A 57,671-nucleotide genomic window follows, 5' to 3' on the forward strand; every position below is an offset into this window, starting at 1 on the left:
GTTCACACACCCGATTGACTCATGCTGACAATCGGAACAAATAGGGAACTTATCAGCTTTAACGAGCGCTGCAAACCCCAGAAAGGGAGCCGTTTTTGGAATGCCTCAGATCGCCGCAAATCCTGTTATCGCCGAATTGCGGACACGCATTGAGCGGCTTGAAGGCGGACAAGGTCGTGTGCGTCAGGTTTTGCCGTTTGGCCTTGCGGAAATCGACGCCAAATTGCCAGGTGGTGGATTGGCATTGGGAAATTTGCATGAGGTGGCTGGCGGCGGCAATGGTGCTGTTGATGGGGCTGCGGCAGCCCTTTTTACGGCCGGCATCGCAGCGCGAACCAAGGGTAAAATCCTTTGGTTGGTAACGCGGAGCGATTTGTTCATGCCAGCGATCGCCCAAGCTGGGCTTCATCCTGACCGGATGGTGCATCTTGAAGCGGGCGACGAAAAGGCTCTTCTTTCATGTTTTGAAGAAGGCCTGCGTCATGGTGGGCTTGGTGCGGTGGTTGCAGAAACTGCGCGCCTGTCAATGACGGCGTCACGTCGACTGCAATTGGCTGCCGAGAACGGAGGAACGATCGGGATTGCATTGCGCCGCTGGCGACGGCAGTCGGAAGCTGGAGATTTCGGACAACCAACGGCCAGTGTCACACGTTGGCGCGTCTCCGTCCTCCCCTCCGCACCTTTGCCAGTTCCCGGTCTCGACCGTGCGCGCTGGCTTGTTGAACTTATTCGCTGTCGCGCAGGCGAGAGTGCTGATTTTGAAGTGGAAGCTTGCGATGAACAGGGTCGTATCGCTCTTCCTTCCCAGGTGGTCTACGGATCGCCTGAGAAGGAACTCGGGCGCCGTTTCGCTTCGCGTTGAACCGCCGCTGGTTCTTATCGGCCGCGATGGACGTCGTCGTGTTGTAACTGCCCTTGACCGGCAAGCCGAGGCATTGGGATTGCGTATTGGCATGCTGCTCACCAAGGCGCAGGCGCTGGTTCCTGGACTATCTGTCATTGACGATAATCCGCGTGCTGATGCAGAAGGACTGCAAAAGCTTGCACAATGGGCGCTGCAGCGTATTTCCCCTATCGTCATGGCGGACCCACCCGATGGATTGGTCATCGACACGACCGGAGCCGACCATCTTTTGGGTGGGGAGGCCGCTATGCTCAACGCAATTATTGATCGCTTCGCAGCGTCCGGCATCCAAACGCGAGGAGCTGTTGCGGACACGTGGGGGGTCGCCCATGCCGCAGCGCGGTTTGACCCGCAATCGCCGAAAATCATTCCGATTGACGGCGGTCAAGCCTATCTTGCGCCATTGCCGATAGCAGCTTTGCGCTTGCAATCGCCGATAATTGCAGACCTTCGTGCATTAGGGTTTGAAAGCGTCGGTGATTTGCTAAGCACCCCACGGGCACCATTGACCCTTCGCTTTGGTCCTGAGGTTGCACGTCGCATCGATCAAGCTTTGGGTCATTTAGCGGAACCAATTGCACCAACGCGCCTTAACGAAATCATCGAAGCGCGAAAGGTCTTTGCTGAACCAATCGGAGCGGCCGAAACGATTATCCGCTATATGGATAAACTTGCAGCAGACCTTTGCAAAATATTGGAGGAAAAAGGTTTAGGCACACGTCGCCTTGATCTGTTGGTGCATCGTGTCGACAACAGCCGACAGGCTATTCGTGTCGGCATGGCGCAACCTGTCCGCGATGCGAAGCGACTGACACGACTTCTTTCAGATAAGATCGGAACCATTGATCCCGGTTTCGGGATCGAAATCATGGAGCTTGCGGCTGTCATCGTCGAACCGCTCAACGGCAAGCAAAACATTGCTGCGCTGGTCGACGAGCCGCAACATGACATCGGCAATCTTGTCGATTTGCTGGCAAATCGGGTCGGCGAAAATCGCCTTTGCCGCTTCACTCCAGTGCAAAGCGATGTCCCGGAGCGCTCTGTGTCGAAAGTAGCCCCGCTTGCTCCTGAAACCGGGGCAACCTGGAGAAATGACTGGCCGCGGCCGTCACGCCTCTTGCCACGACCGGAACCCATCGAAACCATGGCGCTTCTGCCTGACAATCCACCCGTGTGGTTTACCTGGCGCGGGGTTCGACGGCGGGTACGTCATGCAGACGGCCCTGAGCGCATTCGGGGTGAATGGTGGAAAAGAGACGCAGAAATGGCGACGGTGCGGGATTATTTCCGCGTCGAAGATGAAGCAGGGGAGCGCTACTGGATCTTTCGTTCAGGCGATGGGGAGCGAAGTGACAGCGGTAGTCAGTTATGGTTCTTGCATGGGATATTTGGATGAGCCCCATACAATATGCCGAATTGCAGACAACCAGCCATTTTTCTTTTTTATGCGGTGCCAGCAGCTGCGAGGAGCTATTCGCTCAGGCGGCGTTGATGGGAATAAAGGCACTAGGAATTGTTGATCGCAACTCGCTGGCGGGGATCGTACGCGCGCATCGCGCGGCACAAGATACAGGCATACGTCTGGTTGTGGGATGCAGGCTGGACCTTAAAGATGCTACGTCACTTTTGATCTATCCGATGGATCGTGCAGCCTATGCGCGGCTGTGCCGTCTTCTTTCTTTGGGAAAAAAGCGGGCGGGCAAAGGAAAATGCGACCTCGATTGGACGGATATTGAAGCCTATAGCGAGGGATTGATAGCGGTTCTACTACCCGATGCACCCGACGCTACATGTGCGATGCGCTTAAGGCGCGTAAATGAGATTTTTGAAGACCGCGCTTATATGGCGCTCACATTGCGGCGACGTCCCAACGACCAATTGCGTCTGTGGCGGTTGGCAGCGCTCGCAGCCGCAGCAAAAGTTTCTGCCGTAGTGACCAATGACGTCTTGTTTCACGAACCTTCGCGCCAACTTATGCAGGATGTGGTCACAGCTATTCGTCACAATACCACTGTCGATGAACTGGGCTATCGGCGCGAGCGTTTTTCTGACCGCTATCTTAAGCCTCCCGAAGAGATGCACCGATTGTTTTCTCGCTATCCGGAGGCTTTAGCGAAGACTTTGGAAATTACCGAGCGCTGCAAGTTTTCGCTCGACGAACTCACGTATCAATATCCTGAAGAACGAATTTTTCCTGAACTCTCGCCACTTGAGGCGCTCGAAAAACTGACGTGGGAGGGCGCAGCCGAGCGTTATCCTGAGGGGCTGCCGGAAAAAGTCCGGGATAGTCTTTTACACGAATTGCGATTGATTAAAAAACTCGATTACGCGCCTTATTTTCTGACGGTCAATTCGATTGTTCGCTTCGCCCGCTCCAAAGGAATTCTGTGCCAGGGCAGAGGCTCGGCGGCAAATAGTTCGGTTTGTTATGTTCTTGGCGTTACCGGCATCGATCCAGATCGCAACGATCTGTTGTTTGAACGCTTTGTTTCAGAAGAAAGGCGGGAACCGCCTGATATCGACGTCGATTTTGAGCACGAACGGCGTGAAGAAGTCATCCAATGGATTTATGAAACCTACGGGCGGGACCGTGCAGCACTTTGTTCAACCGTAATTCGTTATCGCGCAAAGGGTGCACTTCGGGATGTCGGTAAGGCGCTGGGCTTACCGGAGGATTTAACGAAGTCTCTTTCTTCGCAGGTTTGGGGATGGTCGGAGGGTGTGGAAGCGAGACACGCGGAAGGCCTCAATCTAAATCTTTGCGACCGTCGTCTGCGGCTCGCCTTAGAACTTTCAAATCAGCTTGTCGGCACGCCGCGTCATCTTTCCCAACATCCTGGCGGGTTCGTGCTCACCCGGGACCGGCTTGATGAACTTGTTCCCATCGAACCCGCGGCCATGGAAGACCGCGCGGTGATCGAGTGGGACAAGGACGACATTGATGTTTTAAAGTTTATGAAAGTCGATGTATTGGCGCTTGGCATGCTGTCTTGCATGCGTCGAGCATTCGATCTGCTTGCTCAATACAAGGACATCAGGCTCGAGCTCGCCTCTATTCCTTCCGAGGATCCTCGCACCTACGCGATGATAAGACGGGCCGATACGCTCGGGACGTTTCAGATTGAATCCCGGGCCCAGATGGCAATGTTACCGCGCATGAAGCCGCGTACTTTCTATGATTTGGTGATTGAGGTCGCGATTGTGCGCCCAGGTCCGATCCAGGGGGACATGGTCCATCCCTATCTTAAGCGTCGCGAAGGCAAGGAAGAGATTGTCTATCCGCGACCTGAGTTGGAGGCCGTCCTGGGCAAGACGTTAGGCGTGCCTTTGTTTCAAGAACAAGCCATGCGCGTTGCGATTGAATGCGCGGGGTTCTCGGCGGGTGAAGCTGATATGTTGCGTCGCGCAATGGCGACATTCAAGCACACTGGCGGTGTATCGAAATTCGGAGAAAAGCTGATCGAAGGCATGGTGGCCAACGGCTATGAGCGTGACTTTGCGACAAAAACTTTCAAGCAACTTGAGGGTTTTGGCTCATATGGCTTTCCTGAAAGCCATGCGGCGAGTTTCGCATTGATCGCTTACGCAAGTAGCTGGATCAAATGTTGGCATCCTGACGTTTTCTGCGCTGCACTTTTAAACGCGCAACCGATGGGATTTTACGCACCAGCCCAAATTGTCCGCGATGCACAAGCGCACGGCGTTGAGATTCGTCCCGTTTGCATCAACGCTTCGCGATGGGACACGACACTTGAACCTATTAATGGCGACGAAAGCAGATTTGCAGTCCGTCTGGGACTGCGCATGGTCAAGGGTTTAGGGAACGCGCAGGCCGCTCGACTGATAGCTTCTCGCGGCGATACCCCTTATGCATCAGTCGATGATTTATGGCGTCGGGCAGAAATTCCAGCATCTGCATTAAATGACTTGGCAGAAGCGGATGCATTCAGACCATCGCTTGGCCTTCAAAGACGTGACGTTATCTGGGCGATGAAGGCGCTTAGGGACGAGCCTTTGCCATTGTTTTCAGCGGCAGCTGCCCGTGAGCGCGTCATCGTTACCGAACAAGTTGAACCGGCGGTGCCTTTACGACCAATGACAGCTGGAAGTGAGGTTGTGGCGGACTATTCTCATGTCGGGCTTACATTACGTCAGCATCCCTTAGCCTTTCTCCGGTCAGATCTGACGCGTCGACGCGTATCCACCTGCGCGAGTGCCAATGCGATGCGGGATCGGAGCCCAGTGAAAGTTGCAGGTCTGGTTTTAGTGCGGCAGAGGCCGGGATCGGCCAAGGGCGTGATGTTTATTACAATCGAGGATGAAACAGGTGTCGCCAATCTCGTCGTATGGACAAAAGTGTTTGAAAAATACCGGAGTGCGGTGCTCGGTGGTGGAATGATCGGCATAAAAGGGCGCGTTCAACGTGAAGGTGACGTCATTCATATAGTCGCGCATCATATAACGGATCTTTCATCCGAACTCGCTGGCATCGGCAACCGGGAAACTGCATTTCCTTTGCCTCATGGAAGAGGCGACGAGTTTCATCATGGCTCGCCTGCGCCCGACCCGCGTGGGATGCCAAAGCCACGCGATATGCCTGATCCTTATCTTCATCTCGATCAAATCAAGGTTAAAACCCGTGATTTTCGCTAAATAGCCGATGCCGAGTTTGTCCTGAATGACTTTTCCCGTGCCTGCCTTTTTGACCAGGTCGAAGAAGACACTGAAGATTCAAAGGGGTTGAAGGTCCAAAGAAGTTAATATTGCCATTTTAGCCGACCAAGCCTGGTGAAAGTACGTCGGCTAAATCCAATTTTGCTAATATCTGGCTCTGTGCTGGTTCCAAAACCCGCTTTGAGTTCCTCCACCCCGCTACTCGACACACGGGGGCACTTTCCGGCTTACTGTTTCAGCAATGCTTGAATAAGCGAATAGGTCGCTTCAATGCGCGCTTCGTTCGGATAGTTTTTATTCGCGAGCACCACAATACCAAGTTTCTCACTTGGGATTGCAGCGATATAGCCGCCAAATCCATTCGTTGAGCCGGTTTTGTTGATGAGGACTTGTCTTTGTGCTGGCAGGGACGGTGTTATTTTTTGTACCGGCTGGGGTTTCATAATGAAATCATAGCCGTTTCCTGCAAGCATATCCTTGATATTCACCGGCCATGGATATTGTTCAAGGATCATGGCTTGAGTAAAGAAATCTGTCTTGAACTGCCCTTGCTGGGTCCGCTCAACGGCAGCTTTTATTTCAGCCGAGGTTTCGCCCTCACCCAGCTCTATATCGAGAAGCTTGAGCATGTCCCGAGCGCTCGACTTGACCCCATAGGCTTCCGCATCCAAAACACCGGGCGAAACTCTGATGGGTGCATCCGTTTTGCGATCATAGCCATATGCATAAAGCGGCATCTTTTCGTCAGGCACATTAATCCAGGTATTGGTGAGGCCAAGGGCAGGAAATAGCACCGTTTGGGCGGCCTTTGGGTAGTTGCTACCCATTGCCTTTCCAGAAATATAACCGAGCATTCCAATGCTGATGTTGGAATAACTGCGCGCACCAGGATGCGAGGGTTGCCAATCCTTGAGCCAATTTATCAAACCTTCCACGTTTTCAACGCTATCTGGAACCTGCAAAGGCAGTCCGCCGGAATGGTGCGTGGCAAGATCCATCAAGGTGAGATTATTACCGATTGAACAGGCGTCTTCACAAAGATGATGGGCAAGTGTGTCGTTGAGATTGAGCTTTCCGTGTTGTTCAGCCAGAGCCGCGAGTGTCACTGTAAAGACTTTGCTTATCGAACCGAGTTCGAAAAGCGTATCGGGCGTTACCGGGCGATTATCTGCTCGCGACGCAAGACCTGCCGTATAAAACTCATGAACACCATTGCGGGTAACGCCGACAACCAAACCCGGTATTTTATAATTCTCAATGACTGGAGAAAAAGCTTTTTGAGCATATGCGCTGAAATCGCCGGCGACAGCCATTGAGGGGCAGAGAACTGATATCAGCGCAAGCGCTTTGAGTAATTGTGGCCGCCCATTCATTGATTTGCTCCATTAATTCGCAGTTTTCAAATACCGATCTCGGTACTGCATTTGATGGGGCGAAGTTAAGGCAACCAAGGCCGTCTTTTGGTCAGGATGGATTAACGACCGTGCAGAATTATAAAAATTGCCGCACGGCCAACCCTCTTGTCTTATTTTTTTCCGAGATTCTCTTGCCTTTATCCGCGAGACATATTCAAGGGCGGCATGACATCTGGACCCAGTGGCGAAACATATGGTGTTCTCGCAGTATGTTCAGCCAGCGCTGCTTTCGCATTTTCCAACAATTGTGGATCGACAATAGCGTTGAGACCCGTCGCAGCCATTGCCTTTGCAGCATGAACCATTGCTTTATGAGCAGCTGGCGACTTGCCTTGTGCAACGATCTGCCAGGTATGAAACGGTGTGCCGATAGCAACCGTTGGAGCGTGGACCTGCACTGTTGGGACAACCCAGCTCACATCACCGATATCGGTCGACCCGATAAACGGCTTCCGATTGGTATTTTCAGGGGTTAGGAAGTTTGCGAGCGGCTCCTCGGTGATTGGCATGCCAATCGCCTTGTAAACGGAGGCTATATCTTTTTCAGAGAATGTTTTACGAATTTCACGGGCAAAAGCGCGATCCTGCTCATCAAAATCGGGAGCACCCAATTCATCCATGGCTGTATAGAGCGCATGTTCGAGCGGCTTATTGTCAAGCGTGTTGGATACCGCACTTACGATGCTCATCTCAACCGTCGTCTCGGTCATCATCGCTGCCCCCTGTGCAATTTTATGCACACGGTGAACAAGATCATGCATATCTTGCAGTTCCATCGCGCGAATTGAATAACGAACCCGAGCATGAGCCTGAACAACATTGGGCGCGATGCCGCCTGCATCCAAAATTGCAGAGTGAACACGCGCGTCAGATGGCATATGTTCACGCATGTAATTCACACCAACGCTCATTAGTTCGAGAGCATCAAGTGCACTGCGCCCCAAATGAGGAGCGGCGGCTGCATGAGCTGCACGGCCTTTGAACGTGAAGTCCGCACGCGTATTGGCAAGAGAAAGCGCCGGAGCGACTTCCCAAAAACTGTAGGGATGCCATGAAATGGCAATGTCGACGTCGTCGAATGCTCCGGCGCGAACCATGAACGTCTTCGCCGCGCCCCCCTCTTCGGCCGGACAACCATAATAGCGCACCCGTCCAGCAATGCCTTTTTCGGCCAGGTAATTCTTGAGCGCAATTGCAGCGAGCATCGCACCTGATCCAAGGAGATTATGCCCACAACCGTGGCCATTTCCGCCCTCGTGCAATGGTTTGTGCTCGGCCTGACCCGCCTCTTGGCTCAGACCTGGGAGCGCATCAAACTCGCCTAAAAATGCAATAACAGGTCCGCCCTCTCCCGCCTCACCAATAACAGAGGTTGGGATATCCGCTATCGCTTCAGTGACGCGGAAGCCGTGATGCAAGAGTTCAGCCTTATGTTCAGCGACTGAGCGAAACTCTGTATAACAAACTTCAGGCATGCCCCAAACGCGATCGCTGAGCTCAATAAGCCGTTCTTTTTCAGCATCGACTTTTTGCCAGAGGTCTTTTCGATTATTTGCATTCATAGCATTTTCCAATTTCTGCTTTTAGAGCTGTGCCGCATCATCAAACACAAGTTCGGAGGCCGGGGGAATCCTGTTTTCAAACCAGAACGCGGCAGCTGCACGAGACATAGCAGCGCCGTCATGGCCAACACCTTCTATGTCTATCAGCTTCCATTCGAAAGGTAGACCACGCTTTCTTGCCTGTTCCAGCGCATAGGCATAGAAAAAATGTGCGCGCTTAAAACGTGATGGGCCTTGTGCCAGCGCTTCGGGCTGAGAAGGAAGGTTCGGATCGTCTTCGGCGATATCCTGATCGCCCGCAAATATGTGCATTGGATAGGCGAACCAGCGGGCAAGCTGTTCCTCAGACAAACCAATGGCTCCCATGCCTTCTGGAAAGCGCCGCTCCATATCCGGCAAGGTATACCAGCCCGGATTTGCAGCTATGACAGCACAGAAAGGATAAGTTGGCTGTGTGGCGAGCAGCCGATGCGCAAATTGCCCACCGGCCGAATGCCCATAAAGGTAGGGACGTTCTTGGGTAGTGACCCCGGACGCCTTCAAGGCAGCAAACACGCGCGCGGGAACCCCGTATAGCCATTCTTGAGGCTCACGAACATTTCCCGACTGATCTAATACGAGACCGTTATTATAACTTTCAGCCATCGGGAATGCGGCATCAGAGAAGGTTGGTGCAGCAATTAACAGCCCGTGTTTTTCAGCTGCTGGTATCCAGAAATCCCGATACTCATCACCGTTACGCAGCATTCCATGCTGTACAATCACCACAGGACTGTTCGGCTTATGGTGCGCTGGTCGGTAGAAGTTTACCTCCAAAGGGCGGTCAGGGTGAAACCCGTCGAGGAAAGGCAATACACTTGCCCCGGTTACTGGATTAAGCGACGAGGTAATCATTGATACTCCAGATTGTGCAAATGGCACGCCACACTCTGACAAGAGGCGATTTCTTTCAACTCGGGACGATGATCACGGCACACAGCCATGGCTTGTGGACATCGAGGATGGAACGGACAGCCCTTTGGTGGCGCCAGCGGCGAAGGCAGATCCCCCTTCAACGGTTCGAAATTGCGCTTGCGGCGTTTGACGGAGGGGCTCGCATTCAGCAACGCAGCGCTATAGGGATGGGCCGGATTTGCAAATATATCGGCCGCTGCGCCGATCTCGACAATACGGCCCAGATACATGATCGCAATGCGATCACTTATATGCCGAACCACCCCAAGATCGTGACTGACAAACAGGTATGTCAATCCGTATCGCTCCTTCAAATCCATGAAGAGATTGATGACCTGGGCCTGGATGGATACGTCAAGGGCTGAGACCGGTTCGTCGCAAACCAGAAAATCCGGCTTAACGGCTAGTGCGCGCGCTATGCCGATACGCTGACGTTGCCCTCCGGAAAACTGATGGGGATAGCGGTCACGATAAGCGACATCTAGACCTACTTCCTCCAAAGCGCGATCAACGATGCCTGAGATTTGGCTTTTCGGCGCTAGCTTGTGAACCTTCAGTGCTTCGGCAACAATATCGTGAACCTTCATTCTAGGATCAAGTGAAGCGAAAGGATCCTGAAAAATCATCTGTACTTTAAGCAGGAAATCCAGCTTTTCGCGGTTGCGCAAGTCGCGGACGTTTCTATGCTTGTAGAGAACATCTCCGGCCGTTGGTTTATGAATGCCGGTCGCCATGCGTGCCAATGTGGATTTACCACAGCCCGATTCCCCAACCAGACCAAGAACCTCGCCTTGCCTCACACTGAGATCAACACCGTCGACGGCGCGCAGGAGCCGATTGGGTTGCTTTTTTCCAGCAAGGCTGAGGATCTTTTCAGCCGTTGTCGCTCTGGATTCAAAATATTTGCTGACGCTTTTCATCTCGAACAAAATATCGTTCACGAGATCACCTCCAGCGCTGCAACCGGATTATGGCATCGAAAGCTATGATCACCCAATTTCTGTTTTTCCGGATAAGTCGTTACGCAAATCTCGATTGCCCGCTCACACCGCGTTCGGAATGGGCATCCGGACGGGCGCGCATCAATGCGGGGAGCATTTCCGTTGATTTGATGAAGACGTTCGCCTGGCTGAACCATCCCGGTCGAAGAACGAAGCAGACCAAGCGTGTAAGGATGCATCGGTTTATCGAGCACATCATCCACCAACCCGCTTTCAACAATCTGTCCGGCGTACATGACCGCGACCCGATCAGCCAATTCTGCAACAACGGCCAGGTCGTGTGTAATCCACAAAACAGCGGTTCCAGTTTGACGCACAAGCTTTTGTACTTCGTAAAGGATCTGGCTCTGTATAGTAACGTCCAACGCGGTTGTCGGCTCATCAGCGATGATAAGATCAGGACTATTGAGCAACGCGATCGCAATAGCCACGCGCTGACGCATTCCTCCTGAAAACTCGTGCGGATATTGTTTAAGCCGTGCTTCAGGCGATGAAATCCCAACTCTTGTTAGGGCATCGATGGCTTCTCTGCGCGCGTCTTCACGGCTAGAGTTGCGATGCTCAAAAATTGCCTCAAGCATCTGCTCCCCGATTGTTAAAACCGGGTTGAGGGTGGAAAGCGGATCCTGAAAGATCATGGCAATGCGGTCGCCACGCAGTGAACGCAACTCTTCGTCGGAAGCTGCGCAGAGATCAGCGCCATTGAAAAGTATCTTGCCTTCTACAATCTCTCCAGGTGCATCAATCAGTTGAACGATGGAAAAGCCTGTGACCGATTTTCCAGACCCGGATTCGCCTACCAGACAAAGGATTTCGCCGCGCTCGACGGTGAGATCAACACCGTCTACCGCTGACCAAGCGCCGCCAAGCAAGTGAAAGACTGTCCGCAGTCCCTGGATATCTAAAAGTGCCGTCATGTGTTGGCCCTCACATTGAAGCTGCGGCGAACGCGATCCCCGATGAAGTTTAGCGAAATGATCAACAGAACGAGGGCAATCCCAGGAAACACGGCAATCCAATATTCGCCAGAGAGCAAATATTCGAAGCCATTGGCGATCAAGAGTCCAAGCGAGGGTTGGGTGACAGGGACCCCAACGCCGAGAAAAGACAGGGTGGCTTCGAGGGTTATGGCGCCTGCAATGCTGATCGTGGACATGACAAGCACGGAACCGACCGAATTGGGAAGCAAATGCGCGAGCATGATATGGCGCGTTGGAAGGCCGAAATTGACGGCGGCCTCTATATATTCCTTGCGCCTTTCTACCATGGCGGAGGCGCGCATCAGACGGGCATATTGCGCCCACTGAACAACGATAATGGCGAAAATCACCTTATCTACTCCGCGACCAACGGAGGCTAGAAGCACAAGAGCGACAAGGATCGATGGGAACCCGAGCATGAAGTCGACCAGACGCATGATGATTGTGTCGACGAAACCACCAATCTGGGCTGCAAACAATCCTGCCGTCACGCCGATAATCATTGCGCCTAGCGTAGACAAGAGGCCAACCAGCAAGCTTGTACGAAGTCCGTAAAGGATCGCACTGACCATGTCGCGCCCTTGCGCGTCCGTGCCTAACCAGTAGTTCATACCAGCCATGCTTGATGAACCCGGCGGCAAGCGGTTGTCCATCACACTTAACGAAGAAAGATCATAGGGGTCCTGGGGTGCGATAAATGGGGCGAGGATCGCGAGAACAACAAGGCACCCAAGCAGTATGGCTGCGCCACGCATGGTAGGCTTGCTGCGAATGCGCTTGAGCACCTTTTTTCTCAACGGCGTGTTGGCAAATTGAGGAATGGTCGGTTTGGTCATACCATTTCTCCCGAAAGCTTCACTCTTGGATCGAGGGCCGCGTAGAGCACGTCTACAAGGAAGTTGACGCCAACAAAAAGCAGGGTTGCAAGCATGACGTAAGCAACGACAACCGGGCGATCGAGGTGATAAATGCTATCGATCAGGAGTTTACCCATTCCGGGCCACGAGAATACGGTCTCAGTAATGGTAGAGAAAGCCACCAGGCTTCCGAACTCAATCCCTGCGACAGTAATAACGGGGATCAGGATATTGCGCATGATATGGCGGAAAACGATACGCTTGTGGCGGACACCCTTGGCTCTGGCGAATTTGACATAGTCCTGCGTTGTCGCCTCCGTTGCGCCAGCAGCAACCAGGCGCACCAGCAAGGCGGATGTCGGAATTGCAAGATTAAGTACTGGCAAAGCGAGGTGGCGCAGACCATCAAGGGTAAACAGGCTGGTCTGAAACCCGAGAATATCGACGGTCTCCCCCCTACCCGCGGTTGGAAGCCAACCAAGAACAACGCTGAATAACAGGATCAGCATCATCCCTTTCCAAAAGCTTGGAAGGGAGAAGCCGATGACAGTACCGGCCATAACCAGACGCGAGAAACGGCTTTCGGTATTAAGGCCAGCATAAAGGCCTAGCGGTACGCTCACAATTGTCGCGCAGCTCATTGAAAGAAACACCAGCTCCAATGTGGCCGGAAGCCTTCCCAGTATTAGAGAGACAACCGGCACTCCATGGACAAAGGACGTCCCAAGATCGCCTTTCAGTGCGTTGCCCAGAAAGGTGAAATATTGCTGCCAGACCGGCAGGTCTAACCCCAGTCTTTTGATCAGTGCCAGCCTTTCAGCGGCACTGACCTGTGGTGGAACAAGAAGCTCAATCGGATCCCCAATGCCGTAAATGGCAAAGAAAACGGCAACCGAAACGGCGAGCAGCACCAGAGCGCTTTGGATCAAGCGCTGCAAAGCATATGCAGTCATCACATTTTACCCGAATGATGCTTGTCGAAGATAACTACTTCGCAGGCTTTGCGGACATAGCGAGTGTGAATTGGTCCGACCGGCCCGTGAAACTGATATCCGCTTTGTGCGCCCAGATCCCGCTTTCAAAATGCAATGGAATGAATGCGTAATCCTTGAGCACCTCGGTGGTTGCTTGCTGTAACAAGGCGGAGCGCTTGTCATCGTCCATAGTTTCTACCGCTTCATAAATCAGCTTGTCGAAGGCCGGATTTTTATAACCGCCGTAGTTGGAGCCACCCATTGTTCCAGCTTCATTGGGGGATGCAGGCCACTGACGCAGGAATGACGAGGCCTCGCCGCTGGTCGATGCCCATCCACCGATGGCGACGCTTAATTCTTTCTTCGAACGACGCGGAAAATAAAGAGCCCGTGTCATTGCATCCACATCGGCTTTAATGCCGATCTGTGTCAGATACTGCGCGACGGCTTGCGTAATCTGGCTGTCATTGATGTAACGATCATTGGTCGTTGAAAGGGTGAGCTGAAATCCATCCGGGTAACCGGCTTCAGCGAGTAGCTTTTTAGCCGCCGCCGGATCATAACGAAGCTCCGGCGCCTCAGGCAGAGTACCGAACATACCCTTCGGCAAAAATTCATTTGCCTGCTCCGCAGCACCGTCCATCAAGCGAGCGATAATTGCTTTGCGATCAATCGCAAGAGAGATGGCTTCACGTACACGAACGTCCTGCAGCGGGTTTTTTCCATCAGCGGATTTGACAAACGGGCTTTGATCGCGACCGACATCGAGCTGGTAGTAGATTACACGGGTTGTCGGAGTGACTTCTGCAACAAAACGCTTGTCATCCTTGATCCGGGTCAAGTCACGCGCAGCCGGGTTCTCAACGAGATCGTAATCACCGGCAAGCAGGCCCGCTAGTCGCGTTCCAGCATTGGGTACAGGAATAAAGCGGACAGCTTCCCAAGGTTCTTTTTCACCCCAGTATTTATCATTGCGCTCGAGTTCGATAACCGAGCCCTTCACATAATTCTTGAACTTATACGGTCCAGTTCCGATCGCTTTCTTGCCATCGTTAAAATCGCCCACAACGGGCCATGTTCCTGTGACGCCGCAATTCTTAGCTGGATCGAACGTAATCTTATCATGCGCCACGATCGAAGAACTTAAGATTCCAACTGTTCCCATAAAGGTCGCAAGCAATGGCTCTGGAACCTTTGTCGTGATGATCAGGGTTTTGGCATCGGGTGCCTCAACGGAAGAAAAATTCGCTGTAATGTCAGCAAATGAACCTGAAACGGCAGTCTCGTTCTTCAACGTCCGGCAGAAAGTGAAAACCACATCATCGGCGGTGAACGGCGTTCCATCAGAGAACGTCACGCCTTCCCGAAGCTTGAAGGTCCATTTGTTTTTACCATCATTCTCCCAGGATTCAGCAAGGGCCGGATGCAATTTCTGCTTCTCGTCCTGCCGTGTCAGGCTATCGAATATATGCGCTGCCAGGGCATTATTCGGCGTGAGATCATGGTAATGCGGGTCGACGGCAGTCGCTTCTGATGAAAGCGCAACCTTAAGAGTCTGAGCATTTACTGCGCCGCCCAGAACTGTGGTCGCAAAAAGGCTAGCTATCACGAGCGTTTTGTACATAATTATATCGTTCCCTTGGAATATACATCTTTTTGATGTGATTATTTTCATTTTTAGATTATATGAAAATTTCTAGACGTCAACGACGGAAATGATCAATGGCCGCTACCTTGAGTCCCAAGTCTGAATTCGCACAGCGGATGGCAGAGGTTTACCCGTCTCTGAGCAAGTCACATCAGAAGATCGCGGACTTTGTATTGGCGCGACCTCTCGACGTTGTGGCTATGTCCATAGAAGGCGTTGCCGAGGCAAGCGGTAGCTCGACTGCTACAATTACCCGATTTGTCAGAACCGTTGGATATAGTGGATTTAGCGAATTCCGGGAAAGGATTGTTTCTGATTTCCAGACAGTCCCGGGCCATCAGCAAACCACTGATGGAGAAGGCCTCGGCTCTGATGGGAGGAGTTCGACGTTACACCGGCAACTCATTGATAGCGTGGATAAAATTAAGGATGCGATCTCAAATATCGACCGTGCGAGTGCTGACGATTTTATTCACTCGCTCCTTCAGGCAAGTCGAATTGTTATTCTAGGAACCGGCGCCAGCCACTATGCTGCGGCCTATTTGGAGGAAGGGTTGGCGCTTTACACCGAGAAAAGCGTCACCAACGCACTTCTTCGTGGTGCGAGTTCTTACGCGAGCAATGTAATCAACGCTATTGGCCGGAACGATGTGGTGATAGCGATATCGATGCCGCGATACTCGCAGAGCACACTGGAACTGACAAAATCTGCCCGGTCAAAAAACGCGAAAATTTTGGTTATAACCGATAGCCCGACATCACCGCTCGCCTCTCTTGCAGATATCGTCCTTTATGCAACCGCGAAAAGTGAATTTTTACCAAACTCACCATCTGCAATCTTTGCTCTGTCCGAAGCAATTGTCGCAACTGTTGCCGAGCAGCGTCCTGATATCGTCGAATCCCTCCGTAAGATACCACCGCCAAACATAGTCCGTTGAGCGTCTGGCGCTCGTAAGCATCAGAATTAATGAGTTACGGCTCAAAACGATGTCACGAGATGTCGTGACGGCGGTTACGCGATAGGGTCGCGCATCGTCGCAAAGGCAATAGGGTGAAGAGCGGATTGCGGATTGCGCAAGACTTAAAAGGTCAAAGGTTCCTGGATTAAGCTTACACCGAACCGCTCATAAACCGTTGTTTGAACCAATTTCGCAAGCGATGAGACATTTTCAAAGGTGGCGTCACCATGGTTCACCAGAATAAGGGCATGATGTTCGTACACCGATGCACCCCCAATCCTTTTACCTTTTAGTCCGCAAGCATCGATTAACCATGCAGCAGAGAGTTTCACGCGACCATCGCTTTGCAAGTGACGGGGCGAGCCTTCAATACCGTTAGCAAATTCCGGTTCAACCACCGGGTTATGAAAGAAAGAACCGGCATTGCCCAGGATTTCCCAGTCGGGCAGTTTACTGGCTCTGATCGACAAGACCCGGTCCATGACCGCGTTCGCATCCGCAAAAGTTTCTCCGTTTAGCCCCTGATAGGTCAGCACCGGGCGCCATTTTTTTGGAAGAGCAAAGGTCACATCGAGGACGATATAGCGGTTTGTCTCTTTAAAAATGCTGTTTCGGTAGGAAAAGCGGCATTCTTCGCGCGAAAGCGTGACAATCTCGCCTCGTTTAACATCATAGGCGGTAAGTGCATGCAATCGATTAGCCAGCTCTAACCCATAAGCACCAATATTTTGTACTGGCGCTGCTCCCACTGTTCCTGGGATTCCCGCAAGATTTTCAAGTCCGCTGAAACCTTGCTTGATCGTCCACACCACAAATTGCGGCCAATCTTCTCCGGCAGAGGCCTTTATGAAGTGATGATTTGCATCCGAGCCTATTAAATTTCGACCCAAAATGTTCATGAGGCCGACAAAAGCTGAGATTTTCGGTCGAAGTATAAGATTGCTGCCGGTACCAATCAAATAAAACGGCAAGCCTTGCTGATGAGCGAAATTTGCGAGTTGGATGGCGTCTTCTTGCGTGTTCAACGTCTTTGCAAATTGTGCAACCGACGAAAGTCCGAAGGTATTGTGACTTTCTAGCGCATAATTCGTCTCAAAAAGCTGCATCAGGCCTTCCAGTCAATCAAGTCTTAAGGTCGAATATTTCGGGTTCCAACGGACGCAGATACACGAGATCCTCTGATCTGTGCATACGAATATTCATTCGAAACGCATTCGCGATGCGTTGTGCTCGCTCCATGAACAAATTGGCGATCTCAGGCGAGCAAAGCTCCAACACTGTAAAACGAAAAATGCCAAGCCAGCGCCTGAAGTGTGCATCAGAAATTTCTGGAAGAGCAATGTGTTTGGGCAAGGGCCTGCCCTTGTACCAGCCGCTTCCAAGAAGGAGCGAGCTCCAAAAATCTGCAATTATATTCAGATGGTTTTGCCACTGCGCATCCGATATTGCGCTCTTGAAAACGGGGCCTATCAGCGCATCCTCACGTGCCAAGGCATAAAAGCGATCGACAACCATGCGGATCGTCGCTTCATCGAGCGCTTCGTGAGACAAAGCACGCTTATTTGTTGGACCTATCTGTGAGGGGCCGGAACTCATGCGCTCATGTCCTTGATCAGGTAGGTACAGCGACGTCCTCCCTGAACGATGTGCTCGACGCGGTCGACGATGGTATTTTCGCCCAGTACTGACCTGAAAACCTGTAGCTCGGCACGACAGAATCCCTGACATGAGGCTGCAGCAGCGCAGATCGGGCAATGGTTTTCGATGAGTGCTAAGAAGCCGTCAGGCGTCTCTTCGACTTGCGCCATATATCCTTCGCTTGATCGCAACGCTGCCAATGCGACAACACGCTCTTTCAGATCGTCAAGGCCGCTCATTGCTTGTTCATACGCTTTTCGCGTCTCCTCTTCCCTCTTCAAAATTATGCTGTCGAGCGCATCTTCACCGAGAGAACTGCGCAGAATATCAAGCAGTTGTACCGTTAACGCTGCATGCGTATCGGGGAACCTAGCTTGCGCGGCAGGCGTCAGTTCCCACATTTGCGTGGGCCGCCCGACACCTGCCGAGATGTTCCGGGCGGCAACCAATCCTTCCTCTGCAAGCTTCGCTAATTGCTGGCGCGCGGCCTCTCCCGTTGTTCCAAGCTTCTTGCCCAGTGCTGCAGCCGTCAGACCGCCATGCATCTTAAGCTGCATCAGAATACGTTCCGCAGGGTTGCGCGGCGACCAGTTGCTATTTTCCAAGTTCGAGCTTGACATATTCCCTACAATGTTTTTCAAAGCTTCTGCTTGTTTAATTATCGCTTGCGCTCATAAAACGCAAGATCAACTTCAATTGGAGCTTCTCCATGACTTTTGAACTGCCCTCCTTATCCTATTCAACTTCTGCGCTGGCAGGCGGCGGAATGAGCCAAGAAACGCTAGAACTGCATCACGGCAAACACCACCAGGCATATGTGACCGCGCTTAACGGGTTTGTCGAGAAGAACGATGATCTGAAGGGTAAGTCACTCGAAGAGATCATCCTGATGTCACATGGGCAGACTTCGCTTGCAGCAGTTTTCAACAATGCCGGCCAACATTGGAACCATATTCATTTCTGGAATGCACTTTCACCGGAAGGTGGAAAAATTCCAGGTCGGTTGGCAGCCAAGATTGATGAGGACTTTGGTTCATTTGGCGCCTTCAAAGAGGCTTTCAAAGCCAAGGCAGTAGGGCAGTTCGGCTCGGGTTGGGCCTGGCTCGTTCTGTCCTCAGCAGGCAAGCTCGCGGTCACGAATACCCCTAATGGCTCCAACCCGATCGCAACCGGGGAAGGCAAGCCACTGCTTGGTCTCGATGTCTGGGAGCACAGCTACTACGTCGACTTCCGCAACCGTCGCCCGGATTATGTCAGCAATTTCCTCGATAAGCTTGCCAATTACGAATTTGCCGAGAGCAACCTCGACTAGCAAAAAGGTTCGCCGCCCTTCGCCCGTCGTTGGGCGGCATCCTAAAACCATAATCCAGGATCAGAAATGACCTATATTGTCACCGAAGAATGTATCGCCTGCAAACACATGGATTGCGTTGAAGTCTGTCCTGTGGATTGCTTTTACGAAGGCGAGAACATGCTCGTCATTCACCCGGACGAGTGTATTGATTGCGGCGTCTGCGAACCCGAATGCCCGATCGACGCAATCAAACCCGACACTGAGCCAGGAATGGAATTCTGGCTTGAGCTCAATACAAAATATTCCGAATTGTGGCCCAACATTATTTCTATTGGCCAGCCGCCTGCGAATGCAGCCCAGATGCATGGTGTTGCCGATAAGTTTCGCGATCTCTTTTCTGAAAAGCCAGGGAAGGGTTCATGATGACGGCATTCAATCAATTTGAATTTCCGCAGAAATTCGCGCTGCAATCACCGTTGCGACCACTGGTGGGAAAAAGCTTGTTCCGGGATGGAATGGCGGCTGCGGCATCGACCGTCTGTGTGGTGACAACACGGCTGGGCGTTGAAAAGATTGGCCGCACTGTTACATCCGTCATGTCGCTATCAGCGGAACCCCCTACCCTTCTCATTTCGATAGATGTCAGTAGCCGGGTCGTCGATCACGTCTTGAGGACTGAAGGGTTCTCGATTGCGCTCCTTGCACAGGGACAACAGCCGATTGCAGACGCTTTCGCAGGACACACGGCGTTAGAACGGCGGTTCGACAACGGTCAATGGTCCGCATGGAAGTCTGGCCACCCTCGGTTAAATGGCGCTTTGGCAGTTATGGATTGTACCTTGCTGGGCTCGATAGAAACACAGTCTCATGTGCTGTTTGCTGGTGGCGTGGTTGATATTGATCTTGATCAGCAACGCACCCCTCTCGTCTGGCAGCAGCGTCAATATCGATCGGTCACATGACCGGTTCTGGGATGCCCTCTCCCGTTTCCGTATATCAGCATGAGTAAGAACATGAGTTTTCAAACAGCGCCCTTAGACATTGCTTCCTCGTCATTTCCGATCCCATCTGGCGTGCTAGTTGAGACCGTCCTGTCAGTCACCCACTACACCAATCGACTGTTTTCATTCACAACCACCCGAGAGCCAACCTTCCGCTTTCGATCGGGTGAGTTTGCAATGATCGGGCTTCCAAATTCTACAAAGCCGATATTCCGTGCCTACTCGATTGCGAGCCCTGCATGGGAAGAGAAACTTGAGTTCTTTTCGATTAAAGTCGAAGACGGTCCGCTCACGCAGCACCTCCAAAAGCTTAGCGCTGGTGACAGCCTCCTCATTCGCCCCAAAACGACGGGCACCCTCGTCCTTGACGCATTATTGCCCGGCCGCAGGCTTTGGATGCTTTCGACTGGAACAGGGATAGCTCCTTTTGCCAGTGTGATCCAAGACCCACAAACTTATGAAACCTTCGACCAGGTCATTCTCGTTCAATGTTGCCGCATGGCAGCAGAACTCGATTACGGATTTGATCTGATGGCAAGGATGAAAAGCAATCCAGCGATTAGAGAATTCACAGAGGGGCATTTTTCGTTCTATCCGACAGTCACTCAAGATGAATTTCGGCGGCAGGGCCGAATAACGCAGAAAATTGCGGATGGAAGTCTGTTCGACGATCTAAATCTTCCTCAGTTCTGCAAAGAGCAAGACCGCATCATGATTTGCGGCTCGATAGCGATGACACGTGATTTGAAAACCATTGTAGAAAGCTTAGGTTTCGAGGAGGGATCGAACAACGCGCCAGCTCACTTCGTTATTGAAAGAGCATTTGTCAGCTAAAACACACCCTGATATTCAGCCGACAATTGCTCCAAACGTTCTCCGTGTAACTCTCAACGCGGTGGAGGCGAGGGAAGCTAGACCCCACTCCAAAAAACTGAGATTTTCTTTTCCTACCAGTCGTTTCTGGTGCAACCGTATACCAAGTACCGCCGTAGTCGCACCATCAGACCATTGGAGCTGTAGAAAGCTATGGAGAATAAGCTCGACCTCCTGCGCGGATTTGTCAGCCGTACTTTTTATTGATTTATGATGACTATTCAATCCGTTAGCCGATTTCACAAGGTTCGTCCGCTCGCCGCTTTTAATCTCATTCTATAGACATTGGGTGTAAACGAGATAAAGATCGAAACAAATCAAAGAATCGATCCAGCCAATTTCGTGCTTTACTTAATACCAAGAAGGTTCGCGAACGTTACATTGGAACGTTTCCGCTTAGATTAAAATGCCTTCGAATTGCTGAGCAACAGCTAAGGCTTAAAGGCGGTTACAATCAATAAGGTCACAAGAAAAAGCTTATAAATACTAGCGGTTTTTTCTTTTGAATCACATTTATTGACTTCATAAACTCCGAGTTAATCCACGATGGGTTTGCAAGAAGAAATAATACAATCGCCTAACAGACATTCAGTTTTAGCGTTAACCTTTTGTTAACCTTAAATTCCTTGCAGCTCAGCCAGAATCGGAATTATAGTTGCGAAAATTTGAATGCCTGACGCTTTTTTGCGAAAGTGTCACTAGCTAGGACCTTAGTTCACCAAATGAACGAACACAATGCGACCCGTTTTGACCACGAAATCGCCAGCCAGGGCTCAAAAATCTCTGGCGCGCTCAACATGTTGCGCACACAACAATACCCGCCGGACGCCAGAAAGACACTTCGAAAGTTTCAACTGCCGGAGGTTGCAGATCTTATTGGCGTGACGCAGTCGCATTTAAGACAGCTACATAGCGAAGGCAAAGGCCCTGAAATCGAGGTGGTTTCAGGCCGCCGCTACTACACGGCAGAGCAAATGCTCGAACTGCGTGGTTATCTTGAAGAAAACAAAAAATCCGACAAGCGGGTTTATCTACCACGTCGCAAAGAAGGCGAGCCGCTGCAGGTCCTCTCTGTCGTCAATTTCAAAGGCGGCTCAGGCAAGACAACCACTTCAGCCCATCTCGCGCAATATCTTGCTCTGACTGGACATCGTGTTCTGGCGATCGACCTCGATCCACAAGCGTCGCTGACTTCGCTGTTTGGCATTCAGCCAGAGCTCGACGAGATTGCATCGCTCTACGAAGCTTTGCGCTTTGATGATGAGAAAAAGCCGATCGCCGAGATTGTTCAATCAACCAATATCCCTAATCTCGATATCGTTCCGGCAAATTTGCTGTTACAGGAATATGAATACGACGTTCCGCTTGCGATCTCCGGGCGCAAAGGCGAAGAGGGACGCTTGTTCCATCTGCGTATCGTCAATGCCCTTAAAGAGATTGAAGACAAATACGATGTTGTTGTCATCGACTGCCCACCGCAGCTCGGATATCTCACCATTACAGCATTGATGGCTTCGACTGGAATTCTGATCACCATTCACCCACAGATGCTCGACATCATGTCGATGTCCCAATTCTTGCAAATGCTAGGCGGCATCATGACTTCTGTTGCAGATGCTGGCGCTGAAATTAAAGTTAAATGGTTCCGCTATCTTATCACGCGGTTTGAACCCACCGATATCCCGCAAGCTCAGATGGTCGGATTTATGCAGTCGATGTTCACGCAGAACATGTTGAAAAACCATGTGCTCAAATCAACGGCAATTTCAGACGCATCAATCAAGAAACAGACGCTCTACGAAGTGGAGAAGGGCGACTTCGTGCGTTCAACTTATGAACGGGCAATGGAAAGCCTCAATGCCTCAAACGGCGAAGTGGCAGAACTGATCCATCAGACGTGGGGGCGAAAATGAGTTTTTTGTCAGCCGTTTTTTCAGACGTTTTCCATCGAAATTTCAGTCAGTTAAACGAAATGAGCCGGAAGGATAATTTCGATGTCGCGTAAGAATCCCTTCGCCAGTCTCGATCTTTCGTCCATCAACAGTGATGCGCCGGCCGCAAAAAGCGGTTACGGCATGACAGGAGCTGCCAAAACAGTAGTTCGGTCCATTGAGGAGATGGCTGAAAACACCAAACGCCTTATGGACGGAGAAACGATTGTTGAAATCGATCCGCAGCTCCTGGATGTTTCCTTTGCATCCGATCGCTTATCGGAAGACGATGCTGAACTGATTGCGCTTCGAGATGCCATCAATGAGCATGGACAGGCGACCCCGATATTGGTCCGCCCTAATCCGCATAACAGCGAACGTTACATGGTTGTGTTCGGGCATCGTCGCGCTCGGGTAGCCCTTGATCTGGGGATAAGGGTAAAGGCCGTCGTCAAGAAGCTTGATGACCAGGCCTCGGCGATCGCACAGGGTCAGGAAAATTCGGCACGTTCAAATCTGTCTTTTATCGAGCGTGCGTACTTCGCTCAGAACCTGATCTCTAATGGCATGACCAAAGAAGTGGTCAAATCCGCACTTGGTATCGATGACGCACTTTTATCAAAGATGCTGAGCGTCATAGAGGCAGTGCCATCAAAGATGTTGATGGCACTAGGGGCGACAAAGAAGATTGGCCGCGACAAGTGGCTTTCGCTTCGTCAGATCATTCTCAACCCTGCACATCTTAGCGTAGCCCTTGAAAGGCTTGCCTCGGACGGCTTCATGGCTTTGCCGGAAGACGAGAGATTTGATGCGCTTCACGACTATCTGAAGAAGTATAGCACGCGCTCAGCAGCCAAGACGCCAGCAAAGAAGGCAGCGGCTGAAAAGACTTGGTCATCAGTCGATAAGGCTGTTCACGTGTCGATGAAACACAAGCCGAAGAGTGTGGCAATTGAACTGTCAAGTTCGGATGCGAAGCCGTTCAGTGACTGGCTCTCAGGCAACCTAGAGCGGTTCTACAACGAGTACAAACAGACAAACACTGAGAACATTGGAGAATAACAGCAAAAGAAAAAGGCCCCCGATAACGTTGCCGTCATGGAAGCCTTCCTCAAGTTTGGTCGCTTAGAGAATCGCATTTCCATGAATCACTGTCAAGAGCATTAGGCGTCAATTTGGCGGGCAGATTTCTTTTGCCTTATGAAAGGTGAAGGGAAATGCACATTCAGGAGAATGTAACGTCCACATTTCGTGGGCGAGGGATGTCGTTTGTCCAATTGAAAGGTTTAGCTGCAAGTAAATTGACAGGAACCTCAGTCAATAGATGGGCGATCTATAAGCAGCTTTGCATCGCCAAATCGGTCTTTGGCCTCAATGATCGCTGCCTTGCGGTGCTCAGCGCACTGCTTTCGTTTTATCCCGAGAATGATATCGGCTCAAAGTCAGGATTGGTGGTGTTTCCCTCCAACCGGCAATTGGCATTGCGCGCGCATGGTATGCCTGAATCTACGCTCCGCAGACACGTGGCCTCTCTCATTGAGGCGGGTTTGATCCTGCGCCGCGACAGTCCGAACGGCAAACGTTATGCCTATAAAACGCAAGCAGGTGAGATCGAAGAGGCTTTCGGCTTCTCAGTAGCTCCTTTGCTCGAACGCGCGTCCGAAATCGCAGCGGCGGCTGAACGCATTCAGGCGGACATTAAACTTCTCAAGAGAACGCGCGAACGTATTACACTCAAACGCAGGGACATAACGCAGTTGTTCGATACCCTCGATATCGAAAGCAAACGCGATCAATATCGCGAACTGCACGATAAATTTCGCACAATCGTCGAGGCAATTCCCCGTCGCGCATCAATCGAAGAACTTACAGCTATTCTGACGAGACTTTCCGCTTTGAGCGAAGAATTACTTAACTCTATGAATTTGTTGGATGATGTCGAGGAAATGAGCGCCAATCATGCCCAAAATGAGCGGCACCATAATGAATCACATCCTGAATTCTATAGAGAAGATCAAAAAGAAAATTCTTTTGATTTGAAAGATAACCGACCAGCGCCTTCGCATTCTCTAAAGCCCCGTATCGATGTCACGATTGATATGGTTTTACGAAGCTGCCCCGATATCAACTGCTATTCATCAGTACCAATTCGGTCTTGGCGTGACCTTGAGGACGCAACTGCTGTCGTTGCTCGCTTCCTTGGAATAGCACCATCAGCCTATACGGACGCCATAACCTGCCTCGGTCATGAATACACTGCAGCAGTCGTTGCCTGGATATTGCAGTGCAGTAGTAAAATCCGTTGCGCAGGCGCATATCTGCGCTCTTTGGTCGAGAAAGCCAGAACAGGGCAGTTCTCCATATCGCAATTACTGTTGGAGCAATCCACACATTCATCTGTTTAAGAAAGAGGGCCAGATACGCTAAGAGACTAATGCCGTCCATCGCATTGTTCGTTTCCCATGAAAGCCAAGGTGTCTATCCCAGCGTATTTAGAGAAGAGGGGAGGGCGGACGCTGCGTGCATATATCTTTGGGGCAAACGTTTCGCCCAGTTTTCTTACGTTCCTCATCTTGGCCCTGAAACAATTGGCCTCCTTTGGCGTGCCTGTACTTTTTTCGTTTCTTGCGCCCCGCCACGTGCGGTACCATTCTATTAACCATCATTTTGAAAAAAAAAGAGATCGGCCGGGTAAATCAAGTTAAAGGTGGCTTTGCTTGTGTTACAGCGACCAACCAAAACCGATTAATTTAGGGAGCAAGGAAGAGGAATAGCACGGGTCGTTCAACGAGTTCGTCAGGCGCAACAAAGCGGCGCATTTTTGCTTTCCACGAAGCGAATCTATCACTGATTTCAGTTCTCCAGCAATAATTACTTTGATCCCGCAAAAAATGAGGAGCCAATATCCCTTTATCTAAGCTGGTGTAATCCGGATGGTAGGGAATCTTGCGAAAGTTCCCAGCTGGGAACAAATCGCATCAATCATCGGTTCCGAGACGAATTGACGAAATACTCTCCGTTAAGTCCTGCTACCGGATTGTGTAAGTAAACTAGTCGAAGATTTATATCGAAGTCGTTTGATCGAGTTGCGGCAACTTCGTTGCGTGACAGTTCCACGCCATCTACTCAAGTTTAGTCAAGCGGGCAGGGCATTGGAATCCGCACGAAAGCCTCTGTCTCTTTCGTTTCTACATTATCTCAATAAATCAGTTGGCTTAAACGTAAATGCCACGTGCTGGCTGTAAACGCTCTGCCAATTTGAGTTCAGTCCCCTCGGTTCTCGACAAGCAAGTGTAAGATTGCTTTATAATGGGATTTTGCCGGCAGTTTGAAATTGAAACCGTCAAAAATTAGGTTTTGGATGCTGGCCATGAAACGCGAGAATTCTAGAGATATGTCTGTAGTGGTTACGGGGAAGCAAACTTTTGGCGCGGAAGCGAACCCCGATCATCCGCGTTCTCCAACATTACCGGTCACAATGCTTGCTCCCAAAACACAACAGACGCTGGACCGGCGTGATGTGGGGGAGGGCTTGTCTCCCGATAGTGAAGTGATTGTCGAAATTGAGGTTGATGCAATCTCGCCCTCTCACATTCGCGATCGTTTCGATGAAACCTACGATCAGGACGCTATTGCTGAAATAACCCAGTCAATCAAATTGCGTGGGCAGTTGGTTCCCGGTCTTGTTCGCCCCATTCCGGGCCATTCTGATCGTTTTCAAATTGTTTATGGGCGTCGTCGGCTTGCCGCCGTTAAGCTGCTCGGCGTTCCGTTCAAGGCGGCCGTACGAGCCTTATCGGACGAAGAGGCCGTTATAATACAAGGCGAAGAAAATTCGGCACGCGAGGATTTATCATTTATTGAGAAGTGCCTTTTTGCCGTTGAACAACAGATGAGTGGCTATAAGAGAGAAACGATTTGCGCATCGCTCTCAACTGGAAAGTCTCATGTTTCTGAGATGATTAAGATTGGGACGTTGATCGACAGGGAAGTCCTATTTGCCATTGGCAAGGCACCGGGTATCGGGAGAGGAAGATGGGCGGCGCTGTGCCGTCTCTGGCAATCCAAAGGAGACATCAGCAGTTTCAGATCGATCTTCGATAACGCGCAATTTAAGGCGTTGAGTTCGGACCAGAGGTTTGCACTGATACTTCAGCACCTCGGTGAAACTGCGGTCAAATCAAGAAACAAATTTCAAACAACAGGGAAGAATTCGACACAAAGCCGATGGGCGGCATTCGATCAGAGCGTCGACGTTTCCATTAAAAAAACCATGACACAAGCCGTTCTTTCGATGGAAACCGCCGAAGGTGTGAGGTTTGCAGACTATATAGCTGACCGTCTTGACGAGCTTTACGATGGATTCAGAAAGCGTGAGAGAAACTGATGCAAATATTGTCTGTGTGGTTTGGCTCTCATAATGGATTGAAGGCGCGATGAGGGTCGAAAATGATGAGGTAAAAGGTGTTTCTTTTTCACCCATATTCGAAAGAGTAGAACTGGAGAAAATACTCAACCAAGCAGAGCCTCAACGCAAACGCGCTCTGTCCAGTAGCATCTGTTTGTCCGTGGTTCTCGGTCTAATAGTCTCACAGTGTAGTCTTTTTGACATAGCGGTTATTGGTCCTTATGTGGCGTTTATCGTCTTCAGCACATTAATATGGAACTTATCAAATTCGATATGGCGGCGGTTTGCTTCAAGGCTCGTGGTTCCGCTGGTTGGACATTCCTACGGACAGACGAGCTTTCTGAGTGGATGGGAAGCTTTTGATCTTGAAGACTGGCTTAAGGATAATCTGGGCACGAGCAAATCCCGATCGAACACCTGGCAGACGCAAGGAATTTATCGCGGAACGGACTATCGCTTGATCGAACAATCAGTTCGTCAGCCTCGCTTGGATAGTAGCCGTGCAGCTGAGCCGCCGTGCTATCATTACCTTATCGAGATTTCTGTACCGGTTCGCTTCACGGGTCGTGTTGATCTAATCCGCCGCACAGGAACGAGCGACTTTCTCGACAGTTTTACAAAACACTTTCCGCGTTCCTCGCGTCAGGTCACTTCAGGTAATGCCCAGTTTGACCAGACCTTCAAAATTTATGTCGACGACAACAACGACGTCTCGACGCTCCTAAGTCCTATAATCATACGTGGCTTGTTATCGATCACTAGGGGAAACGCCTCTCCTAAACTAAAAGCCTGGTTTGAAAATGGGCGGTTTAATCTGGAATACCCACTTGAGAAGGAGACGTTCCGGAACATATCGCTTCTGACGCCGATGGCAGCGTTGAGTGGTCCTGCTGAAACAATTTGCTGGAATATCACAATAGCACAACGCTTGATTGATTGTTTCAAAGGCGAATACGATGGGCCTCTTCTCTGATGAATATATCAAGAAACTGGCTTTTTTACAAAGTATATGTGATCTTCACGATATCACGTAGAGGATATACGAAATAGGGATATAGTATATAATCGTATGATATTTAAACTTCGATAACTTATACTTATGGGAGGTTAGAAGCCAACATGGTTAATGTCGCGGTAACGATACTTATGAGATGATTCAATTTAATATGGTAGAAATTTATCCGTTATTTCAATCATTAACGGACTTCCAGTTCAGTGCGTAGCGCGTAAACCGCAACTGGCCGCTGCGCGTCAGAACGCCTTTGTCGACCATATCCTGCAGATCGCGGGTGGCTGTGGCACGCGAGGCTTTTGTAATGGCCAGATAATTGTCGGCGCTTAAGCCCCCAACAAAGCCATCGGGCCCAGCTTCAAATAACCGCGCCACAACCTTTTCTTGGCGTGGATTGAACTCACCCCGAAACCGGTCATAAAAATGCGCTTTGGCGATATAGAAGCGCACCCGGTGCAGGGTGAGCTGTTGCGCTGCCAGCACGGTTTGCCCAAACCACACCAGCCATTCTGTCACATCAAGTGCGCGCTGATGCTGTTCCAGTTGCGCGTAATATGCTTTGCGGTTCTGCTCGATAGCAAAACTCAATAGGATCAGACTGGGCTGGCCCAGCGATTGCGCAAGCGCCTTTTCGGCCAGTGCGCGACCAAGGCGCCCATTGCCGTCTTCAAAGGGATGAATGCTTTCAAACCAGATATGGCTGAGTGCAGCCCTGGTCAGGGCGGGGAGGGGAGACTCGCCATTGGGTGCCGTCTCATTGAACCAGGCACTGAAACGGTTCATTTCGCCCGGCACCTGTTCTGAAGGTGGCGCTTCAAAATGAATCGTCGGACGGTCCAGATTTCCGGAGACGATCTGCATGGCGTCAGTATGCGTTCGATAAGCACCGACGGTTTCCAGATGTCGGTTGCCTGTCATTAGCATGACATGCCAGCGAAACAGGGTGGCGTCGTCAAGCTGTGCCGCATAGGTTCCATACACATCGACCATCATTTCTGCGATGCCGTGTTCACGCGGTTGCACCGAGCGCCGGTCGGTTGTCAGGCCCAACTGCCGTCGCAGCGATGACTGCACACTGAGCCGGTCCAGGGTCTCGCCCTCAATGGCACTCGTTTTGATCGCTTCATCACTCAACAATTCAATGCGTAAAAGATCGCGCTGTTCCGGATTGATATGGCGCACAGCACCAATCACTTCGCCAGAGGATAGCAGGAATTGCTTCTCTAGTACTTGCAGCGGCGCAGCGTCATAGCGAAAATTCGGCCAGTTCGACTGCGTCCAGTTCCAGGTCATGAGCAATAGGATCCTCTTCTATAGCTCATAATATCAGATAATATGATTAATAGAAATAGCTCTTATCGCTTAACGTTATAGGCATAGGAATGACCGCTTTGCGCTTTGAAGCGGTCATAAGCTTGCATTGTCTCACAGGCTAACATACAGGTATATCCGTCGCGAAAAACGACCGCCGTCCCAAGGCCGTCGAAGATAAGTCCGCCACGCCCATCGTCGTGGCTGTACCAGCGTCTCCCGAAGCAACAAATGCAAATCAGAGGAGCGTTGACATGCGCAATCCCATCACGATCATTGGAGCGGGTTTGGCTGGCCTTACCCTAGCACGCATTCTACATCTTCATGGAATTCCAGCGACCATCTACGAAGCCGAGAGTTCTGCGGGCTCACGGAAACAGGGCGGATTGCTGGATATCCATGCCTATAATGGCCAGCTCGCCCTAAAGGCCACCGAACTTCATGAAAAATTCCTGAGTCTTGTCCGTCCTGGCGAAGATGCGAAGCGTGTTGTTGATAAGAACGGTGTGATCCTATTCGATCATCCCGGCGGCGGACTGGCAAATCGTCCCGAAATCGACAGGGGCGATCTTCGCAACATGCTGATCAGTTCTATTCCTTCAGATGCCATCAGATGGGGCCACAAGGTAACTTCGATAGTTCCTCTTGGAGGCGGCCGCTTTGAGGTCACGTTCGCTAACGGATCGACCACCGCAACCGACCTGCTCGTCGGTGCGGATGGCGCATGGTCCAAGGTTCGCCCGCTTCTGTCTGATGCAGCGCCGATCTATTCGGGTACTTCCTTCATAGAAACACTGCTGTTCGATGGCGGTACTCGCCACAAGGTAAGCGCGGACGCGATTGGCAACGGCACATTGATGGCGGTTTCGCCTGGCCAGGGCATCTTGCACACCGTTACGCAAACGGGACGCTTCATACATATGTGGCTTTGAACAGATCGGAGGAATAGACGCGTTCCATAGACTTCAGCGATCCAAAGGCTGGCTTGGCCCAGATCGCGGGGCAATTCGAAGGATGGGCTGATCCGCTTACCGCACTTATCACCGATGGTGAAACCGCTCCTTTGCTTCGCCCGATCTATGCCTTGCCAGTGGAACATCGATGGGACCGGGTTCCGGGCGTGACCCTACTTGGAGATGCTGCGCATCTGATGTCACCCTTCGCGGGCGAAGGTGCGAATCTCGCCCTTTATGATGGTTCCGAACTGGCCAGAGGGCTCGTGTCGTCATCTGACAATCTGGAGTTTGCCCTGTCGGAATACGAGAGACACCTTTTTCCAAGAAGCATCGAAATTGCCGTGCAGAGCGCACGGAACTTGAGCCAATTCTTTGGTGAGGATGCTCCCGAAAGTGTGGTCCGCCTCTTCAGGAAGCATCTTGAATAGAGGTGTTGTTCTCGCCAAGGATGTCTGCTCCGACCTCTTAGCTGTCTGTCGGTAATGCGCCCCCATTTCAGTCATTAGAGCATCCTCCACACCTTCCTAAAGGCTGCCACTGCACTCCAGTGGATTATTTTCTGTGCACGGTGATTGCGCTTTCTGGACATAATGTTGAGGATGCACGAAGCTCTCATCTCTAGGGAGGGCGACGTGACAACTGACAAACAAGGTGTACTACGTGAAATCCATCTTCTCACGACAGATGTTCTGCTTTCGGAGCTAGTGAACGGATGTGAGGTCTCCTTGGGCGGAGAGAAGCGACTTGGAATCGCTTCACCAGATGCCAGGGCGATGCTCGATTGGTACCGTCGAAACCCCAAAAAATGGGCTGCGAACCTGAACGGCGACGACGTGGAGGTTCTCATAGATCTAGTTGGCTCGGAGCCGCCAAGCGTCGCTCCGGCTGCTGGAGCAAGTAATGCCCCTTCGGGAAGTCGATTGCGGCTCCTCAAACTTAGAGCTCATCGTTTCGCTGGCTTGCACGTCTACGGAAAAGCAAGCGAACCGCCTGAGATCTTTGAGTTCGAGCCAGAAAAACCTATCACGCTGTTAGAGGGTGCAAACGGCTCGGGCAAAACCTCCATAGCTAATGCGATCGTCTGGTGCCTGACGGGTCACCTGATCCGATCTCAACGGGCCCCTGAGCAAGGTCCAGTAGAATTTCTCTGCGAGATCTCGCATGCGAATGGATCGTCTACCAAACATCCGATGTCGGCAATCACGCCGCTTCCTCACGCGTACAGTGATTTGCCCGTTGATGGCGCACCGATTTCGGCAGATAGCTGGGTTGAACTGACCTTCTGTGACGCCCACAGCAATCCGTTGCCTCCTGTTTTGCGGCGGCAGGAGCGAACACCTCGGGGGAAAATAGTCGAAGTCGTACCAGACTTCGCAGGTATCGACCTCGACCCAATCGCCTGGCGGATCGCCACGACGATGCCAGCATTGTTGCCATACCTTTCCGTTGGATCGACATCGCAACTCGGGGAGGCGGTGGCCAGACTGACGGGGCTTGCTGATCTTGTCGATCTGGCCAAGCACTCGGACAAGGTCTCGGATCGTATCACCACAAGGACCTTGACAGAACAGAACTCGAAACTGGAGCAAGCCGCTCAGCAGTATCTGGAACAATCTAGCGACCTGCTGGCCATCGTCAATGAACATTCAGACATGGCCATCGAATGTGGGCTGCCAGTTGTTGAGGCGGCAGACGCGAAGGACAAGTTGGACGCGATATCTAACGGTTTTGCAGACCTCAAGGCGGCCCGCTTGGCCGGTGCGCGCGAGGTGCTCGACGAGACGTTCGATCCTGAGGACAAGCAGTCGCGCGATGGTCTCGAACGAAGCGTGCGGCCTGCGATTGAGCAGGTGAAACAATTATTCCGGTTGCCCGCCATAGTTCGCTTGCTCTCCCTCAAGCTCGACAAAGAGCAGACTGCGAAAGTGGCAGAGCTCGTCGGCGCGGTTGAAACCGAGGCGGCAACCTTGGCTGAACTCGTTAGCAGTCCGGATCTGGCACGCCGTGCACAGCTGTATGCGCGCGTGTCGGGATGGATGCACGATCATGATGAGGCCTACGGGGGCAAGTGTCCGATCTGCATTCGATCACTCGAGGGCACTATCGACCCTGTCACCGGTCGTGAAGTGACCGATCATTTGACCGAAGCAGCTAAAGATCGCGACATCATTGCGCGAACCGTAGCTGAATGGTCGACCTTTTGGCTTGGTAGATTGCTTCGCGAACTGCCGGAGAGTTTCAGCAAAGAAGCTCGGCGAGACTTGCCGTCCTCGCCAGTAGATCTAATGCGCGAGGGTTTCCTAAAAGAGCTGTTCGAAACCGAGTCGATGTCAGGGACACTTGCTGGATTGTCCACCGATGCGGTTGCACTGTTCAACAAGCACGCAGTGGTGCTCTCCGACTTCAACGAACCTGTTGACTTCAAATTTCCAGAGCAGCTTTCCGCTGCAAATGCGCTGGAACAAATGGTTGCAAGGATCAACCGTGCAGTCGCATTTACCGAGTGGATGGAGACGAACTCTGCCCAGCTTCGAAAGCTCTCTCTCATTTATCAAAAAGGTGAAGACGGATCAGAAGATGCTGACCGCGCCATTTCTAAACGCCTCACGGCGCTGTTGGCGATTGTGGAGGGCGCAACCCCACTAAATAGTGCGATCGATCTCGTCGGCCGAATGCTACGCTATAAAGGAGAGCATACTCGAGCAAAAACTCGCATTGAAGCTTGTGGTAAGGCTAAGGAAGCCCTCGCGATTATCGCGCCACTTGGCGGGCTCGCGCAGACGCAGGTGGATGCGCTTAGAACCAAGCTTCACAAGCGTTCGGAGCACTGGCGGAAGGAAATGTTCCGCAATGCCACGGAGTTTGCCCCAGAGCTTACGAGTACGGGAATGGATGCCAAGGGCATTCTGGAGCTGAGGGTCGGGCGGCAGGGAGTGGACGCGCCTGCCCAGCACATTTCGAACGCTTCAGCTCTACGAGGCGCCTTGCTTGGCTTCTTCCTTGCCTTCCGCGAGCATGTTCTGGCAAAGCGTGGTGGGTTGGAAACTCTGGTCCTGGATGACCCCCAGGAGTTACTCGACAACGACAATAGAGAGCGGCTCGCCCGAGGGCTCAGCAAGCTCGCCAGAAGCGGGGCGCAGCTACTGGTGACGACCCATGATCGCAAGTTCGCTCGCTCGGTAGTTGGAGAGAACAGGGCCGACGATGTCGTCTCGCATGTGTCCGTTCACCCTGTTAACGCGGTGCGCCCGACGCTGAGACTGTCTCCAGCCATAGAGGAGGTCGATCGCAAGCGGGAGGAGTTTTTCAAGAACCCTGATGACGCCATTCTGGCGCAGGACTACGCCTCGGCATTGAGAGTCTTCCTCGAAGGGAGACTGGGGGATATCTTCGATGAATTTACTCATCCGGCATACTCATCCGGTACCAAAGCTCTGACGCTGTTCCCTTTGCTAGATAAGCTCAAAGGGCTTGTCGCCGACGGCGAGGGAGAGTTGTTCACGAGTGCTACCCTGAAGCGTTTCGCCGATAATTCGGCGCTCGCCTCCGGAGCTGAAGCGCGCAGGGTGCTCAATAATTCTCACCACGACAAAGCTTCTATCAGTTATATGGACGTCAAGAACGTCGCGTCGCAATTCGCTCAATTGCGTAGCAGCATCGAAGATGTCCATCAGCAGTTCCGATATCATCGCTGGCGAGAGCCGCTCGCTCCTGACACACCTGCTGACAACGTCGTTGGGCTGAAGCCGATGACGCGATTGGACTTTGCAGTTCCTCTTTGCCCTGACATTGCTGCCTTCGCGGGCAAGCTGTCTGACGCCGGTTCTCAAGATGTGGCAGAGGAACAGTTGATTGGAGAGTGGTTTGATTCCAAGTCGTTGTACTTCATCCGGGGAGAAACCCTCGGCTTTGCAATTCCGTCTGGTTCTGTCGCGATTGTGGAGTCAGAGCCCTATCCGGGGCGGGATCAGAATCTAGTTATCGCTCGTCCGAAGGGACAGATTCTCGCACGACGTCTTATACGCGCGACGGGATCGACTGGTCTATCCCTCGCCGCCCAGATGCCCGATCCTAGGCAATCGCGGAAGAGCCTTATATTTGACGACAGCAAGGTGAAACTGCACCGCATCGTAGGAGCGATCTTCAGCACCATGCCACCGCCTAAAGGAGGCGATGAAGCAACTGAGATCGCAGACGTGCCAGAACTGTCAAGGATCACGATCGCTTATCGGGTAAAGGAAGAAAGTGCAGTGCCGTTGGCGCTTCCTGGTCAGATCGTACTGGGTGGTGACGAACTAAATGCGTCTGATCTGGACGCATGGGAAGGACATCTGGTTGCCGTGTCGCTCAACACAGGCGTCAACGTCTTCAAGCGTATTGGTGCAAGGCTAACTGGTCGGTTCCGCCATCTTCGACAGTTCGAGACGATCGGGGGACTTGGGTCTTCTGTGCTCATCGCCACTGAACAGCTGGACGACACGCCGGACGTCCCGGTAATGATGTCGGCTAGAAAAGTCATTGGCGTACTTTATGACTAAGGCTAATGATACAATTCAACCCTCAGGGCTCACATTATTGCGCACTACCTGTGACCATTGGCACTTAGTGTGGTATGAGCAGAACAAATCGTCTTCGGACGATATCAGACGGTTTCGACGCTCTTCCGCCACACGGTTCTTACGATGACAAGGGCGTAAATTTGCGGTCGACAGACGAGAACTTATCTTGGAACCAAGCTTTTACGGCCGGGTCAGGTTGGCTTCGCGCTGCTATGGATTCCTGGTTATTCAGCGAATGAGCATACTCTATTGATGTTTGATGTTCTTGGAGGTGGCGTGGCATGTCCGAAAGCCGGTCGACAGCTGTAGACCCCGTGAGGGCCAATCTTAGGATCTCAGTCAATGGTAGGGGCCTCTGGTTTTCGCGAAGGAAAATTGGCCCTTTAGATTTCGGAGATACCGTGTTTACCTGCCGAGCCTCAGGACGCCCTATGACTTGCTTTGTACTGGCGTGCGAAAGTAATATCTCCATATGACTGAGAATCAATCCGATAACAAACTAAAGCGCGATCTTGCCGAGCTGTTAGGGGCTAAGCGATTCGACATCGAACACGCCCTAAGCATGTATGCTGCAAGCTTTGTGCTGATGCCTGCTTTCGCAATTTACGAGAAAGAGGTCGTCGCGACGTACAAGTCGCAACTCGAGAATTGTCACATCTATGTTATTGGTACAACGCCGGCGATAGAAGCCGTTGATCAACGACTCGATGACGGGCGACTTGTCATTGGTATGTTCGTTGCCGGCAAGCGTCATGAGCTTACTTGGCCAATGCCTGATGGTGTAGAGATGGTCGAAACCGAGCGAGGTTGGTTCATCAAAAACGGTGACGGCTACTGGGCACCCTCTGACGACGAGATTGCGGAACGGTTGAACAATGAACATGATGCGATCCGTTTCGATGTTCTCTATATCGGTCAGGCTTATGGCACAGATGGGTCCCGCAATGCTCTGGACCGGCTATTAAAGCACGAGACCCTACAACGTATTGCGATCAAGGGGGTGCCTGCCGATCGTCGGCTCATGCTTCTCATGCTAGCGATCGAGTCGGGCACCCGCATGATCACTTTCGTGAATCCTTGGGCCGACAACACGGAGGACGGGGGCAACCGCATCTCCGCGGGCTTAGATAAACTATTCGGGACCTCAGAAGCCGAGCGCGTAACCCTCTTCGAAGCGTCCCTGATCCGGCACTTTCAGCCGCCATTCAATAAGGAGTTTAAGGATAGCTTTCCGTCTACCAATCTAAAGGTTTTAGCAGACTGCTACGACAAAGATTTCTCCGCTTTGATCTCGGAGATCTGCATCGATGAACTCCCATTCAAAATGTTATCGGACGCCGTTGCGCCCTCGCAGTATCACACTGCAAAGATCGACCTTCACCAGGACGAGGCACGTCAGGTGTTCTTCGGAAGGGAAGAATAGCTTCGCTAAGGTCGTTAGTAACGTGAACTTTCAGGATATTGCGCGATGGGTTTTAAGGCGAACGTTTGTGCCGCAAACGGAGGCTATTCAGCCGATATTGCAACCCAGAGCTGGCCCAAGTAAATGAAATCGCGAGCATGATTCTGAAAACCGACAGTCCGCTCCCGGCCCCATTGCGGTCGTAGAAGCTCCGCAGGATTCACTCCTGACTGGTAATCTGGAATGGCCGAAGCGTGTGCGTTCTTAACTTCGAATCCAAAACCGAAACCCGTCCACGAAATCTGCTAAAATTACATCGATTATGATCCGGTCTGAGACAGCAGACCGTCTGCAACTTTAGAATGCAGAAGGCGCGGATGGCTGATAACTATATTGATACTCTGGATGGCCACCGTTTCATCTCCGACGGGTCGCCATTGCAATGTGGAGTGAAGTCGCTGGCCTGAAATATGCTCATAACAGCGTCTTAGGCCAAAGTACGCCCGAGGTCAGCTGAACACAGGAGTGCTGTTTTGAAGGAAGGATGGGCCATCGCAGGCTGGGCTGACCGATAACGCGAGTGAACCCGGCTTCGCGTCCTAAGTGGTTGGCGAAATTGCAGCCATTTTAATGTTTGGCGGCCTTGTCGATCAATTTGGCATTACGACGCTTTTCGTCTCCCACGAAGACATTCTCCGCAGTTTCAGATCGCCGATTGAAATTGGCAGGTCGAAGCAGACAAGCTGGATGTTGCTGCACGGTGCTAGCGTGTTTAGATGCCATCTCCAATCACTGAAAGATCGATTCCTGTGCCAAGTTCCGCGTCCAAATCAGAAAACTCTCGGAAACAAAAGCGAAATGCTCCTGACAGCAAGCGGCGCGTTGCGGGAGGGGCCGCGACAGGGGGCGGAGTCAATTTTCAGGCGGCTGTAACAGCCATTGCGTACGTATATATGGTGCGCGGGCGGCCACTCAAATGGCTCGACGGGCTCTATGACGATATTCCTGTCTCTGTAGACGCAGAGACCGGTAGGGGCGGCGATGATATTCAACTCGTCCTGAAAGGAGGCAGCCGATGCGATGTGCAGGTCAAGCGAGGATTGCAGCGTGGCGACGATCTTTGGGATCCCTTGCTGGCGATGGGGAGGGCGATCGCCGAAGGTGAGATCGAATTTGGGGTTCTTGCGGTTTCTACCAGCAGCAGCGGCACTATTCGCGAGGAACTGGCGAATGCCATTTTCAGGATTGGTGATGGCCGTACCGACGATCTTCCGGAAATCGCTGTAGCATTCCTCGAAAAGCTCGACACTGCTGGTTTGAGTCGATCGGTCTGCAAGACTTTGCGCATTGTTACGCTCTCGGCAGCCACGCATGATGGAGCATCAATTGCTGCCGCACGGGCTGAACTCGGGCATGTCTGTCGCGCCGGGTCGATAGATGCCGCTTGGAACGAGCTATATTGTGATGGAATGGAGTTGATTGACCGTCGCGGCCGCCGCGAACTTTCATCAATCGTGCAGCTTCTCAGAGTGGACAAGATTGAATTGATCGATGGAGTCCGATCGCCTGCCGGGTTGCTCTCAACTCTAGCGGATTGGACAATCAGGACGAATGCGAGTTTCTCGATTTTCGGAGTGAAGAAGCCGCTTCGGCTCAGCGAGGCCTGGATACCGCTGCAGGCAATCGTTCGTGAAGAACAGTCAGTCCCTTCCGATCCGATGGCTGCTCTCCACGCCTATCAGGCTTGGCACAGTCGAGAATACGCCCGCGATACTAAAAGCATAGATCCTGAGACGCTCGGCCGGTTCGCCAAACTTGCTGTCTTGGTGGCAGGGCCAGGCATGGGAAAAACTACGCTATTGAGGAGGATCGCTCAGGCCTATGCGAAGGATGGCATTCCGGTTCTCAATGTCAGGCTCACTTCAGTCGCTGCGCGCATGCAGAGCGGCGAAACCTTCGAGGAAGCAGTTTTCACGCTTGGCTTGTCCGGAAGTAAAATATCGGCCGAAGCGGCAAGAGACGCTGATATCCGGAATTGGGTGCTCCTCTGTGACGGTCTTGACGAAACGGGAACTGCCCAAGTTCAGATTGCATCTTCTGCGGAGCGTTTTGCGGTGGGTCATCCGGATTGCCGGGTCATCGTAACGACGCGGCCGGTCGGATACCATGCTAGCGATCTAGGTGCTTGGCGTCACTATGACATCGTACCAATAGATCGGTCAGTCGCCCAGCAACACTTGACAAGACTCCTACGCGAGATTGGAACACAAGGACCGAGACCTCTTGATGACCCGGAGGACATCGCCAGAGCCGAGTTGGAAGAGGATGCTGTCGCGGCAACGATATTGCGCTCGCCGCTCCTATTGTCCCTCGGCGCCTCGCTGATCGCGCGAGGCGGCTCGCTGAGCTTAAGCCGAAACCGGCTCTACGAACAGCTCTTTGGGCTTGTAGATGAAGCGCCGAATTCGAGGACACCCGAGCCGCCAGCACAATCGTTCGTACTTCGTAGGTTTCTCGACATCCTCGGATGGCAGATCTCTTCTAACCCTATTGCATCGGTCAACATTGTTGTCGGTAATTGCGCAAAGATCCTTGAAGAAGAACTTGGAGTGAAGCCGCTCGCAGCTCAGGCCGAGGCGCAGTCTTATCTGCGCTATTGGCAGGATGTAGGACTTATCGAGCGCGTTGGCCTGCAAGGTGTGGAGACCCTTACCTTTATCCACAAAACGTTCGGTGAGTTCGCAGCAGCGCGCTTTCTAGTAGCGCTGCCATTAACTGAAAGAGTGGCTACTTTATCGTCGATCCGCATTGAGGATAGCTGGGAGGAAGTGCTGAATTTTGCGGCAATGCGTGGTCTAGCCGGAGACGTCTGTATGCTACTGATGGAGGGCATTACGTTTGATGGCCCCGGAATTGCTTCGATAGTTCGATGCCTCGAGATTTGTGGTGAAGTAGAGTTTGCACCAAGCGAGAAGGTCCGTCACGCGATCCTTGATTACGCGTTCGAGGTGATAATGTCGCCGCGCCGGGAGAGGGCGGCCGAAGTCGGTATAGCAATGATTGCTTACGCGCAGCGCTTTCCTGACGAAGTGGCGGTACGCTGCACGAACTTAACTTCTCAGCCCCAGTCTTGGACGCGTTTGGCTGCCTGGACCGCCTTGGTTGCGGCCGGACCGCATTATCTTGAGGTAGATCGTCTGCGGATGATCATTCGCGACGAAGCTTCGCTTGCCGTGTCTGAAAAGCGGACGAGGCATAGTGACCGCGTGGCATATGGGCCCGCCAAAGAGTGTGATCTAGCCCGAAGCTTCGTGCTTAATGGCGCACGGCTGTTGCTGGAACACTATCCAGGACCGGCGACCGACGACGTCGTGGTCGCAGCAATGCAAACCAAGGGTCTTGGGAGCATTGCCTTTCTTCGGCGAGCTTCGCGATTGCTAAAAGAGTTTGGAAAGTCGATTGATATTTGGCCGGAACTGACGAAGAATTCCCTGAACCAGTTCAGGCTGTCGGCCGAATTCCTCGACGCACAGCGCAAGGCGCTCTCCGCACAACTCGATGCTATTGACGGTGGCGTGGGAACAGTAGAGGTCCAACCGGCCGTAAGGCCCAAACTGCTGAATCTGAGTGCGCTCTTTCTTGTGACTAACTACATGGAACTGCCACTCGACGACGTCTGGAATTGGGAGGCTCCTTTCGATCCAGCCCCCGTCCGCGAGACGTTGCGCGCTGCGATCGAAGTGTCGGGGATTCCACGCGATATCCTCGAGTATGAGGTTCGTATGGCACGCAATGCCATTCTGGAAGGCGATGCGTCTTTCAATTTCTTCGCCCTCATCACTGACGTAGATTTGGGACCTGTAGACTGGAAACGCGCTTCAGCCTGTGAACCGGATCTCAACAAAATAGAAGCTGCGCTCTATCATCCTTCTTCATGGGTAATCGAAATAGCCGCAACTCTACTGGAGTCGCTTGCGGACAGGGCTATGTTGCAGAAAATAACGAGCCGAGCAATCGGAGGCGGACGTGGCGATACGTTGTGGGCCGCGGCAGGACTGGCCGTTGACTTGGACAAAGCGGAAATGGTTTCGGCCATCTACGACCGCCTGTGCGAAGATCTGTCATACGGTTGCGATCACCTGCTGCTCGCGCTGCCCGACCTGGCAGCCCCCATGGATGTTCGCCTGGTCGTAGCCCTTGAAGCAGCGTTTCTTCACGGCACTCTTGAGACAGCCACTGCGGCAGGCAAACTGGCTGTGCGATATGCTTCACCAGATGTCCTGGAACTGCTCCCAATTCTTGACAGAGCTGCCGAGCATTGGAAGATTAAAGAGAAACCTTACCCGAAAAATGGTGGTGTTGTGCCTGGCAGTCCGCGTGCGGCTATCGCCGAAGCGCGAGCCCTCATCCAGGCACCTACCTACGAAAATCTGAAAAACTACCTGACGGACTCGCGTTCGGATATGCGTGAGCTTGGCTCAAAGAACTTGGTCACCTGCCTTTCCCGACAGCCGCAATTGGCGTTAAGCTTTCTCGCGGACATCGAAGAGGGCGCAGTGTCTGCAGATATTCTCGACAAGGCGTTGACGAGCGGTGTCGCCTGGAAGGCGGAATCTATCTCAAAGGTGAACGACTTTCTTAATTCCTCAACAAAGTCGCTACGGTTTGCGGCTATGGCTGTCTTGTGCCGGGAATACTGCGAGCCGGACTTCATTCTAAGTGAAGCAACACGGATGACAGAGGATCCTGATTGGCAGATCAAGGAGCGAGCCTACCGCATTCTCGATCTGTTGCAAATCTGAGCCCCGGTGCATTTGTGCCGCCCGGATATATTTTGTCGGTCGAGGACATTGTTATGGATATCCAGCGGGTTAGTTTTATACACAATGGGCCGCGGGTTCTAAATTCTTCAAGGCGAGGGGCCATATTGCTGTTGATGGGAGATAGCGGCAAGAATCTTGACTGGCTACCTAGATAAGAGGACGCCGGTGGACGTTTGGCTTGATGCGGTTCATTTGTTCTTGATTTCGAATCAGAAACAAGCTCCCAGACACCAAATTTTCCCCGTTTTACAGCAATTGGGCGCATCCAGCCGTTGCCCCGGCTTTCTTCCCCGACAGGCAGTTGGGCGCTGTATATACAATCCGGCGTGAATACTGTGCCATCGGCCGCGCCGTCAGCAATATCATTCGGCGGAGGGCAAAGAGATTACGACGATGAACAGTACTTACGTGGTCTCGATCACTCGAATTAAGGTCGCGAACGTGCGTACAGCCGTTTCCCGTTGGTAGTTCGTTTTTGTCTGCTATGGGGTGGGGAGCGGACTGACAGCTTTCGAGCAACTATGCTGGGAAGCTGCCCTTCACGCGCTAACCAAGCTTCGGCAGCTTCGCGCCTACTTATCGGTCATCAAAGCCGCTGTCGTCACGAAATAAAGCAGACATAGCTGTGGTCACGACGGACGCCGACGAGGGGGCAACATGCCGCGTCGCTTGGGGGAACCGCGCAGGGCAAGTCCCTTCAGCATGCGCGTTCCGTGACCTTGACTTCCAGGAATTGCCTCCAAGGTGCAGTTCCAGCGGCTTGCATTGATACTGACTGGGGACCTCAACGCCGTGCGCGGCATCGCCGGCAATCTGGCCAAGCATGTAGAACCCCATCGGCTGGGAGTTTCACAATGCGGTGCGGAGTATCCGGGAAATGGCATTTCTCGACAGGCAATCTTGCTATTCGAATGCACTGCCACAGTGGAGGCCGCTACCGCTGCGATGTTTACCAGCAAGTATGCTAACGTACAGGTTTCTAACCATTTTCCCATCTGATCGCAGCATCAGTCTGCGAACCAAAGGGGTTATCGGGCATGTATTGCGCCACCACTTGAAGTTGGCTATGAAGGTCATTCATGTAACCTAATTGGGGCTATTAGTGTTCCTCGAGAGCCTTACAATCCGTAATTTCCGTTGCTACGGCGATGTATCCACGAAACTTTCGCTGAAGGCCGGGACCAATGCCTTCGTGGGCAATAACGGTGCCGGGAAGACCGCTGCTCTCGAAGCCCTGAAGCGGTTGTTTTCTTCTGCGGCTGTGGATCGCCAAATCAAACGTTCCGACGTGCACTTCGGCCTGGGCGAAGATGCGGTGGGGCTTCAGGAGCGGGAAATCGTGATCGATGCAATTTTCGGCTTCGAGGAAAGCGAGGGGGTTTCCGCAGTCTTCAACGACTTATTTTTCAATGCGGCCGACCAGTCCCTAAAGGTCCGCATCCTGCTAGAGGGCCTGTATGTACGCTCCGAGTCTCTCGAAGATAACATTGAAGTCAAGATATACTCGGTAAACACTACGGACGCCGTGCCATTCGGACCTGACGATGAACGGAAGACACCGCTAAGAGGACGCCCGACGCAATATGCTGAAGTCATATACATTCCCGCGCACCGGGACTCTCGAGGTGTAAGTCAGTATGCGCTGAAGAACGTCCTTCAGCGCCTTGAATGGTCTGCGGATTGGACAGAGGCCACGAAGGAAAAGTCATTAGAGTTCGCCAAGGAACTTGAGCAAAATCTAAATGGCACGGATGCGGTCACCGAAGTGACAACGAGGCTCCATGGCTTCTGGTCCGCGTTGCACGACGGGCACTACGATGCTTCGCCTAAAATTAGCGTTGTAGCGGTGGAATTTGAAAAGCTAATCCGGGAGCTGACCCTCAAATTCGATAAGTCGCCGGGCGGGGGCATGCGTCAGCTCGGTGAGTTGAGTGAGGGGCAGATGTCGCTCCTCTACTTCGCCTTGTCGGCAACGCTGCATAATCTCGTATGGGAGATGCAGAAGTCGCTACCCAATCCTCTGAAGGGGTTCAAGGCAGCCGACTTTGCTCACCCGCCTCTCACGATTTTCGCGTTAGAAGAGCCTGAAAACCACCTATCTCCATTCTATCTGCCTCGGTTGATGAAACTGTTAGATACGCTGAATTCAAGCGGTTCAGCGCAGTCTATCGTCACAAGCCATGCGACGAGTATTTTGTCCCGCGTAAATCCGCGCCACGTCTTATACTTCCGGAACTGCCCGTCGACGCTGTGCTCGTCGGCGATGTCCCTGCCGCTGCCGCCCGCGAAGTCCGAGGAAGACAAATTCATCCAACAGGTGATTTTGGCGAATCCCGAAATATACTTCGCCAAGCTCGTCATTATTGGTGAAGGCGACACGGAGCGCATTGTAATTCCCAAGATGGCCGAAGCTCTAGGCACAAGCCTTGATCCTTCCTTCATCGCCTATGTCTCGATCGGTGGCCGGCATGCGCAACATTTGTGGCGTCTGCTAAACGGGCTTTCTATTCCGCATATCACACTATTAGACTTGGATTTCGGAAGACATGGCGGCGGAATGGGCCGGATCAAGAACGCGGTGCAGTGGCTCACCAATCTTGGCCCAGCATTTGTTCCTAAGCTCGTTGGAGGCACTAATGCCGTGGCTGCCGCACTGCCTGATAACACCGTGCTCACTGGGAAATTTGTCCCTTGGACGCACTGGTTGAGAACCAGAAACATCTACTACTCGTCGCCCCTTGACCTCGACATGATGATGCTGAAGTCTTTCCCAAAGGCTTATCAACCTAATGTGGCGTTCGACGCCACAAAGGCGACGTCAAAGACGGTGAAGACGAAATTGAAAAAGTCGGTGTTCGGTGACAAGGGAAAGGGGAACACTGAACTGAAAAAGGCTAAGCTCTCCTTCACTGACGAAGACCTTTATAACTACAAATCCTTGTTCAAGTCTGCCTCGAAACCCGGGTCGCATCTCACTGCATTCGGAAAGCTCGACAACGAGACACTGGGTCGGGACTGCCCGGAACCGCTGAAGGCACTTATCCAGCGCGCACAGAAATTAATCGCACCTCCGCAGAACGAGGAACTATAGCGATGTTCGTAAATCCCGAGCGCTGGAAGCCGTCGGCGGGCATCTCTCTTGAGGGTACGGCACTTGAGGTCGTGAAATCGCGTAAATCAATGTCAGTCCTCGCTGGGCCTGGCGCAGGCAAGACTGAGCTTCTGGCGCAGCGCGCCGCCTTCCTTCTCAATACGGGACTATGCCCTCCACCGAAGCGAATCCTCGCCATTGCCTTTAAAGTAGACGCAGCCCGCAATTTGCACGAACGCGTTCAGCAGCGATCGGACCAGGATACTTCGCGGCGGTTCGAGTCCCTGACGTTGCATGCCTTCGCCAAACGAACCCTCGATCAGTTCAGAGAGGCACTTGAGCCATCGTTGCGACCTTCCTCTGATTACAAGATAATCTTTCCAAACAGAGATAGTTGGCTGGCCTTTCAAAGCGCGCATCGGGGCGACTATCCAGAACTCCAAGGTCTCAACGCCAATCAGATAGCCCGCATTGTCAGCGGGTTGCCCGACGCCCATGGCAATGATGGGAGCCCAGACGACGTAGTTCGTAGACTCTGGTGGAGTGAGTGCCTCACGAGCGTTCCCTCAGTATTGTCGTTCGATATGGTAATGCATCTAGCTTCGCATATCGTCAGATCGCGGCCGATCATCCGGGATGCCATCGCGGCTACCTATACCCACGTCTTCCTGGATGAGTTCCAGGACGTGACGGCTGATCAATACGACCTGGTTCGAACGATATTCCTGAAGAGCGCTACCGTTATTACGGCGGTAGGCGATACCAACCAGGCGATTATGGGATGGGCAGGTGCTCGGCCCGGCATCTTTTCGAAGTTCGCGAACGACTTCTATGCTGAAAATCGGAAGCTTCAATTCAATTTCAGATCGAACGCCAGGATCGTCGCTCTCATAAATGATCTATCGTCCCTTTTCGCCGATGAAGACCCGGTTCCGACGGAAAGCGCACGCAGTGAAGAGGGATATCCTAGTGATGCCGTCGAGGCGTGGCTGTTTCCGACCCGCGACGCAGAAGGGCAAGAGCTCGCTCGATTCGTGAAAGAGTCGTTGTCACAAAACCCAGCCCTGGCGGCACATGATTTCGTAGTATTAACACGCCTTCGAGCAGACAATGTGGAAACGCGTCTTGCGCCATATTTCGCAGAGGAAGGTCTACGCCTACGCAACGACGCTAGAATGATCGGCCCGATTAGCATTCAAGACCTTGTAAAGGAGCCAGTATTCCAATTCCTGTCGGCTATTCTAAAAATGGTGCACGGTGTCAGGGAAGGAAGCCCCTTTCAAATCTCTCGTGACATGCTCGTCGGCTTGGAGGGCATTGACCTATCAACGGATAGAGGCACCGCCAGAAGTCTGCGTCTGGTTCAGGACCTCGTCGCTGACGCTGGTGCGTTCACGAGGGAAAAACATCCGGCAGACGCCTCGTTCGTCGAATTCACACACATTGTGCTTCCGGATGCACGCCGTGAGCAGTTCTGTCGCACATACAGGGATTACCAAAACCGCGAATACCTTGACTCGATTATCGAGGCATCGGCGGCTTTTTTCGCGGAATGCGGGGACGGCACACAGACATGGCGAACGTTCATTGAGAACGTCGCTGGCCACGGTGCAGTCAAAATAATGACCATCCACAAGTCAAAAGGTCTAGAATACCACACGGTTGTATTTACGGAATTCAATGACGACGCATTCTGGAACAACAATGACGACGTCAACGTGTTCTTCGTAGCGCTGTCGCGAGCACGAGAGCGGATACGCTTCTCTCTCACGCGAGATTCGCGCGGCCACAGGAACGTCGAGAAGTTTCTAAAGGCGCTTATTGATTCAGGCGTCGAATTCAGAGAGCGGGAATGAGGTTTGTATCCAATTTTGATCGAAATTGATTTCCCAGAAATTCAATATGGAGCACTTGATGATCGAGCAGGCAGTTCAATTTCAGCTTCCACAACCCTGGGCAGACCAAGTCTTTCGACGAGAGCGAATTGGAACAATCAATTTTCTAGTTGGTCCTAACGGCAGTGGAAAGTCGCGGTTTGCGCGCGCTCTGAGAGATGCCCTCCCGAACACCCGCCTTCTAAGTACAGATCGCCTCGACATAGGTGCTGGTTTCCGCAACATTTTCGGCGACTATTTGGCCGCGGGGTTCCAAAAAAGCAATTTTCAGCAGTTTAAGCTGCACTCCGAAGTCGATGGTTGGGGCGGTGACGCATTCATTATACTCGAGGAACGTCCCGACATCCGAGTAAGGGTCGAAGCGACTCTATCAAGCCTTTTCAATCGTCAGATCACCATGGAATGGGATTCCGGCAATCTGCTTCCAAAGGTTTCTAACCGCGGTGCCGCGCCTTATCGTTTAGATCGCGACGAGTGCCACGGCATTCGTGAGCTCTTGGTCCTGCTCACGCAATTGTACAACGACCGGCACAGCTATCTGATCATCGACGAACCGGAACTAAATCTGCATCCCCAGTATCAAGCCTTCTTCCTGCACGAAGTGAGAAAGGTCGCCGGCGCGCCGGCTCCTGGGTCGTCCCGCAAGGGCGTTTTCCTGGTAACCCATTCGCCTTTCATAATAGACGTAAGGTCAATCGACGACCTGAAGTCCACAATTTCCTTTGCCTCGGACCATTCAATTCCGCGATCGCCCGAGCTTGACGATCCTCGTTTTTCCACTCTGGTTTCACGTCTGAACGTCCACCACAAGCAGCTCTTCTTCTCCGACAACCCAATCTTCGTTGAAGGCATCCTCGACAGCCAGATGATCGAGGCGATCCAAGAACGCCGGGGCTTTTCGATCGCGTCTGCAGGTAGCTGTCTGATCGACGTCGGTGGGTGCGAAGAGGTCAATAAGTATCTTATCTTCTGCAGGTCATTGGGGAAGAAGGCCTTCTTCTTCTACGATCTCGACAGTCTCTTCCTTGGCAACTTGCGCCAATGCATCCGAGATGACGGTACGATGGTCGAATTCCTCGCTCAGCTTGGCTTAGGTCAAGATTTTAGCCGATTGTGCGGCGAACTGGATCGGCTGCTCACTAACGCAATTGCGACCATCAGCGCTGCGCAGGCGAATTCAGATCGCATCCGCGCGCTCCAAGACTATATCGATGGGCTCCGTGTCGATGGTCAACTCGTGAACAAGAACCTGGCGAAGGCCCGGGTCGCCGTAGCCACAGAGCTTGCATGGGGCCGTGATGAGATCGAGCCCATTCTAACCCGCCCTGTCACGTTGGACATCAAGGGAAGGTTAGACAGAATTCTCGGACTGCTCCACGAAGTCAACGTGTTCGTCCTGCCCGGGGGAGCACTAGAACACTACCTTCCATCATACCGAGGCCCCAGGTACAAACTGGAGGAATCCGCGAAGAGAAATGCAGTGGATGGAGAAATAGTCGAGCTAGCGACAGGCAATCATGACGGCGTGCTTTCTGAGCGCTATGGCGAATTGCACGCAAACATCTGCAAGCTCCCCGGAAAGCCGTCGGTGGATGTCGATACTGTCCTGAAGGCCTACCTCGCGGATTACATACATGAACTCCAAGGCGTCATCATCACTCCTCCCGAAAGGACGACCGAAGAAATCAACGCCCATTTTGCAAGGTCAGGTGTGGGGCTCGGAAAGCTCTTTCAGATATCGGCACTTGAGAGATTGGAAGATCGTCGGTTTCGTGCCGACATAACGATTATGGGCGATGTCAATCGCATTATTCAGGTTTCGGATCAAACAAACGCCGGCATGAGGCAATTCGAAATGCCTAGAGCCGCAGAATAGCTTTGACGGTAACTTACTCTTGTCTCATCGCCTTACAACCTCGACTTGGTCGGTCTAGGCGTGCGTTGACGCGACGCGAGCTGATCGACCGAAGGGGTCACCGCGCGCCCCTGCAGACGAGAAGGGTACTTTGGTCTGCATTGGTTCTGTTGCAGATGCGGCATTGGGTAGTGTGATATCCACTTACTGCCGGTTCCGGAACTCGTCGGCTGGTACTTCGATGTCCGCTTTTGTGGAGGGCGCGCTCGCAGCGGACCGTGTGCTTTCGGCCCCATTGCTGCCATTAAACAAGGATGCAATTCTTTTACCGGAATTTAGGCAGCGGGTTCGCGCCGCTCTTGTTTAGCGGAGCGAACGTTTTTGCATATGCCTCATCCTATAACGGTAATGAGGGGTTTGATTTTTGCCACTTTTGTTACCATTCCCGCCTCGACCATCGGTTCGACCACGCAGTCTATCGACTTATAAGCGCCTGGCGCTTCTTCATTGAGGCGGGCATGAATTTCGCCAAGGATGTCTTGCCTGCTTCGCAAAGTTGGACTTTGTGGATCGATCGTAGCCGTTGTTTCAGCGCCACAGCGTTCACACAGCGTCTAAATCTCTATTGAGATTTAGGTGTTTCTTCAGTTTGTAGTCCAACGTAATGTCATATCCCAACAATCCAAACCTGGTCCAAAGCCGTTGGGCGTAATTTTTGAGACCCTGAATCCTAGTCTCTCATAGAAACCAGCACTATGTTGGCTTGTTGAAAGCACTAGCTCGTCTATGTTTGGCAAATGTCGAGCTTGCTCTAACCTGGCTTTAAACAAGTAGGTGCCAAAGCCTTTTCGATGTAGCCGTTGTTTCAGCGCCACAGCGTTCACACAGCGTCTAAATCTCTATTGAGATTTAGGTGTTTCTTCAGTTTGTAGTCCAACGTAATGTCATATCCCAACAATCCAAACCTGGTCCAAAGCCGTTGGGCGTAATTTTTGAGACCCTGAATCCTAGTCTCTCATAGAAACCAGCACTATGTTGGCTTGTTGAAAGCACTAGCTCGTCTATGTTTGGCAAATGTCGAGCTTGCTCTAACCTGGCTTTAAACAAGTAGGTGCCAAAGCCTTTTCGATGCATCTGTGAGCCTACCATTCCCCATGATAAAGAAGCTTGACGCTTTTTTGCATCGATAGTTAATCCACCACAAGCAATGATGTCTTCGCTAAGCGTGAGCACCATGTAAAAGCCTTCCACATCAGATTTTCCGAGCAGAAAGTCGCAAAACTCTTCGCGTTCTCCTGCTGCAAAGAAGGTCGGCACATTGCTATCGAATATTGCCAGGCAGCCGTTAAAATCGCTGACAGTATAAGGTCGGGCAATCAAGTTCGTCATCATGAGTAATTCCACGGCAGTAATTCATCAATTCGGCTCTGCTTATGGCCATTGACGATTGCAGTGAGCGTAGTGGTAAGCCATTTCTGCGGATCGACTGAATTGAGTTTGCACGTCTCAATCAGTGACGCGATTGTAGCCCAATTATGAGCGCCTGCTTCATGACCTGCGAATAATGCATTTTTTCTGCTCAATGCAATTGGCCGGATTGTTCTTTCGACGCTGTTGTTATCCAGCTCGACGCGGCCGTCAGACAGGAACAGACACAAGCCATCCCAATATTTGGCGATGTATTTCAACGCTTCCCCCAACGGAGCTTTTGCCGACACGCGTGCGCGGTGATGCGCAAGCCATGTTTGCATATCGATGATCAGCGGCTTTGATTGTGTCTGACGAACCGCGCGCCGCGCTTCTGGATTGAGACCACGCAATTCAGCCTCAATCTTATAGAGTTCGCCGATTCGCTTTACACCCTCTTCAGCAATCGGGGACGAGCCTGTGCGCGTGATCTCAATAAGCTTGCGACGCGCATGAGCCCAGCAATAAGCCAATTCTATATTCGGACCAACACGATCTGGCGCGACCAACCGATTGTAGCCCGCATAGCCATCCACTTGCAGGATGCCGTTGAAGCCCTGCAATATCTGTTCGGCATATTGACCAGATCGTCCCGGAGCATAAGTGAAGGCGACACCGGGCGGTGCATTGCCACTCCATGGTCGGTCATCCCGCGCCAAAGCCCAAAAATATCCTGTTTTGGTCTTTCCTGATCCGGGTTCAAGAACCGGTGCACGCGTCTCATCCATGAAGAGTTTGTTCGATCGCTTCAGATCAGCAATGAGCGCATCAAAGACAGGGCGCAGCTCAAAGGCTGCCCGTCCCACCCAGTCAGCCAGTGTCGAGCGATCTATGTCGATGCCTTGACGGCCCATAATCTGGGCCTGGCGATAAAGAGGAAGATGGTCGGCATATTTGGAAACCAGCACATGCGCGACTGTTGCTTCTGTCGGCAAGCCTGACGGGATCAGTCGCGCTGGAACGGGTGCTTGCACAACACCATCCGTACAGGCGCGGCATGCATATTTTGGACGATGCGTGACAATGACACGAAACTGCGCAGGGATCACATCCAGTCGTTCAGAAACATCTTCGCCAATGCAATGCAGACAACCACCGCAGGCGCAAATCAGACTATCCGGCTCGATGACTTCGTCAATGCGCGGCAGGTGCTTTGGCAAAGAACCGCGATTGATGGCACGTGGCCTTGATGCAGGCTTGGTGGAAGCGGTATCCGCTTCATCTTCTGCATGGATCGCCGCAATGGCAGTTTCCAGATCTTCCAGGGCAAGATCAAACTGCTCAGGATTAATCTTCTCTGACTTGCGTCCAAAAGCGGCCTGTTTGAAGGCTGCAACCAGCTTCTCCAGCCGCGCAATCCGATCATCCTTACGAAGGCCGAGCGCTGTTGCTGCAATCAGAAGCGCCTTCAACTCAGCAATATCATTGGGAAGATCAGTGGCATCCAGCATAGGCCGAACTTACCAAATCCGGTCTTGATATGCTTGATGATTATGCTGTCAGAGTCATCGTGCCGCAGCTATGAGACAGGTGCTCAATAGCTATTCAACCGTAATCGGCGCTCTCACTTCCACTGCGCGCACGCGTCGCCAGTCAAGCCCTGCGAACAAAGCTTCAAACTGTGCGTGGTTCAACGACATCAGCCCATCTCGGATCTCTGGCCAGCTGAACGTATGAGCTTCCAAACGCTTATAGGCCAGAACCATACCTGTGCCATCCCAGTAGATCAGTTTTAGCCGATCGGCCTTGCGCGAGCGAAAGACAAATACAGTTCCCGTAAATGGATCCTTGCGCAGTTCGTTCTTCACCAACGCAGCAAGCCCGTCATGGCCTTTACGGAAATCGACAGGTTTTGTCGCCACGATGATCCGCACCCGATTGGCAGGGAAGATCATATGAGAGCCGCAAGCGCGCTTGCAACAGCTGCAATCCGGGAAGCCGACGCACCTTCTTCCAGCCGAATGATCACGGCTCCGCTGAATATCTCAACGCGCGAAGCTGGTGTTGCCACCGGTTCAATTGCAGGCTCAGCTACTATGATTGCTGCAAATTCCGTATCATCTTGGGGCGGAGGCAGCACAAGCTTGCCCTGACGTGCCAGCGTGCGCCATGAAGACAAGTAATTGGCACGCACGCCATGGCGATCGGCAACTTCCTGCACCGTCACGCCAGGGCGCAAGCTTTCCGAAACAATCCGGGCTTTTAAATCAGCTGGCCACTGACGATGGCTGTCACGCTCACTCTGATCCGTTGAGAGAAACTCCATTCGAGGCTCCATGGAGAAACTCCGTTCTGTCCATTCGCTAACTCTCAATGACAGAACACAAAATCAAAGAGAACGTGGGGTCAGAACACCGGTTACTTTTCGATGCATCTGTGAGCCTACCATTCCCCATGATAAAGAAGCTTGACGCTTTTTTGCATCGATAGTTAATCCACCACAAGCAATGATGTCTTCGCTAAGCGTGAGCACCATGTAAAAGCCTTCCACATCAGATTTTCCGAGCAGAAAGTCGCAAAACTCTTCGCGTTCTCCTGCTGCAAAGAAGGTCGGCACATTGCTATCGAATATTGCCAGGCAGCCGTTAAAATCGCTGACAGTATAAGGTCGGGCAATCAAGTTCGTCATCATGAGTAATTCCACGGCAGTAATTCATCAATTCGGCTCTGCTTATGGCCATTGACGATTGCAGTGAGCGTAGTGGTAAGCCATTTCTGCGGATCGACTGAATTGAGTTTGCACGTCTCAATCAGTGACGCGATTGTAGCCCAATTATGAGCGCCTGCTTCATGACCTGCGAATAATGCATTTTTTCTGCTCAATGCAATTGGCCGGATTGTTCTTTCGACGCTGTTGTTATCCAGCTCGACGCGGCCGTCAGACAGGAACAGACACAAGCCATCCCAATATTTGGCGATGTATTTCAACGCTTCCCCCAACGGAGCTTTTGCCGACACGCGTGCGCGGTGATGCGCAAGCCATGTTTGCATATCGATGATCAGCGGCTTTGATTGTGTCTGACGAACCGCGCGCCGCGCTTCTGGATTGAGACCACGCAATTCAGCCTCAATCTTATAGAGTTCGCCGATTCGCTTTACACCCTCTTCAGCAATCGGGGACGAGCCTGTGCGCGTGATCTCAATAAGCTTGCGACGCGCATGAGCCCAGCAATAAGCCAATTCTATATTCGGACCAACACGATCTGGCGCGACCAACCGATTGTAGCCCGCATAGCCATCCACTTGCAGGATGCCGTTGAAGCCCTGCAATATCTGTTCGGCATATTGACCAGATCGTCCCGGAGCATAAGTGAAGGCGACACCGGGCGGTGCATTGCCACTCCATGGTCGGTCATCCCGCGCCAAAGCCCAAAAATATCCTGTTTTGGTCTTTCCTGATCCGGGTTCAAGAACCGGTGCACGCGTCTCATCCATGAAGAGTTTGTTCGATCGCTTCAGATCAGCAATGAGCGCATCAAAGACAGGGCGCAGCTCAAAGGCTGCCCGTCCCACCCAGTCAGCCAGTGTCGAGCGATCTATGTCGATGCCTTGACGGCCCATAATCTGGGCCTGGCGATAAAGAGGAAGATGGTCGGCATATTTGGAAACCAGCACATGCGCGACTGTTGCTTCTGTCGGCAAGCCTGACGGGATCAGTCGCGCTGGAACGGGTGCTTGCACAACACCATCCGTACAGGCGCGGCATGCATATTTTGGACGATGCGTGACAATGACACGAAACTGCGCAGGGATCACATCCAGTCGTTCAGAAACATCTTCGCCAATGCAATGCAGACAACCACCGCAGGCGCAAATCAGACTATCCGGCTCGATGACTTCGTCAATGCGCGGCAGGTGCTTTGGCAAAGAACCGCGATTGATGGCACGTGGCCTTGATGCAGGCTTGGTGGAAGCGGTATCCGCTTCATCTTCTGCATGGATCGCCGCAATGGCAGTTTCCAGATCTTCCAGGGCAAGATCAAACTGCTCAGGATTAATCTTCTCTGACTTGCGTCCAAAAGCGGCCTGTTTGAAGGCTGCAACCAGCTTCTCCAGCCGCGCAATCCGATCATCCTTACGAAGGCCGAGCGCTGTTGCTGCAATCAGAAGCGCCTTCAACTCAGCAATATCATTGGGAAGATCAGTGGCATCCAGCATAGGCCGAACTTACCAAATCCGGTCTTGATATGCTTGATGATTATGCTGTCAGAGTCATCGTGCCGCAGCTATGAGACAGGTGCTCAATAGCTATTCAACCGTAATCGGCGCTCTCACTTCCACTGCGCGCACGCGTCGCCAGTCAAGCCCTGCGAACAAAGCTTCAAACTGTGCGTGGTTCAACGACATCAGCCCATCTCGGATCTCTGGCCAGCTGAACGTATGAGCTTCCAAACGCTTATAGGCCAGAACCATACCTGTGCCATCCCAGTAGATCAGTTTTAGCCGATCGGCCTTGCGCGAGCGAAAGACAAATACAGTTCCCGTAAATGGATCCTTGCGCAGTTCGTTCTTCACCAACGCAGCAAGCCCGTCATGGCCTTTACGGAAATCGACAGGTTTTGTCGCCACGATGATCCGCACCCGATTGGCAGGGAAGATCATATGAGAGCCGCAAGCGCGCTTGCAACAGCTGCAATCCGGGAAGCCGACGCACCTTCTTCCAGCCGAATGATCACGGCTCCGCTGAATATCTCAACGCGCGAAGCTGGTGTTGCCACCGGTTCAATTGCAGGCTCAGCTACTATGATTGCTGCAAATTCCGTATCATCTTGGGGCGGAGGCAGCACAAGCTTGCCCTGACGTGCCAGCGTGCGCCATGAAGACAAGTAATTGGCACGCACGCCATGGCGATCGGCAACTTCCTGCACCGTCACGCCAGGGCGCAAGCTTTCCGAAACAATCCGGGCTTTTAAATCAGCTGGCCACTGACGATGGCTGTCACGCTCACTCTGATCCGTTGAGAGAAACTCCATTCGAGGCTCCATGGAGAAACTCCGTTCTGTCCATTCGCTAACTCTCAATGACAGAACACAAAATCAAAGAGAACGTGGGGTCAGAACACCGGTTACGATCGATCGGTCCCACCACACGCAAATCGTTGCTGGTATGCGCCCTCGACCGCGCTTCCTGCCGTGACAGTCTGCGTCCCGCTCCATGTGCAGCCGATTCCAAAAAGCCGACTGCCCCGCATCCGGCGAGAAGCCATGTGCCGTCCCCCATTGATCCTGGAAGAATGACCGGCTCACCGAACCACTCATACGGGCTGGCATCCATCGAACCGACACCTTTGGCTGGGCAAGCGCCCTTTCGGTGGCGCACGATTTCCCCACTTGCCCAGACGGTGTTGTGGGGAGCATCATAAACAAGATGATGGCCTATTTCGTGTCCCAATGTGCGCGCTACGGCTTCTACGGCTGCCAGTTCGATAAAGAAACGGTTGGCAAACGCGGCGTTCACAGCATTTGCGTGGCCATTCAAGTACCGTCGATAGAGTTGCGATTGCGTCTCTCGCGAGATGATCCGCCAGTCATCACCAACGTTCGAACCGAGCTTTGCTCTTTCCTTTGTGGCCGTACCTATTCGCTGTCCAAAGTCGAGAGAACCTGAATGAATGACAAGAACGACCGACCCAGCCTTTAGTCCGGCGACCCGGGCAAATGCGCCGTCGACAATATGATCGACGTAGCCCAGTTCAACAAAATGGTTTCCACCTCCGATGGTGCCGAGAATGGCATCGCGGCGGTGATCGCCATCAATTTTAGCGTAGTCGGCGAAATCGGGATCGATATCTTCACATGAGAAGACGCCGTTGTCCGAATGGCGTTCGAGATCCGACCATGTTCGCCAAATATCGAGCTTCGAAAGAAGTCCCGTGCTTGACTTGCGAAGACAGTCTAGGAGGCCCGGCAGTCCATCGCGTAAAATTGCGTGCCGATCCATTCCAGTCAAAGCGATGTCTCTCCCGCCCTGGAAGAAGACATGTCGAAGGTGATGTTCGAGATCTGGTGTTGATAATTGATCCGCTGTGACGCCTTCAAGGACAATCATGCGCATCCCGCAGCCTATGTCGGAGCCGATCATATGCGGCAGTACAGCGCCTTCAATGTCCGCGATTACGCCGACTGGGACCGGCTTTCCAGGATGGAAGTCGGGAGTTGTTACGACAGCATGAAGCGAGGAATTCTTTCGAGCGAAGTCTTCCTGCGAGGGCAAAGCACTCGCAAGATCCGCAAGTGATCGCGCAAAGCTGCGTTCCGGTTCGTCGTGAGCTACGACCGACCGAATTTCATGACCAGCAAGGTTGCTGGTGCGACAGATGGGTATTGTGTTCATTTTCTTCTCCGTGGGTGCCAGGGTTCAGCAGCCGCGGCAATACGGAGTGCTCGCGCATATCGCATGAGATGCAGAAAGAAACAAGCTTTTTGTATATGTGGGTCAAAGACAAGATTCGCTATGAAAACAGGTAGGCCGTTTAGTGATGCGGCATTACCACAATGAACTAAAAAATTAGGTTCTTTTGTTAAAGCGGGGCCATTCTCTGCAAAACATCCGGTTGATTTCTTGCCATGGGCTTTGTATGAGCCGCCTATTCTACGGCCGACACGGCTTTATTTGGAAAAGGGAGCACGACGATGCAAAACATCATCCTTCGCCCCATTGGGGTTTCAGCCTAGTTCAGTCTTTACTGACGGATGCTGATTGAACTGTTGGTTACGCCAGCAGACGATATCCCATATCCAGAGTTTATATCATGGGCATTCAAACTGGGAGCTACGGCTCCTTCAACGCCGGGGGACATTCTCCGGCAACTATTCGTCGTTTTTATTCCGAGCAAAGTTGGATTGAAGGTGAAGCCCTTCGACAGCTTGAAGAAATGTCACGTCTTGATGGAGCAAAGGCACTTGCTGCTTTTCCCGACTTGCATCCGGGAAAATACGGCGCAACAGGCGTTGCACTTCTTTCTCATCGCCTTCATCCGCTATTGATCGGCAACGATATCGGTTGCGGGATGGCTTTATTCGAACTCGATTTGCCAGTGCGTAAGCTAAGCATCGATAAGGCTGAACAGCGACTAAGAGAACTGGAGCACCAAAAAGTTAGCGATCCCGTGGAGGCGCTATCGGCTCACGGCCTTCCGCACGAACTCTTCGCGGAAACCTTGGGAACCATTGGGGGCGGCAATCACTTTTGCGAATTGCTGGCTGTCGATCAGGTTTTCAGGTCATCATCGGAACAATTGATCGATGATCAATGTCTGTATCTTCTCGTTCATTCGGGTTCTCGCGGCGTTGGAGCTGCGGTGCTTACAGAGTTCCTTGCCACTAACGAAAAATCAAACGTTGGATTTGAGATAGACGATCCTTTTGCTACGCGATGGATGGCGATGCATGATCAATGTGTCGCCTGGGCAGCACTGAACCGCCACTTGATTGCGGAACGCGCTGCACGAGCACTACGGGCGGATTTTAGCCTCGTAGCAGACGTGCCGCATAATCTGGTGCGCGTTCGGTCCGAGGGGATTGTACACCACAAAGGTGCGGCAGTAGTTGAGAGCGGTGATCTCGTTCCTATTGCGGGATCGAGAGCAAGCCTCAGTTACATCGTGCGGGCTCGGAAAGAAGTGCATCAGTCTCTCGGCGCAGTTTCTCACGGAGCGGGGCGTAAATATGATCGGGCAAGCATGCACGGTCGTGTCGGCACTTCACGTTCACATCGAGAGCAATTAGCGCGCAACGATTGGGGTGGACGGGCAATCTGCGATGACCGCTCGCTCCTCATTGAAGAAGCCGCCTCCGCCTATAAGGACTGCGGCCAGGTTGTGACGGATCTGGAGGCGCATCAGCTGGTAGAACGTGTTGCAGCTATGCGTCCGCTTGTTACTTACAAGAAAGCTGTAGATCGACCGGGATATTCTCGCGAAAAATCTGACAAACGGAACAAGAGGGAGATGCGCAATGAAAAGCGTTGATCTACTTATATCTTCGGGAAGCGGGCCTGCGGAATGCCGTATTGCAGTCGGACGCTTCATCGACATCCTTTCTAAAGAGGCACAAGATCGCGCTTGCCTGTTCGACGTTACAGCAGAAATTGCGTCCGATAAGCATGGCCCTAAATCCGCTTTGGTGACTCTCGAGGGAGAAGTGGCTGACCAGATTGCGCAAGAATTTTGCGGAACAATAAGGTTGGTGTTCAAAAGCCCTGTTCGAGCGCAGCATAAGCGTCAGAA

General features: G+C 52.2%; 44 protein-coding genes and 1 pseudogene (1 of these 45 running past the window's edge). 22 read left to right on the forward strand and 23 right to left on the reverse strand.

The window, feature by feature from the left end:
* Positions 1-100 precede the first annotated feature (100 nt).
* Genes KMS41_23680 through KMS41_23690 form a run of 3 tightly spaced genes read left to right on the forward strand, consistent with a single transcriptional unit; the run spans position 101 to position 5,557 of the window.
* Positions 101-862, forward strand: coding sequence for an ImuA family protein (locus tag KMS41_23680; protein QWK81511.1), 762 nt, complete (start codon positions 101-103; stop codon positions 860-862).
* Positions 777-2,300, forward strand: coding sequence for a DNA polymerase Y family protein (locus tag KMS41_23685; GenBank protein QWK81512.1), 1,524 nt, complete (start codon positions 777-779; stop codon positions 2,298-2,300). The genes KMS41_23680 and KMS41_23685 overlap by 86 nt, the downstream gene beginning before the upstream one ends.
* Positions 2,297-5,557 (forward strand): error-prone DNA polymerase, encoded by a 3,261-nt coding sequence (locus KMS41_23690; protein QWK81513.1) that lies wholly within the window; start codon positions 2,297-2,299, stop codon positions 5,555-5,557. Before KMS41_23685 ends, KMS41_23690 begins: the two co-directional genes overlap by 4 nt.
* A gap of 248 nt (positions 5,558-5,805) precedes the next feature.
* On the opposite strand, the gene KMS41_23695 is transcribed toward KMS41_23690, so the two are convergent.
* From KMS41_23695 to KMS41_23730, 8 genes are all read right to left on the reverse strand, one after another.
* On the reverse strand, positions 5,806-6,951 hold the full coding sequence (locus tag KMS41_23695) for a beta-lactamase (GenBank protein QWK81514.1): 1,146 nt from the start codon (positions 6,949-6,951) through the stop codon (positions 5,806-5,808).
* A gap of 179 nt (positions 6,952-7,130) precedes the next feature.
* Positions 7,131-8,555 carry an amidohydrolase gene (locus KMS41_23700; GenBank protein QWK81515.1) on the reverse strand — a complete coding sequence of 475 codons (1,425 nt, stop codon included), beginning with the start codon at positions 8,553-8,555 and terminating at the stop codon, positions 7,131-7,133.
* A 21-nt stretch (positions 8,556-8,576) separates the two neighbouring features.
* Positions 8,577-9,407, reverse strand: a complete 831-nt coding sequence (locus KMS41_23705) for an alpha/beta hydrolase (GenBank protein QWK81832.1) — start codon at positions 9,405-9,407, stop codon at positions 8,577-8,579.
* 38 nt (positions 9,408-9,445) lie between these two features.
* On the reverse strand, positions 9,446-10,429 hold the full coding sequence (locus KMS41_23710) for an ABC transporter ATP-binding protein (GenBank protein QWK81833.1): 984 nt from the start codon (positions 10,427-10,429) through the stop codon (positions 9,446-9,448).
* A gap of 17 nt (positions 10,430-10,446) precedes the next feature.
* Positions 10,447-11,427, reverse strand: coding sequence for an ABC transporter ATP-binding protein (locus KMS41_23715; protein ID QWK81516.1), 981 nt, complete (start codon positions 11,425-11,427; stop codon positions 10,447-10,449).
* Positions 11,424-12,326, reverse strand: coding sequence for an ABC transporter permease (locus KMS41_23720; GenBank protein QWK81517.1), 903 nt, complete (start codon positions 12,324-12,326; stop codon positions 11,424-11,426). The genes KMS41_23715 and KMS41_23720 overlap by 4 nt, the downstream gene beginning before the upstream one ends.
* Positions 12,323-13,300 carry an ABC transporter permease gene (locus KMS41_23725; GenBank protein QWK81518.1) on the reverse strand — a complete coding sequence of 326 codons (978 nt, stop codon included), beginning with the start codon at positions 13,298-13,300 and terminating at the stop codon, positions 12,323-12,325. The genes KMS41_23720 and KMS41_23725 overlap by 4 nt, the downstream gene beginning before the upstream one ends.
* Before the next feature lie 34 nt (positions 13,301-13,334).
* On the reverse strand, positions 13,335-14,945 hold the full coding sequence (locus KMS41_23730; protein ID QWK81519.1) for an ABC transporter substrate-binding protein: 1,611 nt from the start codon (positions 14,943-14,945) through the stop codon (positions 13,335-13,337).
* A gap of 98 nt (positions 14,946-15,043) precedes the next feature.
* Here KMS41_23730 and KMS41_23735 point away from each other — a divergent pair, with 98 nt between their 5' ends.
* Positions 15,044-15,907, forward strand: coding sequence for a MurR/RpiR family transcriptional regulator (locus KMS41_23735; GenBank protein QWK81520.1), 864 nt, complete (start codon positions 15,044-15,046; stop codon positions 15,905-15,907).
* Between the two features lie 143 nt (positions 15,908-16,050).
* On the opposite strand, the gene murB is transcribed toward KMS41_23735, so the two are convergent.
* The 3 genes from murB to KMS41_23750 are packed head-to-tail and all read right to left on the reverse strand — an operon-like array spanning position 16,051 to position 18,186.
* Positions 16,051-17,034: a UDP-N-acetylmuramate dehydrogenase gene (murB, locus tag KMS41_23740; protein QWK81521.1), complete on the reverse strand. Its 984-nt coding sequence runs from the start codon at positions 17,032-17,034 to the stop codon at positions 16,051-16,053.
* Between the two features lie 16 nt (positions 17,035-17,050).
* Positions 17,051-17,524, reverse strand: coding sequence for a group III truncated hemoglobin (locus KMS41_23745; protein ID QWK81522.1), 474 nt, complete (start codon positions 17,522-17,524; stop codon positions 17,051-17,053).
* A complete protein-coding gene (locus tag KMS41_23750) occupies positions 17,521-18,186 on the reverse strand; it encodes a transcriptional regulator (protein ID QWK81523.1) in 666 nt (221 codons plus the stop codon). Before KMS41_23750 ends, KMS41_23745 begins: the two co-directional genes overlap by 4 nt.
* An 89-nt stretch (positions 18,187-18,275) precedes the next feature.
* Here KMS41_23750 and KMS41_23755 point away from each other — a divergent pair, with 89 nt between their 5' ends.
* The 9 genes from KMS41_23755 (at position 18,276) to KMS41_23795 (ending at position 28,046) form a co-directional block, all read left to right on the forward strand.
* Positions 18,276-18,878 carry a superoxide dismutase gene (locus tag KMS41_23755; GenBank protein QWK81524.1) on the forward strand — a complete coding sequence of 201 codons (603 nt, stop codon included), beginning with the start codon at positions 18,276-18,278 and terminating at the stop codon, positions 18,876-18,878.
* Between the two features lie 66 nt (positions 18,879-18,944).
* Positions 18,945-19,283, forward strand: a complete 339-nt coding sequence (locus KMS41_23760) for a ferredoxin family protein (protein ID QWK81525.1) — start codon at positions 18,945-18,947, stop codon at positions 19,281-19,283.
* Positions 19,280-19,822 carry a flavin reductase family protein gene (locus KMS41_23765; protein ID QWK81526.1) on the forward strand — a complete coding sequence of 181 codons (543 nt, stop codon included), beginning with the start codon at positions 19,280-19,282 and terminating at the stop codon, positions 19,820-19,822. Before KMS41_23760 ends, KMS41_23765 begins: the two co-directional genes overlap by 4 nt.
* Before the next feature lie 39 nt (positions 19,823-19,861).
* Positions 19,862-20,695, forward strand: coding sequence for a ferredoxin--NADP reductase (locus KMS41_23770; protein QWK81527.1), 834 nt, complete (start codon positions 19,862-19,864; stop codon positions 20,693-20,695).
* A gap of 761 nt (positions 20,696-21,456) precedes the next feature.
* Positions 21,457-22,647, forward strand: coding sequence for a plasmid partitioning protein RepA (repA, locus tag KMS41_23775; GenBank protein QWK81528.1), 1,191 nt, complete (start codon positions 21,457-21,459; stop codon positions 22,645-22,647).
* Positions 22,648-22,728: 81 nt separating this feature from the next.
* On the forward strand, positions 22,729-23,727 hold the full coding sequence (gene repB / locus KMS41_23780) for a plasmid partitioning protein RepB (protein ID QWK81529.1): 999 nt from the start codon (positions 22,729-22,731) through the stop codon (positions 23,725-23,727).
* 155 nt (positions 23,728-23,882) lie between these two features.
* A complete protein-coding gene (locus KMS41_23785; protein ID QWK81530.1) occupies positions 23,883-25,070 on the forward strand; it encodes a replication initiation protein RepC in 1,188 nt (395 codons plus the stop codon).
* Between the two features lie 965 nt (positions 25,071-26,035).
* Positions 26,036-27,052, forward strand: a complete 1,017-nt coding sequence (gene repB / locus KMS41_23790; GenBank protein QWK81531.1) for a plasmid partitioning protein RepB — start codon at positions 26,036-26,038, stop codon at positions 27,050-27,052.
* Between the two features lie 49 nt (positions 27,053-27,101).
* Positions 27,102-28,046, forward strand: coding sequence for a DUF3137 domain-containing protein (locus KMS41_23795; GenBank protein QWK81532.1), 945 nt, complete (start codon positions 27,102-27,104; stop codon positions 28,044-28,046).
* A gap of 216 nt (positions 28,047-28,262) precedes the next feature.
* Here KMS41_23795 and KMS41_23800 read toward each other — a convergent pair whose 3' ends face one another.
* Positions 28,263-29,378, reverse strand: a complete 1,116-nt coding sequence (locus KMS41_23800) for a Fic family protein (protein QWK81533.1) — start codon at positions 29,376-29,378, stop codon at positions 28,263-28,265.
* A 272-nt stretch (positions 29,379-29,650) separates the two neighbouring features.
* Here KMS41_23800 and KMS41_23805 point away from each other — a divergent pair.
* From KMS41_23805 to KMS41_23835, 7 genes and pseudogenes are all read left to right on the forward strand, one after another.
* A pseudogene (locus KMS41_23805) lies at positions 29,651-30,780 on the forward strand (FAD-dependent monooxygenase).
* Between the two features lie 171 nt (positions 30,781-30,951).
* On the forward strand, positions 30,952-34,890 hold the full coding sequence (locus tag KMS41_23810; protein QWK81534.1) for an AAA family ATPase: 3,939 nt from the start codon (positions 30,952-30,954) through the stop codon (positions 34,888-34,890).
* Positions 34,891-35,431: 541 nt separating this feature from the next.
* Positions 35,432-36,334: a hypothetical protein gene (locus KMS41_23815; GenBank protein ID QWK81834.1), complete on the forward strand. Its 903-nt coding sequence runs from the start codon at positions 35,432-35,434 to the stop codon at positions 36,332-36,334.
* 932 nt (positions 36,335-37,266) lie between these two features.
* Positions 37,267-41,115: a hypothetical protein gene (locus KMS41_23820; GenBank protein ID QWK81535.1), complete on the forward strand. Its 3,849-nt coding sequence runs from the start codon at positions 37,267-37,269 to the stop codon at positions 41,113-41,115.
* Between the two features lie 1,123 nt (positions 41,116-42,238).
* Positions 42,239-44,227 (forward strand): AAA family ATPase, encoded by a 1,989-nt coding sequence (locus KMS41_23825; GenBank protein QWK81536.1) that lies wholly within the window; start codon positions 42,239-42,241, stop codon positions 44,225-44,227.
* Between the two features lie 2 nt (positions 44,228-44,229).
* A complete protein-coding gene (locus tag KMS41_23830) occupies positions 44,230-46,083 on the forward strand; it encodes an ATP-dependent helicase (GenBank protein QWK81537.1) in 1,854 nt (617 codons plus the stop codon).
* A gap of 58 nt (positions 46,084-46,141) precedes the next feature.
* Positions 46,142-47,998, forward strand: a complete 1,857-nt coding sequence (locus KMS41_23835) for an AAA family ATPase (GenBank protein QWK81538.1) — start codon at positions 46,142-46,144, stop codon at positions 47,996-47,998.
* Positions 47,999-48,369: 371 nt separating this feature from the next.
* Here KMS41_23835 and KMS41_23840 read toward each other — a convergent pair whose 3' ends face one another.
* The 11 genes from KMS41_23840 to KMS41_23890 all read right to left on the reverse strand — a co-directional run bounded on the left by KMS41_23840 (position 48,370) and on the right by KMS41_23890 (position 55,777).
* Positions 48,370-48,531: an RtcB family protein gene (locus tag KMS41_23840; GenBank protein QWK81539.1), complete on the reverse strand. Its 162-nt coding sequence runs from the start codon at positions 48,529-48,531 to the stop codon at positions 48,370-48,372.
* A gap of 90 nt (positions 48,532-48,621) precedes the next feature.
* Positions 48,622-48,852 (reverse strand): GNAT family N-acetyltransferase, encoded by a 231-nt coding sequence (locus KMS41_23845; protein ID QWK81540.1) that lies wholly within the window; start codon positions 48,850-48,852, stop codon positions 48,622-48,624.
* 46 nt (positions 48,853-48,898) lie between these two features.
* A complete protein-coding gene (locus tag KMS41_23850; GenBank protein QWK81541.1) occupies positions 48,899-49,369 on the reverse strand; it encodes a GNAT family N-acetyltransferase in 471 nt (156 codons plus the stop codon).
* The gene (locus KMS41_23855) at positions 49,366-50,895 is read right to left on the reverse strand and encodes an IS66 family transposase (protein ID QWK81542.1); all 1,530 of its coding nucleotides are present in this window, start codon (positions 50,893-50,895) and stop codon (positions 49,366-49,368) included. The genes KMS41_23850 and KMS41_23855 overlap by 4 nt, the downstream gene beginning before the upstream one ends.
* 90 nt (positions 50,896-50,985) lie before the next feature.
* A complete protein-coding gene (gene tnpB, locus KMS41_23860; protein ID QWK81543.1) occupies positions 50,986-51,339 on the reverse strand; it encodes an IS66 family insertion sequence element accessory protein TnpB in 354 nt (117 codons plus the stop codon).
* The gene (locus tag KMS41_23865; protein ID QWK81544.1) at positions 51,336-51,722 is read right to left on the reverse strand and encodes a transposase; all 387 of its coding nucleotides are present in this window, start codon (positions 51,720-51,722) and stop codon (positions 51,336-51,338) included. Before KMS41_23865 ends, tnpB (KMS41_23860) begins: the two co-directional genes overlap by 4 nt.
* Positions 51,723-51,773: 51 nt before the next feature.
* Positions 51,774-52,076, reverse strand: coding sequence for a hypothetical protein (locus KMS41_23870; protein QWK81545.1), 303 nt, complete (start codon positions 52,074-52,076; stop codon positions 51,774-51,776).
* Positions 52,073-53,602, reverse strand: coding sequence for an IS66 family transposase (locus KMS41_23875; GenBank protein ID QWK81546.1), 1,530 nt, complete (start codon positions 53,600-53,602; stop codon positions 52,073-52,075). Before KMS41_23875 ends, KMS41_23870 begins: the two co-directional genes overlap by 4 nt.
* Before the next feature lie 90 nt (positions 53,603-53,692).
* On the reverse strand, positions 53,693-54,046 hold the full coding sequence (tnpB, locus tag KMS41_23880; protein ID QWK81547.1) for an IS66 family insertion sequence element accessory protein TnpB: 354 nt from the start codon (positions 54,044-54,046) through the stop codon (positions 53,693-53,695).
* Positions 54,043-54,429 (reverse strand): transposase, encoded by a 387-nt coding sequence (locus KMS41_23885; GenBank protein QWK81548.1) that lies wholly within the window; start codon positions 54,427-54,429, stop codon positions 54,043-54,045. The genes tnpB (KMS41_23880) and KMS41_23885 overlap by 4 nt, the downstream gene beginning before the upstream one ends.
* Before the next feature lie 25 nt (positions 54,430-54,454).
* A complete protein-coding gene (locus KMS41_23890; GenBank protein ID QWK81549.1) occupies positions 54,455-55,777 on the reverse strand; it encodes an RtcB family protein in 1,323 nt (440 codons plus the stop codon).
* A gap of 418 nt (positions 55,778-56,195) precedes the next feature.
* Between KMS41_23890 and KMS41_23895 the strand changes: the two genes are divergently transcribed.
* Together KMS41_23895 and prfH are read left to right on the forward strand one after the other, a co-directional pair.
* Positions 56,196-57,413, forward strand: a complete 1,218-nt coding sequence (locus tag KMS41_23895) for an RNA ligase RtcB family protein (GenBank protein ID QWK81550.1) — start codon at positions 56,196-56,198, stop codon at positions 57,411-57,413.
* Positions 57,400-57,671, forward strand: the beginning of a protein-coding gene (gene prfH, locus KMS41_23900) for a peptide chain release factor H (GenBank protein ID QWK81551.1). 340 nt of this gene lie beyond the right edge of the window; only the first 272 of its 612 coding nucleotides appear in the window; its start codon is at positions 57,400-57,402; its stop codon lies beyond the right edge, outside the window. Before KMS41_23895 ends, prfH begins: the two co-directional genes overlap by 14 nt.

This window comes from Ochrobactrum sp. BTU1, from assembly GCA_018798825.1.
In the GTDB taxonomy this organism is placed as follows: domain Bacteria; phylum Pseudomonadota; class Alphaproteobacteria; order Rhizobiales; family Rhizobiaceae; genus Brucella.

Coding starts and splice junctions, on each gene's coding strand:
- KMS41_23680 (QWK81511.1), top strand. CDS start 101: ATGCCTCAGATCGCCGCAAATCCTGTTATCGCCGAATTGCGGACACGC.
- KMS41_23685 (QWK81512.1), top strand. CDS start 777: ATGAACAGGGTCGTATCGCTCTTCCTTCCCAGGTGGTCTACGGATCGC.
- KMS41_23690 (QWK81513.1), top strand. CDS start 2,297: ATGAGCCCCATACAATATGCCGAATTGCAGACAACCAGCCATTTTTCT.
- KMS41_23695 (QWK81514.1), bottom strand. CDS start 6,951: ATGAATGGGCGGCCACAATTACTCAAAGCGCTTGCGCTGATATCAGTT.
- KMS41_23700 (QWK81515.1), bottom strand. CDS start 8,555: ATGAATGCAAATAATCGAAAAGACCTCTGGCAAAAAGTCGATGCTGAA.
- KMS41_23710 (QWK81833.1), bottom strand. CDS start 10,429: ATGAAAAGCGTCAGCAAATATTTTGAATCCAGAGCGACAACGGCTGAA.
- KMS41_23715 (QWK81516.1), bottom strand. CDS start 11,427: ATGACGGCACTTTTAGATATCCAGGGACTGCGGACAGTCTTTCACTTG.
- KMS41_23720 (QWK81517.1), bottom strand. CDS start 12,326: ATGACCAAACCGACCATTCCTCAATTTGCCAACACGCCGTTGAGAAAA.
- KMS41_23725 (QWK81518.1), bottom strand. CDS start 13,300: ATGACTGCATATGCTTTGCAGCGCTTGATCCAAAGCGCTCTGGTGCTG.
- KMS41_23730 (QWK81519.1), bottom strand. CDS start 14,945: ATGTACAAAACGCTCGTGATAGCTAGCCTTTTTGCGACCACAGTTCTG.
- KMS41_23735 (QWK81520.1), top strand. CDS start 15,044: ATGGCCGCTACCTTGAGTCCCAAGTCTGAATTCGCACAGCGGATGGCA.
- murB (QWK81521.1), bottom strand. CDS start 17,034: ATGCAGCTTTTTGAGACGAATTATGCGCTAGAAAGTCACAATACCTTC.
- KMS41_23745 (QWK81522.1), bottom strand. CDS start 17,524: ATGAGTTCCGGCCCCTCACAGATAGGTCCAACAAATAAGCGTGCTTTG.
- KMS41_23750 (QWK81523.1), bottom strand. CDS start 18,186: ATGTCAAGCTCGAACTTGGAAAATAGCAACTGGTCGCCGCGCAACCCT.
- KMS41_23755 (QWK81524.1), top strand. CDS start 18,276: ATGACTTTTGAACTGCCCTCCTTATCCTATTCAACTTCTGCGCTGGCA.
- KMS41_23760 (QWK81525.1), top strand. CDS start 18,945: ATGACCTATATTGTCACCGAAGAATGTATCGCCTGCAAACACATGGAT.
- KMS41_23765 (QWK81526.1), top strand. CDS start 19,280: ATGATGACGGCATTCAATCAATTTGAATTTCCGCAGAAATTCGCGCTG.
- KMS41_23770 (QWK81527.1), top strand. CDS start 19,862: ATGAGTAAGAACATGAGTTTTCAAACAGCGCCCTTAGACATTGCTTCC.
- repA (QWK81528.1), top strand. CDS start 21,457: ATGAACGAACACAATGCGACCCGTTTTGACCACGAAATCGCCAGCCAG.
- repB (QWK81529.1), top strand. CDS start 22,729: ATGTCGCGTAAGAATCCCTTCGCCAGTCTCGATCTTTCGTCCATCAAC.
- KMS41_23785 (QWK81530.1), top strand. CDS start 23,883: ATGCACATTCAGGAGAATGTAACGTCCACATTTCGTGGGCGAGGGATG.
- repB (QWK81531.1), top strand. CDS start 26,036: ATGAAACGCGAGAATTCTAGAGATATGTCTGTAGTGGTTACGGGGAAG.
- KMS41_23795 (QWK81532.1), top strand. CDS start 27,102: ATGAGGGTCGAAAATGATGAGGTAAAAGGTGTTTCTTTTTCACCCATA.
- KMS41_23800 (QWK81533.1), bottom strand. CDS start 29,378: ATGACCTGGAACTGGACGCAGTCGAACTGGCCGAATTTTCGCTATGAC.
- KMS41_23810 (QWK81534.1), top strand. CDS start 30,952: ATGCACGAAGCTCTCATCTCTAGGGAGGGCGACGTGACAACTGACAAA.
- KMS41_23820 (QWK81535.1), top strand. CDS start 37,267: ATGGTGCGCGGGCGGCCACTCAAATGGCTCGACGGGCTCTATGACGAT.
- KMS41_23830 (QWK81537.1), top strand. CDS start 44,230: ATGTTCGTAAATCCCGAGCGCTGGAAGCCGTCGGCGGGCATCTCTCTT.
- KMS41_23835 (QWK81538.1), top strand. CDS start 46,142: ATGATCGAGCAGGCAGTTCAATTTCAGCTTCCACAACCCTGGGCAGAC.
- KMS41_23850 (QWK81541.1), bottom strand. CDS start 49,369: ATGATGACGAACTTGATTGCCCGACCTTATACTGTCAGCGATTTTAAC.
- KMS41_23855 (QWK81542.1), bottom strand. CDS start 50,895: ATGCTGGATGCCACTGATCTTCCCAATGATATTGCTGAGTTGAAGGCG.
- tnpB (QWK81543.1), bottom strand. CDS start 51,339: ATGATCTTCCCTGCCAATCGGGTGCGGATCATCGTGGCGACAAAACCT.
- KMS41_23865 (QWK81544.1), bottom strand. CDS start 51,722: ATGGAGCCTCGAATGGAGTTTCTCTCAACGGATCAGAGTGAGCGTGAC.
- KMS41_23870 (QWK81545.1), bottom strand. CDS start 52,076: ATGATGACGAACTTGATTGCCCGACCTTATACTGTCAGCGATTTTAAC.
- KMS41_23875 (QWK81546.1), bottom strand. CDS start 53,602: ATGCTGGATGCCACTGATCTTCCCAATGATATTGCTGAGTTGAAGGCG.
- tnpB (QWK81547.1), bottom strand. CDS start 54,046: ATGATCTTCCCTGCCAATCGGGTGCGGATCATCGTGGCGACAAAACCT.
- KMS41_23885 (QWK81548.1), bottom strand. CDS start 54,429: ATGGAGCCTCGAATGGAGTTTCTCTCAACGGATCAGAGTGAGCGTGAC.
- KMS41_23890 (QWK81549.1), bottom strand. CDS start 55,777: ATGAACACAATACCCATCTGTCGCACCAGCAACCTTGCTGGTCATGAA.
- KMS41_23895 (QWK81550.1), top strand. CDS start 56,196: ATGGGCATTCAAACTGGGAGCTACGGCTCCTTCAACGCCGGGGGACAT.